The organism is Herpetosiphon giganteus (genome assembly GCF_016907925.1).
Taxonomy (GTDB): domain Bacteria; phylum Chloroflexota; class Chloroflexia; order Chloroflexales; family Herpetosiphonaceae; genus Herpetosiphon; species Herpetosiphon giganteus.
In genome coordinates this window covers 173,015-229,127 of the sequence record NZ_JAFBCZ010000002.1, presented here as the reverse complement: position 1 = coordinate 229,127, position 56,113 = coordinate 173,015, and the positions used below count along the sequence as shown (strand labels likewise).

General features: G+C 51.4%; 61 protein-coding genes, 2 tRNA genes and 1 other annotated feature (1 of these 64 only partly in view). Of the genes, 18 read left to right on the top strand and 45 right to left on the bottom strand.

Annotation, left to right across the window (positions count from 1 at the left end; genetic code table 11):
• Positions 1-470 precede the first annotated feature (470 nt).
• The gene (locus JOD20_RS02565; protein WP_204753765.1) at positions 471-704 is read left to right on the top strand and encodes an indolepyruvate ferredoxin oxidoreductase subunit alpha; all 234 of its coding nucleotides are present in this window, start codon (positions 471-473) and stop codon (positions 702-704) included.
• A 75-nt stretch (positions 705-779) separates the two neighbouring features.
• Positions 780-1,481 carry an HAD-IA family hydrolase gene (locus JOD20_RS02560; protein ID WP_204753764.1) on the top strand — a complete coding sequence of 234 codons (702 nt, stop codon included), beginning with the start codon at positions 780-782 and terminating at the stop codon, positions 1,479-1,481.
• 43 nt (positions 1,482-1,524) lie between these two features.
• Here JOD20_RS02560 and JOD20_RS02555 read toward each other — a convergent pair whose 3' ends face one another.
• From JOD20_RS02555 to JOD20_RS02545, 3 genes are read right to left on the bottom strand one after another with little or no spacing between them, the layout of a single operon-like run.
• Complete coding sequence (locus JOD20_RS02555; RefSeq protein WP_204753763.1) at positions 1,525-2,331, bottom strand: class I SAM-dependent methyltransferase; 807 nt, start codon at positions 2,329-2,331, stop codon at positions 1,525-1,527.
• Positions 2,332-2,341: 10 nt separating this feature from the next.
• Positions 2,342-2,740, bottom strand: coding sequence for a DUF4406 domain-containing protein (locus JOD20_RS02550; RefSeq protein ID WP_204753762.1), 399 nt, complete (start codon positions 2,738-2,740; stop codon positions 2,342-2,344).
• Between the two features lie 44 nt (positions 2,741-2,784).
• Entirely contained in the window at positions 2,785-3,330 is a 546-nt protein-coding gene (locus tag JOD20_RS02545) for a GNAT family N-acetyltransferase (protein WP_204753761.1), read from the bottom strand.
• A gap of 99 nt (positions 3,331-3,429) precedes the next feature.
• Here JOD20_RS02545 and JOD20_RS02540 point away from each other — a divergent pair, with 99 nt between their 5' ends.
• Positions 3,430-3,867, top strand: a complete 438-nt coding sequence (locus tag JOD20_RS02540) for a DUF5946 family protein (RefSeq protein WP_204753760.1) — start codon at positions 3,430-3,432, stop codon at positions 3,865-3,867.
• On the opposite strand, the gene JOD20_RS02535 is transcribed toward JOD20_RS02540, so the two are convergent.
• The 12 genes from JOD20_RS02535 to JOD20_RS02480 all read right to left on the bottom strand — a co-directional run bounded on the left by JOD20_RS02535 (position 3,833) and on the right by JOD20_RS02480 (position 17,357).
• Positions 3,833-4,504 carry a ComF family protein gene (locus JOD20_RS02535; protein WP_204753759.1) on the bottom strand — a complete coding sequence of 224 codons (672 nt, stop codon included), beginning with the start codon at positions 4,502-4,504 and terminating at the stop codon, positions 3,833-3,835. The two genes, JOD20_RS02540 and JOD20_RS02535, sit on opposite strands and share 35 nt — an antisense overlap.
• Positions 4,505-4,553: 49 nt before the next feature.
• Positions 4,554-5,090 carry a hypothetical protein gene (locus JOD20_RS02530; protein ID WP_204753758.1) on the bottom strand — a complete coding sequence of 179 codons (537 nt, stop codon included), beginning with the start codon at positions 5,088-5,090 and terminating at the stop codon, positions 4,554-4,556.
• A gap of 8 nt (positions 5,091-5,098) precedes the next feature.
• Positions 5,099-5,764 carry an RNA polymerase sigma factor gene (locus tag JOD20_RS02525; RefSeq protein ID WP_110520411.1) on the bottom strand — a complete coding sequence of 222 codons (666 nt, stop codon included), beginning with the start codon at positions 5,762-5,764 and terminating at the stop codon, positions 5,099-5,101.
• A 561-nt stretch (positions 5,765-6,325) separates the two neighbouring features.
• Positions 6,326-7,135 carry a prenyltransferase/squalene oxidase repeat-containing protein gene (locus JOD20_RS02520; protein WP_204753757.1) on the bottom strand — a complete coding sequence of 270 codons (810 nt, stop codon included), beginning with the start codon at positions 7,133-7,135 and terminating at the stop codon, positions 6,326-6,328.
• 44 nt (positions 7,136-7,179) lie between these two features.
• Positions 7,180-11,961, bottom strand: coding sequence for an Ig-like domain-containing protein (locus tag JOD20_RS02515; RefSeq protein WP_204753756.1), 4,782 nt, complete (start codon positions 11,959-11,961; stop codon positions 7,180-7,182).
• A 16-nt stretch (positions 11,962-11,977) separates the two neighbouring features.
• Positions 11,978-12,394, bottom strand: a complete 417-nt coding sequence (locus tag JOD20_RS02510; protein ID WP_204753755.1) for a molybdenum cofactor biosynthesis protein MoaE — start codon at positions 12,392-12,394, stop codon at positions 11,978-11,980.
• Position 12,395: 1 nt separating this feature from the next.
• Positions 12,396-12,635 (bottom strand): MoaD/ThiS family protein, encoded by a 240-nt coding sequence (locus JOD20_RS02505; RefSeq protein ID WP_204753754.1) that lies wholly within the window; start codon positions 12,633-12,635, stop codon positions 12,396-12,398.
• A complete protein-coding gene (gene hisF, locus JOD20_RS02500) occupies positions 12,632-13,423 on the bottom strand; it encodes an imidazole glycerol phosphate synthase subunit HisF (protein WP_204753753.1) in 792 nt (263 codons plus the stop codon). The genes JOD20_RS02505 and hisF overlap by 4 nt, the downstream gene beginning before the upstream one ends.
• A 2-nt stretch (positions 13,424-13,425) precedes the next feature.
• Complete coding sequence (locus JOD20_RS02495; protein ID WP_204753752.1) at positions 13,426-14,523, bottom strand: coiled-coil domain-containing protein; 1,098 nt, start codon at positions 14,521-14,523, stop codon at positions 13,426-13,428.
• A gap of 2 nt (positions 14,524-14,525) precedes the next feature.
• The gene (gene hisA, locus JOD20_RS02490) at positions 14,526-15,248 is read right to left on the bottom strand and encodes a 1-(5-phosphoribosyl)-5-[(5-phosphoribosylamino)methylideneamino]imidazole-4-carboxamide isomerase (RefSeq protein WP_204753751.1); all 723 of its coding nucleotides are present in this window, start codon (positions 15,246-15,248) and stop codon (positions 14,526-14,528) included.
• 90 nt (positions 15,249-15,338) lie between these two features.
• Positions 15,339-15,968 (bottom strand): imidazole glycerol phosphate synthase subunit HisH, encoded by a 630-nt coding sequence (gene hisH / locus JOD20_RS02485; RefSeq protein ID WP_204753750.1) that lies wholly within the window; start codon positions 15,966-15,968, stop codon positions 15,339-15,341.
• A 351-nt stretch (positions 15,969-16,319) separates the two neighbouring features.
• Positions 16,320-17,357 carry a histone deacetylase family protein gene (locus JOD20_RS02480; protein ID WP_204753749.1) on the bottom strand — a complete coding sequence of 346 codons (1,038 nt, stop codon included), beginning with the start codon at positions 17,355-17,357 and terminating at the stop codon, positions 16,320-16,322.
• 277 nt (positions 17,358-17,634) lie between these two features.
• On the opposite strand from JOD20_RS02480, the gene JOD20_RS02475 reads away from it, so the two are divergent.
• Positions 17,635-18,981 carry an Hsp70 family protein gene (locus JOD20_RS02475; protein ID WP_204753748.1) on the top strand — a complete coding sequence of 449 codons (1,347 nt, stop codon included), beginning with the start codon at positions 17,635-17,637 and terminating at the stop codon, positions 18,979-18,981.
• A 113-nt stretch (positions 18,982-19,094) separates the two neighbouring features.
• Positions 19,095-19,388 carry a hypothetical protein gene (locus tag JOD20_RS02470; RefSeq protein WP_204753747.1) on the top strand — a complete coding sequence of 98 codons (294 nt, stop codon included), beginning with the start codon at positions 19,095-19,097 and terminating at the stop codon, positions 19,386-19,388.
• A 37-nt stretch (positions 19,389-19,425) separates the two neighbouring features.
• On the opposite strand, the gene lexA is transcribed toward JOD20_RS02470, so the two are convergent.
• Positions 19,426-20,070: a transcriptional repressor LexA gene (gene lexA / locus JOD20_RS02465; protein WP_054536749.1), complete on the bottom strand. Its 645-nt coding sequence runs from the start codon at positions 20,068-20,070 to the stop codon at positions 19,426-19,428.
• 222 nt (positions 20,071-20,292) lie between these two features.
• On the opposite strand from lexA, the gene JOD20_RS02460 reads away from it, so the two are divergent.
• The 5 genes from JOD20_RS02460 (at position 20,293) to JOD20_RS02440 (ending at position 24,240) form a co-directional block, all read left to right on the top strand.
• Positions 20,293-20,829 (top strand): NUDIX hydrolase, encoded by a 537-nt coding sequence (locus JOD20_RS02460; RefSeq protein ID WP_204753746.1) that lies wholly within the window; start codon positions 20,293-20,295, stop codon positions 20,827-20,829.
• A 115-nt stretch (positions 20,830-20,944) separates the two neighbouring features.
• A complete protein-coding gene (locus tag JOD20_RS02455; RefSeq protein ID WP_204753745.1) occupies positions 20,945-21,631 on the top strand; it encodes an amino acid kinase family protein in 687 nt (228 codons plus the stop codon).
• Between the two features lie 481 nt (positions 21,632-22,112).
• Entirely contained in the window at positions 22,113-23,399 is a 1,287-nt protein-coding gene (gene eno, locus JOD20_RS02450; RefSeq protein ID WP_204753744.1) for a phosphopyruvate hydratase, read from the top strand.
• A gap of 64 nt (positions 23,400-23,463) precedes the next feature.
• Complete coding sequence (locus JOD20_RS02445) at positions 23,464-23,838, top strand: YraN family protein (protein ID WP_204753743.1); 375 nt, start codon at positions 23,464-23,466, stop codon at positions 23,836-23,838.
• Positions 23,839-23,859: 21 nt separating this feature from the next.
• The gene (locus tag JOD20_RS02440; RefSeq protein WP_204753742.1) at positions 23,860-24,240 is read left to right on the top strand and encodes a RidA family protein; all 381 of its coding nucleotides are present in this window, start codon (positions 23,860-23,862) and stop codon (positions 24,238-24,240) included.
• A 230-nt stretch (positions 24,241-24,470) separates the two neighbouring features.
• Here the strand turns inward: JOD20_RS02440 and JOD20_RS02435 are convergent, their stop codons facing one another.
• From JOD20_RS02435 to rplJ, 4 genes are all read right to left on the bottom strand, one after another.
• Positions 24,471-25,250, bottom strand: coding sequence for a PfkB family carbohydrate kinase (locus JOD20_RS02435; protein WP_204753741.1), 780 nt, complete (start codon positions 25,248-25,250; stop codon positions 24,471-24,473).
• The gene (locus JOD20_RS02430; protein ID WP_204753740.1) at positions 25,247-25,744 is read right to left on the bottom strand and encodes a hypothetical protein; all 498 of its coding nucleotides are present in this window, start codon (positions 25,742-25,744) and stop codon (positions 25,247-25,249) included. Before JOD20_RS02430 ends, JOD20_RS02435 begins: the two co-directional genes overlap by 4 nt.
• Before the next feature lie 142 nt (positions 25,745-25,886).
• Positions 25,887-26,282 carry a 50S ribosomal protein L7/L12 gene (gene rplL / locus JOD20_RS02425; protein WP_054536740.1) on the bottom strand — a complete coding sequence of 132 codons (396 nt, stop codon included), beginning with the start codon at positions 26,280-26,282 and terminating at the stop codon, positions 25,887-25,889.
• An 85-nt stretch (positions 26,283-26,367) separates the two neighbouring features.
• Positions 26,368-26,892, bottom strand: coding sequence for a 50S ribosomal protein L10 (rplJ, locus tag JOD20_RS02420; protein WP_054536739.1), 525 nt, complete (start codon positions 26,890-26,892; stop codon positions 26,368-26,370).
• Positions 26,893-26,910: 18 nt separating this feature from the next.
• Positions 26,911-27,069: a sequence feature (ribosomal protein L10 leader region), on the bottom strand.
• 558 nt (positions 27,070-27,627) lie between these two features.
• Here rplJ and JOD20_RS02415 point away from each other — a divergent pair.
• On the top strand, positions 27,628-28,986 hold the full coding sequence (locus tag JOD20_RS02415) for an acetyl ornithine aminotransferase family protein (protein ID WP_054536904.1): 1,359 nt from the start codon (positions 27,628-27,630) through the stop codon (positions 28,984-28,986).
• Between the two features lie 543 nt (positions 28,987-29,529).
• Positions 29,530-30,189: a DUF4386 family protein gene (locus JOD20_RS02410; RefSeq protein ID WP_204753739.1), complete on the top strand. Its 660-nt coding sequence runs from the start codon at positions 29,530-29,532 to the stop codon at positions 30,187-30,189.
• A 412-nt stretch (positions 30,190-30,601) separates the two neighbouring features.
• Here the strand turns inward: JOD20_RS02410 and JOD20_RS02405 are convergent, their stop codons facing one another.
• The 9 genes from JOD20_RS02405 to rpoN form a co-directional block, all read right to left on the bottom strand.
• Positions 30,602-31,681, bottom strand: coding sequence for an isocitrate/isopropylmalate family dehydrogenase (locus tag JOD20_RS02405; RefSeq protein ID WP_204753738.1), 1,080 nt, complete (start codon positions 31,679-31,681; stop codon positions 30,602-30,604).
• Between the two features lie 924 nt (positions 31,682-32,605).
• A complete protein-coding gene (locus JOD20_RS02400; RefSeq protein ID WP_204753737.1) occupies positions 32,606-33,307 on the bottom strand; it encodes an SDR family oxidoreductase in 702 nt (233 codons plus the stop codon).
• Positions 33,300-33,920, bottom strand: coding sequence for a GTP cyclohydrolase I FolE (gene folE, locus JOD20_RS02395; protein ID WP_110515841.1), 621 nt, complete (start codon positions 33,918-33,920; stop codon positions 33,300-33,302). Before folE ends, JOD20_RS02400 begins: the two co-directional genes overlap by 8 nt.
• Positions 33,921-33,979: 59 nt before the next feature.
• Positions 33,980-34,801 (bottom strand): 6-carboxytetrahydropterin synthase, encoded by an 822-nt coding sequence (locus tag JOD20_RS02390; protein ID WP_054536733.1) that lies wholly within the window; start codon positions 34,799-34,801, stop codon positions 33,980-33,982.
• A 484-nt stretch (positions 34,802-35,285) separates the two neighbouring features.
• A complete protein-coding gene (locus JOD20_RS02385; RefSeq protein WP_204753736.1) occupies positions 35,286-35,588 on the bottom strand; it encodes a hypothetical protein in 303 nt (100 codons plus the stop codon).
• Positions 35,589-35,665: 77 nt separating this feature from the next.
• Positions 35,666-36,625: a diacylglycerol/lipid kinase family protein gene (locus tag JOD20_RS02380; protein ID WP_204753735.1), complete on the bottom strand. Its 960-nt coding sequence runs from the start codon at positions 36,623-36,625 to the stop codon at positions 35,666-35,668.
• Positions 36,622-37,002, bottom strand: coding sequence for a hypothetical protein (locus tag JOD20_RS02375; RefSeq protein WP_204753734.1), 381 nt, complete (start codon positions 37,000-37,002; stop codon positions 36,622-36,624). The genes JOD20_RS02380 and JOD20_RS02375 overlap by 4 nt, the downstream gene beginning before the upstream one ends.
• Positions 36,989-37,279, bottom strand: coding sequence for a hypothetical protein (locus JOD20_RS02370; protein ID WP_204753733.1), 291 nt, complete (start codon positions 37,277-37,279; stop codon positions 36,989-36,991). The genes JOD20_RS02375 and JOD20_RS02370 overlap by 14 nt, the downstream gene beginning before the upstream one ends.
• 23 nt (positions 37,280-37,302) lie before the next feature.
• A complete protein-coding gene (gene rpoN / locus JOD20_RS02365) occupies positions 37,303-38,688 on the bottom strand; it encodes an RNA polymerase factor sigma-54 (protein WP_204753732.1) in 1,386 nt (461 codons plus the stop codon).
• 151 nt (positions 38,689-38,839) lie between these two features.
• Between rpoN and JOD20_RS02360 the strand changes: the two genes are divergently transcribed.
• A complete protein-coding gene (locus JOD20_RS02360; RefSeq protein WP_204753731.1) occupies positions 38,840-39,604 on the top strand; it encodes a dimethylarginine dimethylaminohydrolase family protein in 765 nt (254 codons plus the stop codon).
• Positions 39,605-39,670: 66 nt separating this feature from the next.
• Here JOD20_RS02360 and rplA read toward each other — a convergent pair whose 3' ends face one another.
• From rplA to JOD20_RS02305, 11 genes are all read right to left on the bottom strand, one after another.
• Positions 39,671-40,384, bottom strand: coding sequence for a 50S ribosomal protein L1 (gene rplA / locus JOD20_RS02355; RefSeq protein ID WP_204753730.1), 714 nt, complete (start codon positions 40,382-40,384; stop codon positions 39,671-39,673).
• Positions 40,385-40,584: 200 nt separating this feature from the next.
• Positions 40,585-41,010 carry a 50S ribosomal protein L11 gene (rplK, locus tag JOD20_RS02350; RefSeq protein WP_054536725.1) on the bottom strand — a complete coding sequence of 142 codons (426 nt, stop codon included), beginning with the start codon at positions 41,008-41,010 and terminating at the stop codon, positions 40,585-40,587.
• A 35-nt stretch (positions 41,011-41,045) separates the two neighbouring features.
• The gene (nusG, locus tag JOD20_RS02345) at positions 41,046-41,618 is read right to left on the bottom strand and encodes a transcription termination/antitermination protein NusG (protein ID WP_204753729.1); all 573 of its coding nucleotides are present in this window, start codon (positions 41,616-41,618) and stop codon (positions 41,046-41,048) included.
• A gap of 24 nt (positions 41,619-41,642) precedes the next feature.
• The gene (gene secE, locus JOD20_RS26345) at positions 41,643-41,858 is read right to left on the bottom strand and encodes a preprotein translocase subunit SecE (RefSeq protein ID WP_236706941.1); all 216 of its coding nucleotides are present in this window, start codon (positions 41,856-41,858) and stop codon (positions 41,643-41,645) included.
• 69 nt (positions 41,859-41,927) lie between these two features.
• A complete protein-coding gene (gene rpmG / locus JOD20_RS02335; protein WP_041303786.1) occupies positions 41,928-42,092 on the bottom strand; it encodes a 50S ribosomal protein L33 in 165 nt (54 codons plus the stop codon).
• Positions 42,093-42,245: 153 nt separating this feature from the next.
• Positions 42,246-43,448, bottom strand: coding sequence for an elongation factor Tu (tuf, locus tag JOD20_RS02330; RefSeq protein WP_054535852.1), 1,203 nt, complete (start codon positions 43,446-43,448; stop codon positions 42,246-42,248).
• Between the two features lie 95 nt (positions 43,449-43,543).
• Positions 43,544-43,619 (bottom strand) — tRNA-Thr (locus JOD20_RS02325).
• Positions 43,620-43,645: 26 nt separating this feature from the next.
• Positions 43,646-43,730, bottom strand: a tRNA-Tyr gene (locus JOD20_RS02320).
• 64 nt (positions 43,731-43,794) lie between these two features.
• Positions 43,795-44,937, bottom strand: a complete 1,143-nt coding sequence (locus JOD20_RS02315; protein WP_239583685.1) for a pyridoxal phosphate-dependent aminotransferase — start codon at positions 44,935-44,937, stop codon at positions 43,795-43,797.
• Positions 44,938-44,939: 2 nt separating this feature from the next.
• Positions 44,940-46,013 (bottom strand): STAS domain-containing protein, encoded by a 1,074-nt coding sequence (locus JOD20_RS02310; protein ID WP_204753727.1) that lies wholly within the window; start codon positions 46,011-46,013, stop codon positions 44,940-44,942.
• Entirely contained in the window at positions 46,010-46,216 is a 207-nt protein-coding gene (locus JOD20_RS02305) for a hypothetical protein (protein ID WP_054536720.1), read from the bottom strand. Before JOD20_RS02305 ends, JOD20_RS02310 begins: the two co-directional genes overlap by 4 nt.
• 574 nt (positions 46,217-46,790) lie before the next feature.
• Between JOD20_RS02305 and JOD20_RS02300 the strand changes: the two genes are divergently transcribed.
• Positions 46,791-48,296 carry a carboxypeptidase M32 gene (locus tag JOD20_RS02300; RefSeq protein WP_204753726.1) on the top strand — a complete coding sequence of 502 codons (1,506 nt, stop codon included), beginning with the start codon at positions 46,791-46,793 and terminating at the stop codon, positions 48,294-48,296.
• Positions 48,297-48,379: 83 nt separating this feature from the next.
• Positions 48,380-49,441, top strand: a complete 1,062-nt coding sequence (locus JOD20_RS02295; protein WP_204753725.1) for a TRM11 family SAM-dependent methyltransferase — start codon at positions 48,380-48,382, stop codon at positions 49,439-49,441.
• Positions 49,442-49,658: 217 nt separating this feature from the next.
• Here the strand turns inward: JOD20_RS02295 and JOD20_RS02290 are convergent, their stop codons facing one another.
• Entirely contained in the window at positions 49,659-50,951 is a 1,293-nt protein-coding gene (locus tag JOD20_RS02290; protein WP_204753724.1) for a DUF2087 domain-containing protein, read from the bottom strand.
• A gap of 348 nt (positions 50,952-51,299) precedes the next feature.
• Between JOD20_RS02290 and JOD20_RS02285 the strand changes: the two genes are divergently transcribed.
• The 3 genes from JOD20_RS02285 to JOD20_RS02275 are packed head-to-tail and all read left to right on the top strand — an operon-like array spanning position 51,300 to position 52,778.
• Complete coding sequence (locus JOD20_RS02285; RefSeq protein WP_204753723.1) at positions 51,300-51,902, top strand: SUKH-3 domain-containing protein; 603 nt, start codon at positions 51,300-51,302, stop codon at positions 51,900-51,902.
• 42 nt (positions 51,903-51,944) lie between these two features.
• Entirely contained in the window at positions 51,945-52,304 is a 360-nt protein-coding gene (locus JOD20_RS02280; protein WP_204753722.1) for an ArsR/SmtB family transcription factor, read from the top strand.
• Positions 52,305-52,355: 51 nt separating this feature from the next.
• Complete coding sequence (locus JOD20_RS02275; RefSeq protein WP_204753721.1) at positions 52,356-52,778, top strand: GNAT family N-acetyltransferase; 423 nt, start codon at positions 52,356-52,358, stop codon at positions 52,776-52,778.
• 72 nt (positions 52,779-52,850) lie between these two features.
• On the opposite strand, the gene JOD20_RS02270 is transcribed toward JOD20_RS02275, so the two are convergent.
• The 4 genes in view from JOD20_RS02270 to ctaD are tightly spaced (at most 59 nt apart) and all read right to left on the bottom strand, a layout consistent with a single transcriptional unit that may run on beyond the window.
• Positions 52,851-53,663 carry a cytochrome c oxidase assembly protein gene (locus JOD20_RS02270; RefSeq protein ID WP_204753720.1) on the bottom strand — a complete coding sequence of 271 codons (813 nt, stop codon included), beginning with the start codon at positions 53,661-53,663 and terminating at the stop codon, positions 52,851-52,853.
• Positions 53,664-53,667: 4 nt separating this feature from the next.
• Positions 53,668-54,003 carry a cytochrome C oxidase subunit IV family protein gene (locus JOD20_RS02265; RefSeq protein ID WP_204753719.1) on the bottom strand — a complete coding sequence of 112 codons (336 nt, stop codon included), beginning with the start codon at positions 54,001-54,003 and terminating at the stop codon, positions 53,668-53,670.
• Positions 54,004-54,028: 25 nt separating this feature from the next.
• On the bottom strand, positions 54,029-54,655 hold the full coding sequence (locus JOD20_RS02260) for a cytochrome c oxidase subunit 3 (protein ID WP_204753718.1): 627 nt from the start codon (positions 54,653-54,655) through the stop codon (positions 54,029-54,031).
• Positions 54,656-54,714: 59 nt separating this feature from the next.
• A protein-coding gene (gene ctaD / locus JOD20_RS02255; RefSeq protein ID WP_204753717.1) for a cytochrome c oxidase subunit I crosses the window boundary here: on the bottom strand, positions 54,715-56,113 show its 3' portion. The gene runs 449 nt beyond the window's last position; the window shows 1,399 of its 1,848 coding nt (coding positions 450-1,848); its start codon lies off the right edge, out of view — the gene reads right to left on this strand; the stop codon is at positions 54,715-54,717.

Below are 56,113 nucleotides of genomic sequence, written 5' to 3'. Positions count from 1 at the left end.
TTGGCGGTTTCTGTCCTTAGTGCCCTTCGTGTGCTTCGTGGATCAATTTTTTAACGCAGAGGCGCAGAGAAATAGGGCTCTAGGCTACAGGCTATTGGCTAGCGGAAGCATTAAGGTTTAAAATAAAAATTTGGCATGGCACCGAATCCCAATTTCCAACCCCTAACTACGAAGCGCACGAAGAAAACTATGTGGGAATAGACAAAGCAGAAACAATCCACAAAATAGATATTTGGGGGTGCAGGGGGCTGAAAACCCCCTGCGTCTCCCGCCGGCGGCGGGACGGAAGGGTGGCGAACAAAAATGCGATCATTAGCACCTAATTTAGACTAAAAACCCTGATTTTACCGTCTTTATTAGAATCATTCTCATTATGTGACTAAAGTTACAGAAGCATGGCTAGGAGCTTGCTACACTACATTCAGAAAACAAGTATGAAGTTATCGCCGCAGCGCGAAGGAGCATCAACAATGGCATACGTAATTGCAGAACCATGTATCGGCACCAAAGATTCAGCCTGTGTCAAAGTTTGTCCAGTTGACTGTATCTACGAAGGTGAAGACCAATACTACATCAACCCAGACGAATGTATTGATTGTGGCGCTTGCGAACCAGAATGCCCAGTTAGCGCAATCTTCTCAGGCGATAGCGTGCCAGAACAATGGGCTTCATTCACTCAAAAGAACGTCGATTTCTTCGGTTAGTTCCAAACTTCGCCAATTGAAACACAGGGACACGGAAATTTCCGTGTCCCTCTTCTTTATTTAGCCGAGGTTCCCATGCTGCGTTTTCCAGTAGTTTGTTTTGATGTTGGCTTTACCTTGCTTGACGAACGGGTTGATGCTCACGATTTAATTGGCGAGGTTTTGCAGGAATTTGGCTTGCAAGCAGAGCCAAGCTTAATTCGCGATGCTCGTCGCGCCACCAATCGTTGGTATCATCAGCGCTACCACTCGCTTGATAATAACGATTGGAGTTCCGATGCCACAATTCGCACGCTCTGGCTCGAATTCTATCAACACTTGTTCGATCAAATCGATCCCAGCCTTGATCACGCGGCGCTTGGCGATCGTTTGATCGCACACTACGAGCAGCCAGAAAATTGGGTTCCCTTTGCCGATGTGCGCGAAACGCTCGATAGCTTGCACGCGCAAGGCATTCGGATTGGCATCGTCTCAGATTGGGCCAGTAGTTTGCGTCCAATTTTGGCCTACAACAAACTCTTGCCCTATTTTGATTTTGCGGTAATTTCGGCAGATGCAGGCTATGCCAAACCCATGACCGACCTCTATCAGCTAGCGATCAAACGGGCCGGAGTTGCAGCAGAGCAGATTATTCATATTGGCGATAGCTATTATGCGGATGTGTTGGGAGCGCGTGCGGTTGGCATGGAAGCAGCCTTGATCGATCGCCATAAACGGGTTGCCAAGGCCGATTGCCCAATTCTGCACGATTTGCGCGATTTATTGCAGTTGGTTTAACAACAAAACCCTTCTCTTATTTCAAGAGAAGGGTTGAACTTGGTTAATTTCGGCGTAAACGCAACACCAAAACTGGGGGAATTTCGCTAAAATTGGCCCACGAAAATGGATGCGTGCGGGGCGTATCTGGCGGATAGCTTGGCTCTAACAAGCCATCCAGCACAAAGCCTGCTGCAAACGCCGCGCCAAGCAAGCTCGCCAGCGAGCGATGAAAAAACCATTGGGCCATTGGTTGGCCAACCACCCCAACGCCTTGATGAGTGGCAGGTGTGAGATAGCTGCCAATTTGGAGGTGCGAGCGCGTTTCAACCTCGCCCTGTTCATTTTCAAATTGCTCGACAATTTTGCGACTCTGCGGCGCTTGAAAGCATGGATGGACGCTTGCCAGCACAAAACGGCCTTGCGGCTTGAGCAATTGGCTCGCTGCCTGAAACAATGGCTCAAGCGTTGGCAAATCCATCAGCACCATCGTCGAAACTAAGGCATCGAAGCTGGCAACGCCCAAGCTGAGCAATTGCTCAAAACTCGTCGCATCGACAACTTGATATTCAAGCGAACTAGCGACGGGATACTGCTTGGCGCGTGCGATTAGGCTGGCGCTGGCATCAACTGCCAGCACCGTTGCTCCCAATTCGGCCAAATGGCGCGCAAATAGACCGTTCCCACAACCAACATCAAGCATGCGCTGTCCTGCTTGTAGCCCCAACAATTGCAGCATCGCAGGCCGCACCAATTGCAAATGAAAACGATTGCCAATTTGACCCATCGAACTATCCCAATGCTCGGCGTTAGCTTCCCAAGCGGCATTCGATTGGGCGTTCAATTCAGGCCATTCGGTGTTTGCGCTCATTGCTGGATTCCTAATATTCTTGCGGATCGATCAATTCGCCACAGTTTGGAATATCCTGCAAGCGTGCGAAGGTTTGGCGACCATGGGTTTTCGCCAATTCAACCATTTGATCTGCGCCCTGTGAGGGGCCGCCAACCCGCAACACCGCATCGCAACGAATCACCAAGCGCTCAGCAATGGGGTGAAAGATGGCGTTGAACGCTGCATCGCCAATCCGCTTGGAGCCAGCCAAATCGACCATTGGCAAGGCCAGCCACTCACCAAGTACTGGCAAATGGCCAGCATTGAACAAGGGCAACACATACGATTCCATCAGATGCACATTGGCTGCAATTTTAGCCGGATCGTCGCCAGTGCCCGAACGATAGGGACCCGCAATCAGAATCATCAACCCAGCTTGATCAGCCATAACCGCATCCTCCAAACAAAATCCCCGTTACTCTAGCATAGCTGTCAACTTCTTGCCCCAAGCCATGGGCCTGGCGCTTGGTTTGGCAATTCTACTGGCTCAGTTTTTTGAGCATAGATCGTGAAGCCACGGGCTTGATAATTGGCCAAAGCGGTTGGGCCATCGAGCGTGCAGGTATGCACCCAAACCCGCGAGTTGGTTAATTGCCAGGCCTGTTGAATAACCGCAGTGAGCAAGATGCCGCCTAAGCCTTGGCCATACCATTGCGCCAATAAGCCAAAATAGCCAATTTGGGCCGAGCCATCGGCTTCTTGCACCAATTCACAATAGCCAATCGGAATCCCTTGATACGTGCCAAGCCACGTTTGAACCGTTGGCTGGCTGAGATAATCAAGCCATTGCTGATACGACCAGCTAAGCCGATCGAGCCAAAACCATTCGCCACCAACAGCAGTGTAGAAAAATCGATTAAGCTCAGGGCTAATTCGCTGAACCTGCACAAAACGAAAATCTGGATCATGGCGCAAGCTTGGTTTAAGCTCGCTCGCCGCCAGCATTTGAAGATAGGTTGTAGTAACGTCGCGCTGCATAGGCAAGCATTTCCTCTATTTCTAATCAATCATTTGGCAGATGTTGCTGAATTTGCTGTCGCTTATGCTATCGCTTGATTATACCGAACGAGGTGAGCCATGCCAACTAGCGATATGTGCGCCGAATGTGGCGCGCCGCAGGTCGAAGGTTTAAGCTGTTGGGAGCAACTAGGCGGGTTGATTGCGTGGGAATATAACGACCCAGCCTTGCATGCTCGGCATTTTTTGGTGGTGGCCTGCTACAATTTGCAACACCCAGCCCAATTTACCGCGGCGGCGCTGGCAGAATTGTGGGTTGGCTTCAACGATTATCTTGATCATGGGGTAAGTGCCGCTACATTACGTCAACAAGCAGCCAAACGCTATGCAGGAGCGACGCGGGTTTTGCGGCCCGAGGCTGAACGCCAACCGCAATTGCAGCGTTGGTCAATGACAATTGCCGATGTCTATCTGCCTGATCAACCGCAAGGTGTGGTCGAGCGACTGCTTCGTTGGGCCAGAATTATTCAGGCCTATCAAGTGGGGGCGCAGGCTTAACGATCGCTTTGGCCAAGGCCAAGCCTTCAACGGCCTTGCTGCCAGCGGCAAGCAACGCACTAGCACAGGCTTCAAAGGTCGAGCCAGTTGTCAGCACATCGTCGATTAAGAGAATATGGGCTGGGGCAGGTTGTTGGCCATGCCAGGCAAACGCACCAGCGACATTGGTTGCGCGGGCTTGGGCTTGTTGGCCAACCTGATGTTCGGTGGCACGCACCCGTTTAAGCTCGATGCTGAGTGGCAAGTGCCAAGCTTTGGCCAAATTGCGGGCCAATAATTCAGCTTGATTATAGCCCCGCTCACGTTTGCGCACGCCATGGAGCGGCACTGGCATCAGCACAACGTCTTGCCAAGCACAAAATTCAAACAGCAACGGAGCCAAAATCTGGGCCAAGGGATAGGCATTTTGATATTTAAATGCGTGGATAGCAGCCCGCAAACTGCCTTGAAATGGGTAGATGCCCAACGCGCGTTCAAGCGGCGAATCGGCGGCTAAAGGCTGCGGGCGTTGATTGGGAGCGAGGGGAATACATTCGGCGAGGCAGCTTGGGCAAAATTGGGTTCCAGCCTTGCCGCAGCTGTAGCAGCGCGGCGGGTAAACGAGATCAAGCAAGCTATTCCACAAACGGTTGATCATCGTACCCCCAAACCAAACCCGCAAGCCAGACGACTTGCGGGTTGCTTTTTTAGGCGGTTTGTTGCTTGTTCGGGAGCGGCATCCGTTCCCAAACTTGCCAAATCAAGATCAAGAGAATAATCCATTGCAGCGGTTGGTGCACCGTGATCAGTGCTGCCACAACCGAGCGTGATGATGGAATATGGCGATAGAGCCAATCGATTGCGACGCCGGGCCATGTGCTTGCGCTTGCCAGCCATTGTTCTAGGCCAACGGCCCCAGCCAAGAGAAACAAGCCATAGACCAGCAAACCGATTGCCAAAATGCTTGCAACCCCACTTAAGCCAACAAAGGCGCGGCGTTGCAACTTCCAATGTTTGCTGCGCACCATCAATGGTGGCATCAAGCCAGGGACCAAGGCCAGAAGCTTGGCCGTCAGATCATCAGGAACCGATGTGATCATCGCTGAGCGCACAACCGTATCGAAGGCTTCAGCACGCCGTGCGCGGGTAGCACAGCTTTCACATGTATCAAGATGGTCTGTCAGTTGTGGATCTAACGCTTCTTCGCGCAGATCATAATTGGTTCGATGTTCACAACGCTTCATGACACACCTCAGCGCCATCCTAGGGCAAATGCAAAGCGACCACGGTTTGGCCGTTCATCGGCAACAGGCTCGCGCTTTGCTGGCAAGAGTGCTTCCGATTGATTGGCGGCTAAGAGCAAAGCGAGGCGCTCTTTACCACGGCGAATATAGCTTTTAACTGTATTCAGTGGTACTTCTAAAATTTCTGCAATATCATTGTACCGCAAATCGTCAAAATAGTAGAGGGTTAATGCCAAGCGATAATGATCTTCAAGCTTATCTAAAGCTTGGGAAACTTCGGCCCGCAGTTCGTGGTTCGAGGCCACTTCTTGGGGGTCGGCCCAACGATTATCATCGGCAATGCTCGATAACGGATCGACGGTTTCGCCATCGTCATCGGTCATGGCTGGCATCTCTGGGGCACGCCGACCGCGCTTGCGCAACTCGTCACGCCCAAGGTTGATAACCAAACGATAGAGCCATGTTGTAAACCGACTTTCGCCATTATACTGGCCGATTACCCGCAACAGCTTGATACAAGCATCTTGGGTTAGGTCAGCGGCATCTTCGGGCTGGCGCATCACGCTCATGGCGATGTTGTAAATATAATGTTGTTGGCTAACAATCAATGCTCCCATTGCTTCGGGATCATTGCGTTGAGCGCGATTGAGAATTTCAGCAGTTGGTTCGGCCACAGTTACAACTCCTTGCCATCAGCGTGGCTTCTATTGCTTCAGACGCTGACCCGCAAAAAATAGTTGCAGCAATTGCAGCGATTGATCACTATTCTGCCAAAATTGCCAAAATTGCAAAATGATCTTTCGATCTGTCAGCACTAGTCCTTTTGGACGATCACCGCATCCTTCGCTGCTCAGCGCCGCTACGTTAACATTTTGATCCACGAAGGGCACGAAGGGCTGAAACCGCGAAGGACACGAAGATCGCGAAGGTTTCTTAGCACAAATTGCTCGAATTGCACCAATAATGTTCCGATAGCCCACAGCCTATAGCCATATTTTCTCTGCGCCTCTGCGTTAAAAATGTGTTCCACGAAGGGCACAAAGAGCACTAAGCTGGGGCTATTGGCTCTAGGCTTCATCCCTCATCCTTCATGCTTCATTTTTCCACCCTTCCGTCCTGCCAGCGGGAAACGCAGGGGGCTTTAATCCCCCTGCACCCCCTCAAGGACATTAATCGGCTCTCAAGCATCAACCGATGAACCTATCAATTGGAGGAGCCACATATCCTAGCAAGTTTTACCGTAAGCCGAAGCGCCGCACGATCCGTACAATCCAGGCGGTCAGCAAGGGGTCGGGCAGGCCATCTTCGTTGAGCCATGCACCACTTGGTTGTTGCAGGTTGCGCAAAACGTTGATTGCCTGGGTAACTGCGCGCGTCATACGGGGAATGCGGGCAATCCCAGCGGCGTTCAACATCACGGCAAGGCTCGGCGCATCCCAATCGTTGGAAATGAGATCGCCTAAGCCGCCCAACATGCGCTTAACTGGCCGACTTTCGCGATGGCCCAACAAGACTGCGGCCAACATCGCCCAACCAGTGGCCTCGACCCGAAAACCTGGCAACAAGCCATTATTGGCAATTTGGCCAAGCAACCAAGTATTGGCTTTGTCGGCGGCCACATTGACCTCGGGGTTATCCAACAAGGCGAGGCTGGCAGAACAAACAGCAGTGGTGAAGATCAGCGCTGCATCCGACTCGCTATCCATCCACAAGGGTGGGCTATACATGGCCAAATTGCTGCTTTCGCGCCACCAGCCGCGCGGCGATTGGGCATCGAGGATAAAGCGGCTGGCAGCAACAACCGCTGGATGGTCGCTAGCCCCAAGTTCAACAAAATGGCGAATAATGTTGCAGCTATCGTTGAGCGTGCTCGGTCGCCCTGCAACGCCATTCAGCGGAAAACCGCCATCGTCGTTTTGCAAGGCCGCTAATTGATCAAGTAATTCTTCATCGGCGGGCGTGGCCTCAAGCATGTGGGTTATTTTGGCTTGGGCTAAAACATTGCCCGATTGTTCAATCCATTGAATTGCTTCTGGAATACGCATTGCTGTGCCTTAATTCTGAAAATAAAGATAGCGCTATTGTACCATCAGCGAATACGCACTGGCGGCGCAGTTTGCTCAAGCTCTAGCGTTTGGCCAGCGCTCGTCAATTGGGCGGCAGGCCAAGTAAATTGGCCAGTTTGGCGCGCAACCCCCAACAGCTGAATAGGATAAATGCCAGCCCGTAACTGTGGCGCACTGAATTGCCCATCATGCCAGATTAAGCCTGGCGCTGCGCCCAATTGCCACGTCACTCCGTTGGGTGCAGCCAAGCGCAGCTGCAACAACTCAACATCGCGTTCAAGCACCAAATAGCCTTGCCAAAGCCATTGCTGACCATACGCCAACTGCTCGATTGGCGTGGCATGGAGCAAGCGGGCTTGGGGTGCAGGAGCTTGCCAACTGGCTTGGCTGGCCAACAAAATTGGCCCATTTGGCTCGATCTGGAGGTTCAATTGGTGGGTAATCGGCAAGCTCAGTCGCGTCGCCTGAGCATAACCATCCAAGGCTGCTTGATTCAAGCCAAACGCATAGTTCGCTCTGGTTGGAAAATCCTGTTGGCTAAGCTGAAAAACCGCGATACTACTTGGCAAATCTTCCCAGGTTGTGCCATTCCAGCCCTCAGCAAGCAGGCTCAGCACCTGTGCGCGCAGCGCTGAACTTGGTTGGCTGCGCTCAAAAATGATGCCAATCATGGCAGCTTGACGGGTACGGCTCATCCAAGGGCTTGGCTCCAAGGGTTGATTCAACATTTGGCGCACTTCAGCCAAATATTGATCAGCTTGGGGCGAATCGAGCAACACCAAGGCATAGATCAGGCGCAAGCGTTGGGGCGCAGTGAGTTGGTTATTTTTGAGCAAGGTTGTGACTTGGGCTTCGACAGTTTTGTTGCTTTGGGCCAAGGCCAATAACATTTCGCTACGCAAATCGGGATCAAGCGGGCTAGCCAAGGCCAACCAACGAGTTGCCTGATCGATCAGTTGGCTAAGCGTGGGCGAGCGTTGTTCGTTGGCGATTAGCTGCACAATCAAGGCGGTTAATTGCACATCGCCACTTTGCCCATCCCCGCTCCAACTGCCATTGGCCAATTGCTGCTGGGCCAATTGCGCAATCGCTGCGTTGGCGGGCTGCGTAGCATAGCGCGCCATGGCGATTTGCCCGGCCAAACTCAGCGGATCAGAGCCATTAAACTGGCTGGGCAAGGCTTGGGTTGCTTGGGCTAAACTAGCAATCGCCAGCTCGATTGAGGCTGCTTGGTTGGCGGTTGGCACTTGCCACGTAATATCGGTTGGCTCGGTGATCAAGCGACTTTGCCGCAACAAGACTTGGCTTGGCGGCTCAATGACCAAACTTTTGGTGATGATTTGAGTTTGTTGATTGACCTCGAAGGTCGCGGTCAGCGTGGTTGTGCCCAGTTTGCTGGCAATGAGTCCTTGGGTCGCGCTATAAATACGGCTGCTATTGCCAGTTGTTGGCTCAGCCAGCGCCGTAAATTGGGCTTGATCATAATTAAGCGTGATACTTGGAATTCCGCCGCGCGTTGCCAGCAAATTCAAGCGCGCCGTGACACTTAATTGATCGCCAAGCAGCAATCGCTCAGGCAGCAGCAATTGGGCAGCGATTGGCGGGCTTGACCCAAAAACGGTTGTGGCTGCGGCGCTGCTCAGGCCATCACTGGCTAAGGCCTCAATATGGCCTGCATCAAAGCCCGTCAAATCGAGCAAGGCTTGGCCATTGCTCGCAGTGCGAATCAGGCGATGCTGGCTGGTTAGGCTGGTGGTGAAGCTTGATTGAAAACTCAAACCAACCATACTGGCGACTGGCTGACCAGCGCGTTGCGTGCCTAGCACTAGTTGCGAGCCGCTGACAACCATTGTCAACTCAAGCGGCGCAACGCTTTGGAAGGGAATTTGGCTGCTGCTGCTGCGCAGTTGTTGGCCATCAAGCCAAGCCAAGGCAACATCCAATTGCTGAGTATTGCTCAAGCTTGGCGAAATTGCGATGCGCTGGCCTGCGACCCACGGCTGAAGCTGCTGGCGAATCGTGCTGCCTTCGAACCAACTCACGAGCACGCTGGTGGCAGTTTGATTGGTCAGCGGCGCGAGATCTAAATCGGTCGCGGTAACTAAGCTGCTTTGGCTACGGCCAATCGCCTGTTCGCTGGCTGCGCCAAGCACCCATAACGGCACTTCCACGCTGGCAGCATCTGGGCTACTTGCCCGAATCAGCCATTGGCCAGAACGCAAACCAGTTGTGCGCCAAATCGCCTCACCAGCAGCGTTGGTACGCAAGCTTTGGGTGCTCGAAGTCGCACCAGTCACTTCGATTTGGAGATTGCGATTGGCCAAAGCCATGCCTTGTTGATCACGCAATTGGAAGCTGATGCTGGCTGCTTGGTTCTGGTTGAGCAATTGTTGGCTGGTGCTGGCTTGTAAATCGGCAGCATAGCGAATGTGCAGATAATGATAACTGGTTTGCGGGCCAAGCTGAATTGCCAACACATAATCACCAAGCAAAGCTTGGCTGCGTTGATAATCAAATTGGGCAATCCCAGCGGCGTTGCTTTGCCAAACCCCCGCCGAAATTTGACGATTGTTTTGATCGAGCAAGCGCCACGAACCCTGTTGATGCGGCAGCACGCTGATAATTTCAGCAGGCACAATTGCGTTGGTAGCCTGAAATTCGGGCAAAACAACCTGATAGCTAGGCGCAGGATCGTTGACGACAAAGGTTTGGCTGGCCAAAACCTGATTGGCGTAGCGTAGCCGAACCTGATACAAGCCAGGTGGGACTTCGGCTGCAAGCTGCACTTGGCGCAGCCACAGGGTTTGGGTCAAGTTAAAGGTTTGCTCGGGGGCAATCGCTTGGCCGCTCAGATCGAGCACAGCGAGCGTCAAACTTGGCGTGGTTGCTAATCCAGCAGCAAATTGGCTGCTACCAATAATCGTGAGTTGTTGGTTGGCTTGGTAGCTATGGCGTTCGAGCATCAGTTGACTGCTCAAACTTGGCGCTTGGCGCTGTGGCTGAATAATTGTTTCGGCTACAATCGGCGCTTGTTGCGCGCCGCCCAGCAAGACCAAGCGCCCGCTGCTGGCGCGGATTGGCGTTTGCCAAAGCCCTTGCTGATCGCTTGCCCCCGTAGCTAGTTGGCTCGCTCCAGCCAAAATGCTTAAATTTTCGACGGCGGCTGGCTGGCGATTCGCCAAATCAACCACCCAGGCTTGGGCTTGCTCGGCGCTTGCCAACAATTGCGCGCGATAGGGTGTCCAAATGAGCACATGTTGCACAAGCTCTGCATTGGGAGCTTGAATTTGCAATAATAACGCGCCTTGGGTTGGTGTGATGGTTAATGTTCGATCAGGCGCTGCGCCAATTTGCCATTGCTGTTGCGGTTGTAGATTATAGCGCTGTGGATTGAGCGGCGTTTGCGGTTGTTGCAGGGCTGCTGCCAAAACCGCCCGATCCATTGGATACAAGGTCGCGGTGAGACGACTGGTTTCGCGGCCATTCAAGCGCAATTCAGCCTGCGTTGTGGGCAGCAACAACGAATAGCCAGCGCCTTCGATTTGCAATGGTTGGGCTTGAGTTTGGGTGCGAAAATTCAGCGGCGCAGAGCCAGCCAAGGTCAGCGTATAACTTGTGCTTGGTTGCCAAGCGGCGCTAATCAGGGCTTGTTGATTGACAATGCTAATCGCCAAATCGGCCACTTCAGGCTCGATAGAGAGTTGGGCCGCAATCTGCTCGCGCTCAGGCGTTTGGTTAAACAAGAGGCGCAACGAATCGGCAAGCGCCAAACTGCCGCCGCGCCCAGGCACCGAGCCAATCAATTGCAGCTTGGATTGCACCTGCCAAACTTGGCTGATTGGCTGGCTCAGTTGGAGGCTGGTAGTTACGGTTTGGCCTGCTGGCCAAGCTACATCTGGCCTAGCAAGCAAGACAGTTTGCGGCAACGGCTCTGCTTGATAATGCACTTGCCATGTCGCGCTCAGAGCTGGCGTGAATTGAATCCGATCAATTAATTGCTGGCTTGTGGCTGAATCAAGCAAGCCTTCAAAAGCCCACTCCAACGCTTGATTCGTCTCGATAGTTTGCGCAGTTGGTGGCGCAATCAGGCTTGGCTCGCTAACGTTGAGTTGCCATTCGCTGGTTTGCACCGGAATTCCCAGCAAATCGTTGAGATTGTGCAAGCTTAGTTGATAGCGCTGGCCGAGCTGCCATTCGGCTTGCACCAACACGCTACGATCATCAAGCCAACGCACTTGGCGCGCAACACTTGGCTCGATGTTGAGTTCAGCTAAATCGCGCTGGGGTTGGCTGGAGTAGTCAATCATCGCCCGATTGAAACGTAGCAAGATGGGCATATTTGGGGCGATTGTGGCATTGGGTAAGGGCGAGCGAAAGACCAACAATGGCGCTGGGGCAGCGGCAAACTGGGTTGTAACTGTGGTTGGCAAGCTTTGGCGCAACATCGATTGTGCGCTTGGCCGCAATTGAACGGTGACGGTTGTGCCTGGGGTCCAGCCAAATTCTGGCTGCCAACGTGCACGGGTGCGGCCTTCCCATTGCCAACGGCCACGCACTGGCGGCGTAATCACCAGCGCAGCTTCAACGCTCGATCGATCCATCGGCAGGTTAAAGTTGAATTCCAAGGCCGTGGCTGGCGGCAATTCGCGGCTACCAGCCAACGGCGTTAAGCGCAGAACAGTTGGTTGCGGCACCCAACCAGCGATACTCGCCACAATCACGCCAAGCAGCGCCATGCCCAACAAGGTTAGTATTGTGAGCAACCAACGCCACCACCATCGTGCTAGTTTTTCGAGCAATCGCATAGTTCACCTTAGTGCTTCAACGCTGACCCACCCATTCTTGCGAACCATCGGCCCAATGTTCACATTTCCAAATTGGCACCACCAATTTGATTTGATCCATCAGCCAAGCCACCGCAGCAAATGCTGCGCCACGATGAGCTGAGCCAATCGCAATCAGCACTGCTGTTTCGCCAATTTGCAACACGCCAATTCGATGATGAATTGCCACTTTGCCGATGCCAAACTGGGCTTGGGCTTGTTGGCCCAACAAAGCTAATTGCTGCTCGGCCATTTCGGGGTAGGCTTCGTATTCCAAAAAGGCGGTGGCGCGACCGCCAAAATTGTTGCGCGCCACGCCTTCAAACAGCACAATCGCGCCATGCCCAGCATCGGCGACCAAGGCCCGCAACGGCTCGGCCTGCAACACGGTTTCGGTTACCAAAAATGCTTGCACCTTAGCCTCCACTAACTGGCGGAATCAAGGCCAATTCATCGTTGGGCTTCAAGGTTGCCTCCAGCGTTACATACTGGCGATTGATCGCATAGGCCAAGCCAGTCAAGGGCAAGTTTGGATATAGCTCAGCCAAGCGTTGCAGCACCGTGCCAACCGTGGCATTTTCAGCCAACTCCAAGCTTAAGCTGCTTTGGTTGAGGGCTTCGCGCAAGCCAGCAAAGAAACGAATGGTGATGATCATAATGGCCTCGGGGTGCGGCGCATCGGAATTCCCTGATTTGCCAGATATTCCTTGACCGCCTCAACGGTATAGGTGCCAAAGTGGAAGATCGAGGCTGCCAACACTGCATCTGCTTGGCCTTCGTGCAGCGCAGCCAGCAAATGTTCGGGCTTGCCAGCGCCACCAGAGGCAATTACTGGCACGCCAACTTGAGCACTAATCGCCGCTAGCAATTCGTTATCGTAGCCAGCGCCAGTGCCATCAGCATCCATGCTGTTGATCACCAACTCGCCTGCGCCCAAATCGACCACTCGTTTGGCCCATTCAATTGCATCCAAGCCCGTTGGCCGTGGATCGCGGCCAGTGTGGGTGAAGACATTCCATTGGCTGGGCTGGCCTGGCTCGTTGATCCGACGGGCATCCATCGAAAGCACAATACATTGCGAGCCAAAGCGCTTGGCTCCATCTTCGATTAATTGCGGGTTGAGCACAGCAGCGGTATTAATTGAAACTTTATCAGCGCCAGCCCGCAGCATGCGATACATATCATCGACGGTACGAATGCCGCCACCAACCGTCAAGGGAATAAACACTTGGCGTGCGACGTTCTCCACCACCTCGACCATAATATTGCGCTCATCGGATGAAGCAGTAATATCGTAAAACACCAATTCATCAGCACCCGATTCGTTGTAGAAGGCCGCCAATTGCACTGGGTCGCCAGCATCGCGATGGTTGAGAAAGCTAATGCCTTTGACCACGCGCCCAGCCTTCACATCCAAACAAGGAATAATTCGACGGGTCAACATACTTAGATCTCGCTTCCGCGTTCCAAGATTTCGCTTTGGGCAATTTGCAAACGGCCTTGAATTGCCGAAACAACATCGCTGAGCGCTTGCACTTCGCGCCGTTCCAAATCTTGCATGCGGCTCAAGTTGGCAATTTGCACATCTTCGAGGCGGTTTTGGGTGCGGCTGAGCTTCGATTCGTACTCATGACACCAAGTATCAATCCGCTCTAACGAACCCATAATTTGGCGCAGATGAATTTCATCAACCGAACGCAATTCATCAAGCTGCTCGTTATGTTGACCACGCAACTCTTCCAAGCGCTCTTGGTTCATCAAGAAGCGTTCGGTGCTGACCCGCTCGATGCGCTTGATTTCGGCGATCATATCGGGCAATTGGGCGCGCACAACCTCAATCTGCTCAGGCAATGGCTCAATTTGAGCTTCGACACCTTTTTGCAAATCCTCAAGCCGCTCGAAGCGCGAACGCAACTCGCGAATCCCTTCGCCAATGTCGATCACCATCTGTTGGGTTTCGACTGCTTGGCGACGCATTTGCTGCTTTTCGATCTGCACATCTTCGCTGAGTTTGCGCATATCTTGCACGGTTTCAGCATCGACAGCGCGCAACTGTTCAAGCTGGCCACCGAGTGAGCGATGCTGATCGTTTTGCTCACGGATGCGGGCTTCGAAATCGCTCATGCGTTGTTCGAGCAATTCAATGCGGGCAAACCAGCTTTGTGAGGTTTGCAAATCTTGTTTGCGATGTTCTTGCTGTTGGGCCAACGAAAGCTGAATATCGCGAATTGGCTTAACTCCATCGTCCATGCGCACGGTGCTGTTGGCAATTTCCTTGCGCAAGGTGGTTAATTCACGCCGATAGCTTTCGAGGGTTTGGGCTTGCTCTTGGGCTTGGCGCTCGATCATACCTTGCAATTGGGCCACCACCGCTTCAGATTTGCGCGATTGCTCGGTTGACCACGCGTATTTACCATTTACGTCTTTGATTTGACGACGCAATTCATCGATTTGATTCTGCAAATAGAGCAATTGCGATTGCTCTTGGGCGCGTAAACGCTCCTCTTCATAGCGAGCGGTAATATCTTGTTTCGATGATGACACGTTTAGCCTCCGTGTTCAATCGTTTGAATTGCCGAGGCCAAATCAATATGGCCTGTATAAAGTGCCGTGCCGATAATTGCCCCGCTAATGCCAAGCTCAGCCAAGCGCGCCAAATGTTCGACGCGAGCAATACCGCCAGAAGCCACAATTGCTGGGCCAGCGGGCGTTACCAACGCGGCAGTTTGCGCATAATTTGGTTCGCTCAAGGTGCCATCACGGCTAATATCAGTATAGATGATCCGCGCAACTCCGAGTTGGGCCATTTGTTCGGCTAGCTCGGTGGCGCGCTGGCGGCTGCTTGCCAGCCAACCTTCGGTCGCAACCACGCCATTGCGGGCATCGATGCCAATTGTAATTGCCTTGCCATATTGGCCGACCAATTCAGCAACCAATTCTGGGTTGCGCACCGCCACTGTACCCAAAATCACATCGCTTATGCCAAGCTCAAAGGCAGCGGCAACGCTGGCTGCATCGCGCAGGCCACCGCCAAGCTGCACCGGCACACCAACCGCTTTGGTAATTGCGGCAATCGTGCTGGTTTGGGTTGGGCGGCCAGCCTTAGCTCCATCAAGATCGACAATGTGAATCCGGCTTGCGCCTGCTGCTTCCCATTGTTGCGCGACCGCCACCGGATCGTCGCCATAAACCGTTGTTTGCTCAAAATCACCTTGCACAAGCCGCACGCAGCGGCCATCGCGCAAATCGATTGCTGGTATTAATTGCATGGTGCTCCTAAAGTAGGGGCCAGGGGTTGGGGATAAGGTATTAGGAACCCCTGCCATAATATTATTTCACTGACTTAATCATAAATATCTTTAATGCTGTGCTGATCCCTGACCCCTGACTACTGCCCCCTGCACCCAATTCCCCAATAATTTGAGGCCCCATTGGCCGCTTTTTTCGGGGTGGAATTGCACGGCAGTAATATTATCGCGGGCAATCGCCGCTGGAAAATTCAGCCCATACTCGGTGTGCCCAGCAACTAAAGTAGGGTCATTGGTTGCCAAGTAGTAGGAATGGACAAAATAGAATTCAGCACCATTGGGAATCCCATCCCACAAGGCGCTGCCATCGTGCTGCACGCTATTCCAGCCAATTTGCGGCACTTTGAGGCCTTGATCGAAACGGCGAATTGTGCCTGGCACCAAACCAAGACATTCATGCAAGCCAAATTCTTCGCTTTGCTCGGCCAGCACTTGCATGCCAACACAAATGCCCAAAAATGGCGTGCCACGGGCGATTACCGCGCGAATCGCCGCATCCATGCCCATTTCGCGCAACGAGCGCATGGTATCGGCGGTCGCGCCAACCCCGGGCAACACGACAGCATCGGCGGCCAACACCGCCGCCGGATCAGTCACAACTTCGATTGGAGCTTGCACATATTCCAAGGCGCGCACGGCATTTGGCAAGTTGCCAGCCCCATAATTGATCACTGCAATCATTGATTGTCCTTGTAGGTATTTGAGGGGATAGGCTATGGGCTATAGGCTTTTGGCTATAGGCTAATTTGAAATCCCAATCAATCTCCGATAGCCAAGTGCCAATAGCTTATTGTCAGTTCCCAGTCCTATGCTCTATGTTCTATGTATAATGGTTGATTGGATTGGCAACCAGGATCATTCCCTCACCCCCAGCCCCGCTCCCACTGAACGCGGGCGAGGGGAGCGCTGGTCTCGTGGTTCCCCCTCGCCCGCGGGCGAGCTAGGGGGCTAGGGGGTGAGGGGCAAACCGTCGTTAATCCAATGAACTAGTACATCTATGTTCTATGCTCTTCATCCCTCATCCCTCATACTTCATCCTTTTAAAAGTGGATGTTCGCGGCGCAAATGCTCGATTAACCACATCACATCTGGTTCTGGGGTGTGACTGACTTCTTGATTAAAGGCAGGGGCAGGCCGACCAGAAACCCAGGTTTGCAGCGTTGCATTGAGGCTTTGAGCAAGGGCTTCGAGGTTGTAACCACCCTCAAGCAAGCCCACCAAGCGTCCGTCGCAACACTCGGCGGCTAAATTATACACGATGGCAGCGAGCTGGGCATAACCACCAGTCGAGAGCGCCAAGTTACCCAATGGGTCATACACATGGGCATCATAGCCTGCTGAGATGATCAATAATTCTGGCTCGAAGCGCCGAATTGCTGGCGCAATTGTGTGCTCGAAAATCAGATTAAAGCCCATATCGCCAGTCAATGGGCGCAACGGCAGATTGAGCGTCGTGCCCAAGCCCGCTTTTTCGCCCATCTCCTTCCAATGGCCGGAGCCAGGCCAAAGCGGCCAGCCATGAGTTGAGATATACAGCACATCGGGGTTGGTATAGAAAATATCTTGGGTGCCATTGCCATGATGTACATCCCAATCCAAAATTGCCACCCGTTTGAGGCCATATTCGCGTTGGGCAAAGGCGGCGGCAATTGCAGCATTATTGAATAAACAAAAGCCCATAGCCTGATCAGCGGTGGCGTGGTGGCCTGGCGGGCGCACCAAGGCAAAGGCATTGGGGTGGCGACCGCTTAACACCGCATCGGTCGCAACAATCGAACCACCAGCAGCAAGTTGGGCAATCTCGACCGAATCTGGCAAAATATAGGTCTCCGGATCAGCCCAATCGCCAAATTGGCCCATCCGTTGCAGGCTTGGCAAATGGCTTGGCACATGCACCGCCTCAATCTCGGCGGCGCTGGCATGACGTGGTTCAAGCTTCGTCAAATGCTGTTGTAAATCGTAATCAGCAGCGAGCAGCGCATGAATCGCCCGCAAACGATTGGCATTTTCGGGGTGTTCAGGCTGGTCGTGGTCAAGGTAATGATCGTGTGAAATTAGGGCGAGGCTCATACGCAAAAGCTCCTCAGCGAACAATACTAGCGCTAGCTTAATCGAGGCTTGGCTTGGCTGCAACCACCCAACGATGGACATTCCATGCTTGACGTTTTTTGCCGGCCCTCACCCACGCTGGCTAAAATACAGCATTGCCCATACAACATCCGTCTTAAGACCGATCATGGGAAGCAAAATGCTTTGTTACAATCCATGTTCTGCACAAGCCGCCCCCCAGTTTTGGGTTCGGGCGGCATTTCGCCGTGCAACCCATACATTTTAAGGAGGCTTTGCGATGCGGGTAGGCTTAGATTTCGGAACAACTAATACGACCGCAGCAATTTACGACGGCGCAAAGGTAACCTTGGTCCCGCTAGACTCCGTAGCGGCAAACCCCAATGTGTTACGCACTGCGCTCTTTATTACGCCAGAAGGCCAGCAGCTGTTTGGTCGCGCAGCAATCAACGCCTTTACTGAGGGCAATGTTGGCCGCGAAATTATCTACGAACGGCGCTATGTTGGCACGGTCACCAACACCTATTCTGGGGTTGGCACAATCGTCCAATCGGTTGAAGGTATGGTCGATAGCAATCCACCAGGCCGCTTGTTTCAATCGATCAAAACCATGCTTCGCGATCCATCCTACATTAAAACTAACGTGTTTGGCCAAGAAACCCCGCTCGAAGAACTGATTGCCAAAATTCTGCGGGCCATTCGCCGCGAAATTGAGCGCTTTACTGGCGAAAAAATTAGCGCCATTACGGTCGGGCGGCCTGTGCACTACGCCGATACACCCGAAGGCGATGCCTTGGCGATTCGGCGGATGCGCGAAGCCTGCGAATTGGCCGATTTGCCGAATGTAAGTTTTATGCCCGAGCCAGTTGCTGCCGCCCATGCCTTTGCTGCCAGCCAACACGAACGTCGCAATATTGTGGTGTTCGACTTTGGCGGCGGGACGCTCGATGTTACCGTGATGGCGATTGACGGCGATGAGCGTCAGGTATTGGCCACCGATGGCGTGCCAATTGGCGGCGATGTGCTCGATAGCAAAATCGTGACTGGGGCGCTACGCCAATATTTTGGCGATGGCGCACGGCTTGGCCCGCGCAAATTGCCCTTGCCCGCAACCCTTTTGGAGCACCTCGACAACTGGCAAAATATTCTCGAAATGCATACGCCAAAAATGCTTGAGATTATCGAAGAAGCGGTGCGCACCAGTGATAAACCCAAAGAACTCAAGGCATTGCGCACCCTCGTGCGCGAGAACTACGGTTTGGTGCTATACGAACACGCCGAGGAAGCCAAACGCCAGCTTTCCAGCGAGCGCCAAGTTGAAATTAGCATGCATGTCGATGGCATCGATTTTGACCATTTGTTGCCACGCTTTGAATTTGAGCGCCTGATCGGCCCCGAAGCGCGCTCGATTGGCGCATGTGTTGATCGCACAATCAAGGCTGCTGGCCTTAGCCACGACCAAATTGATGTGGTGTTGCGCACTGGCGGCTCCTCGCGGATTCCGCGCTTCATCAAATTATTGTCCGATCGCTTCACCGAAGATCGGCTACGCGAGCAAGATCCCTTCACCAGCGTTGGCGCAGGCTTGGCAGTTGCCGCCTACGAAGGACGCGGCGAAGCAAGCTAACTCAAGGCTTGGCATCGAACCTGCAAGCCCAAGCTATGGCCCAGCACAACATCACGGCCATAGCTTGGCAATCTCAGCTATAATGCAGATAGCCTTAGTAGGGAGTATGCGCGATGGTCAAGCAAAAAATCTTAGCCACCCTCAGCAATATCACCAGTGTCCGAGCGCAAGTCGATGGGTATCGTCAGCGATTTCAAGATCTTAAGCCATGGTGGCCGATTTTGATTCCATTTTTGTTGTGGCGCGGCAAGCGAGCCTATGATCGCGAACTCAAAGCGGTTGGGGTAAAACTAGGCGAGGCAGCCCTCAAGAAAGCCCAAGAACAGCACAAACTTGAGCAACAACAAACCAAGTTGATCGAAACCCAAGCCAAAATTAACCAAAAAACCAAAAAGGGACGGAATTAATTCCGTCCCTTTGGGTATGCTGTTTGAAATCGGGATTTTAGCCGAGGTTACGGATAACCCCAACTACACGGCCTTGCACTTCGACATTGGTCGATGGATAGTACATCGCATCCATGGTAACGTTGGCTGGCTGCAACCGCACGCGGTCGCCTTCCCAATAAATCCGCTTCAAAGTAACTTCATTTTCATCGCGAATGCGGGCTGCGACCATCTCGCCATTTTCGGCAGTTTCCTGATAGCGCAACAAAACAATATCGCCATCGGCAATCAAGGCATCGACCATCGAGTAGCCTTTGACCCGCAAGGCATAGACATCGCCCAGCTTATCGCTGCCAACAATTTCTTCGGGCACCAAGACCGAATCTTCGGAGTTGGTTGATTCGTTGGGGCCTGGAATTGGCTGGCCAGCGGCAATAACGCCCAGCACTGGCACGCGTTGGCCGCCAAGCACGGTGGGCAATGGTTGTTCAACATTAATCAATTCGATTGCGCGCGAGATGTTGCCTTCGCGGCGAATTTGGCCTTTGCTTTCGAGGGCGCGTAAGTTATAAGCAACCACTGAGGTTGATGAAATACTTAACTCGCGTTGAATATCGCGAATCGCCGGAGCATAGCCATTTGTGCGAATAAATTGCTTGATGTAATCATAGATCCGTTGTTGGCGTTGCGATAATCCGCTCATTGAAGCGCTTCCTTTCTGGGCCGACGTAGCTGTGGGTATTCAGCCATACACGAATAGACGTTCTACTTGTTATTATAGAAAAATACATATGTTCTGTCAACTAGGATGTTCTACTTTTTAGCTAAAACGGCAAAATTCAACCCAAAATTGGCAAAATCATGAGCAAATAATTAACTTGGTCGAGCAAGCGCTGCAATCGGTTTATACTTTAATGATCTCATTTTGATTTGGACTGAGGCGATTATGGAATTACCGAGCTTTATTTTTCCTTTATTAAAACGCTTTCGCTTGCCACCACGTTTACATTGGTTGGCAGCAAATGCGATTAATCCGCATTTTTTGCTGGGCGTGGCTGGGATCATTACCGATGAGCAAGGGCGCTTGTTGTTGTTTCATCATACCTATCGCCGCTCGCATCCGTGGGGAATGCCAGGCGGTTGGATGAGCAAAGCAGAATCGCCGCTCGAAACCCTCGAACGCGAGGTGCGCGAAGAATCGGGCTTGCAGGTGCGGGCCGACCGCTTGGCATTAATCGGCGTAACCCGCGACCGCCCCAAATTTGAATTTGTGGTTTGTGGCACGCTGATCGGTGGCACATTTCAAGCCTCGCGCGAGGTTGACCAAATGGGCTGGTTTGCGCCTGATCAATACCCAGCATTAGCCCCATTCCACCTACATATTTTGCAACAATGGCGCGAGCAGCCCACAACCGAAGTTGGTTGGTATGATGCGCCATGGATTATCGCCCACCCACGCTAAGCAGTTTGATCAAGCAGCCGATCAATAAACTGTCAGCGCTTCGTCATCTTTAATCCTATTGTTTGCTAGTCCCCCTCGTTACAATTGAGCACAACACAGATGGGGACTACCAGAAATGACGCATGTAATCAAAATTAGCGGCTACGAAGTGGATCACGCTGATTCACTGCAAACATTAATTAGCGCCTTAAGCAGCATCAACGATCAAGTGGTTTTAATTCATGGTGGTGGCAGCATTTTGCCACGCGTTCTGAACGCGATTGGCGGCACGAACCATCCGGCAGCAGCTGAAATTGCCGCCATGGCACTTCGTGGCGGCATCAATCCACGCTTGGTTGCGGCGCTCACCCAACATCATTTACAAGCAATTGGCTTATGTGGCTCAGATTTGGAATTGATGTATTTGCTACCCAAAAGCGATGAGCCGATTGTGCGCTTCGAGGTGTTGCACTATTTATTGGAGCAGGCATGGTTGCCAGTGCTAGCTCCACTTGCCATGGAAAGCGCAACCGGCGCGGTGAAATTGCTCAACGCCGATACCGCCGCCCAGATGATCGCCTCGGCATTAGCCGCTGATCAATTAACCTATATTGTGCAAACCCCGGGGGTGTATGCTGCGGGACGACGAATCAGTGGCATTTCTGGGCGGCAATGTGATCGCTACATCAAACAAGGGGCATTCGATCCAAGCTATACCTCGGTGGTCAAAGCAGCCTCGTTGGCAGCTCAGCATGTCGGGCGGGTGCGGATTACCGATCTGAATGGCTTTTTGGATGGAGTTGAAACCGTCGTTGTGGCGTAGGAAGAGCACGACTGAAACCACGAAGGGCACGAAGAACGCGAAGGATACGAAGGCTATAGGCTGTTGGCTATTGGCTATGGGAAGATTGTTGGGTAATAAATGATTTCCGATAGCCTCAAGCCAATTGCCATGCTCCTCTGCGCCTCTGCGTTAAGAATTTGATCCACGAAGAGCACGAAGGACACGAAGAGAAGGCTATAGGCTTTGGGCTATTGGCTATAGGACGTATCATCATGGAATTCATAAAAATGTTCCTATAGCCCATAGCCTTGAGCCATGTTCCTCTGCGCCTCTGCGTTAAAATCTCGCTCCTTATCCCTACCCCCGACCTCTTATCCCTGGCCCCTGATCCCCATTTTGATTTCTGCCTTTTGCCTTTTGAATTTATCTCAATAGGTCGCGAAACCGCTACCCAGCGAATGGACAGAGCGTGGTATGATGGGGCCATAAACATTCGTGTCCCTTGAGGAGGCTTCTCAATATGGCACTCATTACGCACGTTCGCGGTCGCGAAGTTCTCGATAGCCGAGGCAACCCGACCGTTGAAGTTGAAATCGGTTTGGAAGATGGCACGCTTGCCCGCGCAATTGTTCCTTCGGGCGCTTCAACTGGCGCACACGAAGCAGTTGAACTGCGCGACGGCGACAAAAAACGCTACGGCGGTAAAGGCGTGCTCAAAGCTGTAAAGCATGTCAATGAAGATATTGCTGAAGCCATCGAAGGCTTAGAGGCGCTTGATCAAATTACGCTTGACAAGACCTTGATTGAGCTTGATGGCACTAACAATAAAGGCAAACTTGGCGCTAATGCAATCTTAGGGGTTTCATTGGCTACTGCCAAAGCTGGCGCATTGTCAATTGGTTTGCCACTCTATCGCTACCTTGGCGGCGTTTTCGGCCATACCTTGCCAGTTCCAATGATGAATATCTTGAATGGTGGCAAGCATGCCCAAGATAGCACCGACTTCCAAGAATTTATGGTGATGCCAGTTGGTGCACCATCATTCCGCGAAGGCTTGCGCTGGGGTGCAGAAATTTATCACACCCTCAAAAGTGTGCTGCACGACCGTAAACTAGGCACCAACACTGGCGATGAAGGCGGTTTTGCTCCATCATTGCCATCAAACGAAGCTGCGCTTGAAGTGATCGTCGAAGCGATTCAAAAAGCTGGCTACACCCCAGGCAAAGATGTTATGTTGGCGCTTGATCCAGCATGTAGCGAAATCTACGAAAACGGCATCTATAACTTGGCCCGCGAAGGCCGCAAGCTTAGCTCAGAAGAAATGGTTGGCTACTGGGAAAACTTGGTCAACAAATATCCCATCATTTCAATTGAAGATGGCTTGCACGAAGACGATTGGGGCGCTTGGTCGTTGTTACGTCAACGCATCGGCGATCGGGTGCAGTTGGTCGGCGACGATTTGTTGGTGACCAACGTCGAACGCCTCAACCGCGCAATCAAAGAAAACTCAGCGAACAGCATTTTGATCAAGCTCAACCAAATTGGGACTTTGACCGAAACGCTCGACGCGATTCAAACCGCGCAACGTGCTGGCTGGACGGCAATTGTTAGCCACCGCTCAGGCGAAAGCGAAGATGTAACCGTCGCCGATTTGGTCGTTGCAACCAACGCTGGCCAAATCAAAACTGGCGCACCAGCCCGCACCGACCGCGTTGCTAAATACAACCAGTTGCTGCGCATCGAAGAAGAACTCGATAGCCAAGCAAAATATGCTGGCTGGAACGCCTTCGTCGTCAAACGCGACTAATCGACACTGACCATTCAGGACACGCAATGGCGCGTGTCCGCTTGCTATTTTAGGGGGAGCAAGCATGGCCGATGATCGCAAAGCACTTGGGCAGTGGGGCGAGCACTACGCCGCCGCCTATCTACAGCAATTAGGCTATCAATTAATTACCAGCGGTTGGCGCTGTCGTTGGGGCGAAATCGATTTGATCGCCTACGATCAAGCAACCTTGGTGATTATTGAAGTTCGCACCCGCCGCGGCGCAGCGCATGGCAGTGCAGCAGAATCATTGACCCTCAAGAAACGCCAGCGTTTAGCCCGATTGATGCAAGCCTATCTGCAAGCGCTCGATCAAGCCAAAACCCCATGGCTTGGTGAATATCGCATCGATGCCATCGCCATCACCCTCTCCCGTGGTCAGCCCCAACTTGAACATTTTCAGGCAATTTCGATTGAATAAGTAGCGATCAAGGAGTTTTGCATGACCCGTGAAGTTATTAGCACGCCCAACGCACCAGCCGCAATTGGCCCATACTCACAAGCAATTGCCATTGATGGATTATTATTCTGCTCAGGCCAAATTCCGCTTGACCCCGCGACTGGCCAAGTAATCGAAGGCGATGTGAGCGCCCAAACCCGCCAAGTGATGGAAAATATTCGCGCCTTGCTGGCGGCAGCTGGCACGAGCCTGGAAAAAGTGGTCAAAACTACGATTTTCTTGGCCGATATGAACGACTTTGCCACCGTCAATGCAATTTATGGCGAATACTTCCCCGAAAATCCACCAGCCCGCTCAACCGTGCAAGTTGCGCGCTTGCCCCGCGATGTGCAAGTTGAAGTTGAAGTGATTGTATTGCGCTAAAAGATATTTGCAGCCCTCTGCTTTCAAGGGTAGGTTGTCAACGCTCGTTGATGATCACCACCCTTCCGTCCCGCCTCAAGGCGGGAAACGCAGGGGGCTTTAATCCCCCTGCACCCCCTAAAATTCAATCTGTAAACATCCACCCTTTATTAATCAATCCAATACTTTAAACTTCCCTGGCCAGCCTTCAGTGGGAGCGGGGGCTGGGGGTGAGGGGATAATACGCTACATTAGCCCAATTGGCCACTGATCTGCAAGGCTGCTTGTTGGCAGGCCCAATCGGCTGCTTGCAATGGCGCAGCGCCTTGCTGCATCCGCCAAAACCATGCCGCCGCCCAAACATCACCAGCCCCAGTTGGGTCGCTCACCTGCGCCGGATAAGCTGCCACATGCTGGGCCGTGCCATTGATCCAGATGGTTGCGCCGCGCGAACCTTGGGTCATCGCCACCAAGCCACAAGCTTTGGCCCAACTAGCAACCAGCTCAAAATTGCCGCCAACATCTTCATCGCTGACCACCAAAGCATCAATTTGGGCTAACTCAGTTGGGGTTGGTTGCCAACGTTTCGGTTGAATTCGACCAGTGCTATCCCACATGCGCAGCCAACCCTGAGCCGTCAAGCCAATCAAGGCCTGCGGAAAAAGGCTACGTGGCGGAATCGCGGTTAATTCTTGAGCTAAGGGCGCAAGATGAACCAAGCGGGCTGTGCGCCAATATGGCCCAAGCGTTGCCCAATCCAAGGTTGTGGGCGCAGCGTGCAGCCATTGAGTACGAGCATCACCCTGATAACGGTTTTCAAAGGTGGCGGTGGCGCTGCTTGGCAAACGCAACAAGGTACAGCTGCTTGGCAAATCAAACACAATCTTGGTTTGAGCTGGGGTGATGATTGTAGTTGCCACGCCCCACGAGGCTAATGCCCGCGCAGCAAACGTGCCAGTACCACCTTGTTGCCAGCCGGTTGCAGTCAGATCGCGAGTTAATGCGCCAATTAACAGATACTCAAGGCTCATGGGCTATGCTCCAAAGGCAAGTGAATCGTGTAGGTTGGATTGCCGCGCATAAACACAAAGGGGTCGAGATAGGCGCGGTAGGTGATATTAAAGGTATATTTGGTGTAAGTCGCCTCACGTTCCAAGCCAAAACGGGTTTTATAGCTCAACTGGCCCCATTCGCCAATTGCCAATTGCAGAATCTTGGTTGAGGTGGTTTGTTCGGGCAAGCGCAACAGCACTTCAAGTTGTGGCAGCGGATTGAGGCGCAAGCCTAAGCCATTATGATACAGGTGACGCAAATCGCTATAGGTACGCAGATTCGCCCTGGTTGGGCGGGTGTAGGCATTGGTCTCATCAAACTCGGTATGGTGCAGTACAGCGCCTTGCACAAAACCATGAGGTGGCAGGGGCATCACACTTAACCGTTCAGGTGTACCTTGACACAACTGCGGTGGACGTTGGCCGTGGGGCACAGTCCAGCGCGTTTTGATTAGTTGGACAACAACAAGCATGTCAACTCACAGCTGAAAAAACTCTTCTCCTCAGTTTAATCCAATTTTGGCAGAATGGCAGGCTTAGTGGCGGCAATTAACAAAAAAACCGACGTTTGAGGGGAGAAACCCCCAAACGTCGGCTGAAAGCCAAGTAAAAAACTTACTTGATTTCGATTTCTGCGCCAGCAGCGGCCAAAGCAGCCTTGGCAGCTTCGGCTTCTTCTTTGCTGACACCTTCTTTGATTGGTTTTGGTGCGCCTTCGACCAAATCTTTGGCTTCTTTCAAGCCCAAGCCAGCGACAACTTCGCGAACAGCTTTGATGATCGCGATTTTCTTGTCGGCTGGAGCGCCTTTCAAGATAACGGTGAATTCGGTTTGTTCTTCAGCAGCAGCGGCTGGAGCATCGCCACCAGCAGCAGCGCCACCAGCAACCATCACTGGAGCAGCAGCTGAAACGCCGAATACTTCTTCCATTTCTTTGGCCAATTCAGCAGCTTCGACCAAGGTCAAGCCTTTGAGTTCTTCCAACAATGCAGTTACTTTTTCTGAAGCCATGAGTGTAATTGCCTCCAAAGCAATAAAATACGAATTTCAAGGTTGATTGGCGAAAAGGCTAGGCGATTCGCCGAACGAATGCGATTTAGCCTTCAGCACCCTTTTGTGCGTGTGCGCCGAGGATGTAGGCAATATTGCGCATAACACCCTTCAAGCCACCGACAATGCGGCTTGCTGGAGCGTTGATACCGCCCAAGATCTTGGCCAAGCTATCGTCGCGGGTTGGCATTTTGGCCACCCGTTCGACATCTGCGCCAGTGATTTTTGAGGTACCGACGAGCCCGCCTTTGATCTTGATGTCTTTCTTCGAAGCTTTGAAGAAATCGTCAATTGCCTTGGCAACGCCTGGAATATCATCGTATGAAAATGCCAGAGCGGTTGGGCCACCCAAAAATTCTTCAATGTCAGTTTTACCTGCTTCGCGTGCTGCCAAGCGGGTCAAGGTGTTTTTAGCAATAATCACCTCGCCGCCTTTTTCACGAACTTTCTTGCGAAGTTCGCTCAATTCGGCAACTGTCAAGCCGCGATAGTCGGCAACTAAAAGCATTTGAGCGCGGTTTAGGCGTTCGGTTAATTCGGCAACGGTTGCAACCTTAGCTTGTGTTGGCATTCCGTTCACCTCCTTTCACAGGCAAATAAAAAAGCCCTGAGTGTCAAGACACGCAGAGGCAGGAGCACACAAATGTGTGGAAGATTGCAAAGAATCTATCAGCTACCTCGGCGGGCGATGCTTGGCATCATTAAGCGCGAACGCACCTGCTGTCTACGGTGGTATTTCTTGTACCGAAGCGAGATTATAGCAGGCTTTGTCATTTTCGTCAAAACCAAACAGAACAGAGAACAGAGAGCATAGAACATAAGGAAGGTACGAAACCGCTAAGAGCACGAAGAACACGAAGATGGGGCTATGAGCTATATGTACTAGCTCATTGGGTTGGCAACTAGGTGCATGCCCTCACCCCCAGCCCCTCTCCCACTGAACGCGGGCGAGGGGAGCACTGGATTCGTGGTTCCCCTTCGCCCGTTCGACGGGAGCGGGGGCGAGGGGGTGAGAGGATCAGACGGTGGTTAACCCAATGAACCATTACAGCTCTAGGCTATAGGCTTTGAGAGATTCTTGGAAATTCCAAAAAACGTTCCGCTAGCCCAAAGCCATCAGCCCATAGCCCTTATTCCTCTGCGCCGCTGCGTTAAAACCCAACCCCTGATCCCCGATCTCCGATCCCTAATTCCTATGTTCTATGTTCTTTGTTCTATGTTCTTTGCTTCACCTTTGACGGGCTAGAATGGCTCGGATAGAATGAGCATAATACCGATCACTGTGCCAAGGATGGGTATTTTGGCAATGTCGCCTATCAACCTGTTTAAGGAGTTCCCCGTGACTGATCTGCTGACGACGATTCCTGGCCCCCGCGCAACTGCCCTAGTTGATCGCGATACGGCGGTAATGGCCCCATGTAGTGGGCGTGTCTATCCTTTTGTAATGGAACGTGGCCTTGGTTCTGAAGTGTGGGATGTTGATGGTAATCGCTACCTCGATTTAAACGCAGGGATTGCGGTGGTTTCAACTGGCCACAGTCATCCACGCCTCGTAAGCGCACTGCAAGATCAGGTGGCGAAGTTTATCCATATGGCTGGGACGGATTTTTATAACGAGCCAATGGTTAAGGCCGCCGAAAAATTAACCTCATTGATGCCTGGCTCAGGCGAGTGGCAAGTCTTTTTTGCGAATAGCGGCACCGAATCAGTCGAAGCAGCAATCAAATTGGCGCGTTATTACACCAAACGCCAAAATATTATTGGCTTCTATAGCTCATTCCATGGTCGCTCGTATGGCAGTTTGTCGGTAACTGCCTCGAAGCCGTATCAACGCAAAGGCTTCTTCCCCTTGATGCCTGGCGTATTCCACGCCTTCTATCCCAACCCCTATCGCACGCCATGGGGCGTTGAGCCAGAACGGGTCGCCGAAATCTGCTTGGATTTCATCGAAAAAACCTTGTTTACCACCACCACGCCAGCCGAAGATGTGGCAGCAATTATCGTCGAGCCAATTCAAGGCGAAGGCGGCTATGTCGTGCCAGCCCCAGGCTTCTGGCAAGGCTTGCGCGAACTCTGCGATCGCCACGGCATTTTGTTGATCGCCGATGAAGTGCAAAGTGGCGTTGGCCGCACTGGCAAAATGTGGGCAGTTGAATACGAGGGCGTTGTGCCCGACATCATCACCAGCGCCAAAGGCATTGGCTCAGGTGTACCAGTTGGCGCGATGATCGCCCGCAAAGAAATTAGCAGCGTTTGGAAACCAGGCGCACACGGCAATACCTATGGTGGCAACGCCTTGGCAATGCGTGCCGTCTACGAAACCTTATGCCTCGCCGAAGAAGAATTAATGGCCAATGCCAACGAGGTTGGTGGCTACTTCAAACAACGTCTGCACGAACTCGAAGATCGCTACGAGTGCATTGGCGATGTGCGTGGCCGTGGCTTGATGATTGGCATGGAATTCATCAAAGATAATGTCAACAAAGATCCCCATGGCGAGCTTTCCAACGCCGTGATGGAAGAATCGTTCCGCCGTGGCATGTTGCTGTTGACCTGTGGCAAATCGACCATCCGCTTCTGCCCGCCGTTGGTGCTCACCAAAGACCAAGTTGATGAAGGCATCAATTTGTTGAACGATACCCTACAAGCCCTCGGCGCAAAGTAAGAACCAATTTTCACTCACGCCAACCCCTCGTCCAATTGCGGGCGAGGGGTGTTTTTATGCGTTAAAGGGGGTCGGTTATTGGGGATTAGGGATCGGGCTTTTGGCTTTTGGCTATCGGAGATTTGGTTCAAAACTTGAGATCCAAAGCCTACCCCCTGCGCATACTTAGCGTTCTTCGTGCTCTTTGTGTCCTTCATGGAGCACGAGTTAACGCAGTGGCGCAGAGAGCAAAAGGATGAAATGTGGGGCATAGCAGGATAATCATCATAATCTGTGCAATCTGTGGCTAAAATAAGTATTCGTGGAATTCGTGCAATTCGTGGCTAAAAATAATCCTTCGCGTTCTTCGCGTCCTTCGCGGTTCCGTGCTTCGTAGTGCTTTGTTTCTCTTGATCATGAAATTGCCGGAACTGGCCCCTGAATCCTGACCCCTGACCCCTCACTAATGATAAACACCCATCAACAACACTTTGGTGTCTCTGCCAACAGCTCCCATTTTTGTATGCTTAAACGCAGAAGTCTAGCCTCTAGTTGGAGTAAGCGATGCAGAGCACACAAAAATGGGGCGGCATTGCCGCCGTGATCAATGGGGTTGCCTATCTGATTGGGATTGGCATGGTCGTGACCATTTTAGCGCCCTTCCTTGCGGCCAGCCAAGCAGAAAAAATCAGCTTTTTGCTCGAACATCAAAGCTTGATGGCCCTCTGGTATTTGATTATCTACTTGGTCGCAGGGGTTTGGATGGTTCCGCTAGCGCTTGGCTTGCAGCAACGGATGCAACAAGCTGCGCCAAATTTGCTGCGCGTTGCCACAGCCATGGCCATTATTTGGGCGACTACAATTCTTTCAAGCGGCATGTTGTTGATCAATAATCTCAAAATCATTGCCGAGCTTCAGCAGAGCGATCCTGCCCAGACGGGCGCTGTGTGGGTCGCAATCTCAGCAATTGCCAGTGGGTTGGGTGGGGCAATCGAATTGCCTGGTGGGGTGTGGGTCAGCTTAATTAGCCTTGCAGGGCTACAAACCAAACACTTACCGAAAGCACTCAATTATCTTGGCTTGCTGGTCGGTGCTGCGGGCATTGCAACCGTATTGCCTACATTCTACGAGGCTGGCACACTCTTTGGCGTAGGCATGATTGGCTGGTTTTTCTGGGTTGGGGTTGTTTTGATACGGACTAAGAACATAGAGCAAAGAACATAGAACATAGGGAAAGGATGAAGGATGAAATCAAAAGGCAGAAGGCAGAAATTAAAAATCAGAACATATTGAGGATCGGTTGTCGGGGGCTGGGGATCAGGTTACTAACGCAGACACACAGGATTAATGGCTTTTGGCTATCGGAACATTGTTCGGGCAATTCGTGGAATTCGTGGCTACAAAATAGTTCTTCGTGGATCAACCATTAACGCAGAGACGCAGAGAGGATGAGGCTCTGGGCTATCGGAACGTTTTGTGATAAGTCAATACTTCCCGAAAGCCAATAGCCAATAGACACATCTCCTTCATGCGCTTCGTGCCCTTCGTGGATCAAAACTAATCCCCAAATACGCCAAAAGCACACTCCGTCGTTGCAGTGTGCTTTCGAATTGATCAATTGCTGGCAATCAGCAACTTAGTTACCGAGCGAAGGCCAAACTTCGAGCTTGGTTTTGACGCGGCGAATCACTTCATCGGTGAAATCGGTGGTCGTGGTGTGGCCACCCAAATCGGCGGTGCGCACGCCATCGTACACTGCTTCCAAGGTGGCTTCGCTGATTGCGCGGGCAGCCATGTTGGCTTGTGGGGTGTCAATGTAATCAAGCAAGGCAGCCGAGGCCAAAATCATTGCCATTGGATTAGCAACATTTTTGCCTTCCAAGCTGGGAGCCGTGCCGTGTGGCGCTTCGGCCATCACAACATTAACCTTGAAATCTTTGTCGAAGGCCAACAACAACGATTCAGCGCCAGCAATCGTGCCGAACATTTGCAAAACCAAGTCGCTCAAGCAATCACCGTCGCGGTTGAGCGCAGGAATGACCATTGGATCGCCTGAGTTGGTCAAGAGCAAGGCATAGGTTGCATCAATCAATTGTGGTTCGTAGCGCACATCAGCATAGCGCTTGGCTGCTGCGTCCATTTCTTCTTTGAGCATGCCTTCGTAAACTGGGCTAACAGTATATTTGGGGCCGCCAAAAACTTTGGCTTTCATGCGGCTGGCATGCATAAAGGCATATTCTGAAACAGCGCGGCACGTGCCACGGGTAATTTTTTCGGTGCGATAGGCAATTTCGTTATCGCCTTCGCCTTCACGCCATTCTTTAGCACCATAGGCATCGTCAACCGCCATGCGAATGACCGAGATGGGAGCATAGGCACCGCCAACTGGGCGCACGCCTGGAATCCGGCGGCCAGTCCGTACAATCACCGTGCCATTGATTTGTTCGCGCAGAATTGCATTCGGGCTACCAACATCGCCAGCTTTTTCTGGGGTGATGGTTGCGGCTTTCAAGCCAAAGCCAGCTTCTTTCATCGCTTGAGCTGCTTCCAACACAATTTGATTATTGGTCGCTCGGCGCGATTCGAGGCTCAGATCGTAGCGCTTCAATTCGACTTCAACCCCGGTTACCGCAGGGTCAAGCACGCGCAGACCTTCTTCAAGCAGTTCTTGCCCCGTTTGATCGCCCTCAAGGACAACAATCGTTGGCTTACTCATTTAACTTAACTCCTTATCGTATCGATCGTTTTGAAAATAAACAAAGTTCACCTAAGGATACAAGTCTGTGCCACTACTGTCAAAGTGCTAAGCAGAGCACAGAACAGAGAGCATAGAACATAGGGAAAGTATGAAGGAGGAGGGATGAAGGATGAAATGCCAAAGCAGAAGTCAGAAGGCAAAAATCAAAAGAGTATAGAACATAGCGAAAGGATGAAGGATGAGGGATGAGGGATGAAATAATCAGGCTATGAGCCAGCAGAACAATAATCAAAATAATCTGTGGAATCTGTGGCTAAAAAACATCCTTCGTGTTCTTCGTGCTCTTCGCGGTTTCGATCCTTCGTGCTCTTTGTGCGCTTCGTGGATCAATCATTAAGCCCAATTACTACGAGGCATATTAGTAGCTATTGGCATCATCACCCCTTTGTTGAGGCACAATCGCCAGCCGAATGACGAAATTGCGCTTTATGAGGCACTAAAATGACGAAATTAGGCAGCATACAAATCGAAGTGTTTGAATTACAGCTTAAACGGGTGATTTCTTAAAAATTTTTGATGACACATATGGGGGAAGCGAGGTGCTATCAAGCTATGGACTGTCGCTTGATTGAATCAGTGGAATAAGCTTGGTATGATACATCCAGAGTAATCGAACTGAACATCGTAGTCGCCAAGCAATCTAACATCGTCGCAGTACACATCATTGCACATCGTCGCACCAACCAAACTCGTTGCAGCACTCATCGCACTACTCCATTGCAGCACGACATTCTAGCACGTTGTCGCACCATTCTAGCTCATTGCACTCGACATCGCACTACCATCGCACATCGCAGCCTTTCAGTTTGATGCTCGACCAATCTCAATCTGGGACTTCCAGAGTAAGCCGAGGCGGCATTTACCGCCTCGGTTTTTTGTTGGCTACAATTTGCCAACGACATGGCCAATGCTGATCTCATCGATCAGCACATGGCTTGGTTGGCTCAAAATATGCGCGACGGTGTTGGCAACTTCGCTGGCTTGGAGCATATTTTGGCGGTTCCAGCTGCCAGCCACATCGTTCCACAATGCCGTATCAACTGCCGCCGAAACGACTGCGGTAACCCGCACTGATTGCGGACGCAGCTCCTCGCGCAAGGCCTGCAAAAAGCCCATCAAGCCAAATTTGCTGGCCGAATAGGCCGCCCAACCAGGAAAGCCACTCTTGCCAGCAATCGATGAAATTGCAATGATCTGGCTGCCAGCTTTAAGGTAGGGCAAGGCAGTTTGGCAAGCCAAAAAGCTGGCAGTCAAGTTTACATCCAACGATTGCTGCCATTGCTGCAAACTCAACGCGCCAACATCGGCCACATGCGCCACGCCAGCAGCCAAAATCAGGGCATCGATCTGGCCTTGGCCTACTTGCTGAGCCAACTCAATCGCTTGCTGCACAAGCGCCGGATCGCTGGCATTACCAACCACAACCTGCGCCGTCCCGCCAGCAGCTTGAATTTCAGCGGCAACTGCTTGCAACTCAGTTTCGCTGCGAGCCAGCAAAATTAGCTGATTCTGGGCGGCACAAGCCAAGGCAATCGCTCGCCCAATGCCACGCCCTGCGCCAGTAATGACAATTGTTTTACTCATCGGAATAATTCGCCGTAATATGACCCATAAATTCAGCCCGAATTTGGGGATCGGTTTTAAACACGCCTTGCAGTGATTGCGTCACCATGCGAGCATTAGCTTTTTTAACGCCACGAATCATCGAGCACATATGCGCGCCATGAACCACCACCGCTACACCACTAGCACCGATTGCTTCAGCCACAAAATCGGCAACCTCGCGGGTAAGCCGCTCTTGCACTTGTAAGCGTTTGGCAAACATATCGACAATGCGGGGAATCTTCGAAAGCCCAATTACCTTGCCATTGGGAATGTAGGCAACGTGGGCTTTGCCCCAAAATGGCAACATATGATGCTCGCAAAGCGACGAAAACTCAATATCGCGTACCAAAACCATCTCGTTATAATCAACCGTGAAGATTGCCTCGTTAATCAAGGCCACGGGATCAGTGCGATAGCCAGCGGTAAGCTCGGTAAACATTTTGGCAACCCGGTGCGGGGTGCGTTGCAAACCCTCGCGTTCAACATCTTCGCCGAGACCTTCGATAATTGTTTTGACTGCTGCTTCCATATCTTCGCGCACAGCTGGGGCTGAGTTGCTATTGAGTCCATTGCCAGAGTAAATAAGCGTCATCTGATTAATCCTTTAATTAGTAGTAGTTCCAGAACCTCGTCCATCATTCAGGCCTAGGCTTAGTTGTGGCTCAACGGGTAATCAAACACATTATTGGCAGTTTCCCACAGCCGCAAATGTTTTAATTGCGAGCCAAACAACGCTTCGAGCCGTTGCCACAGCACGACCACAATATTTTCGGCGGTCGAAGGCTGTTCGGCAAATTCAGCAACCTGATAATCAAGATGGCGATGATCCCAGTCGTCAAGCACACTCTGCACGCGTCGATCCATATCGACCAAATCGATCACCATGCCAGTTTGGGCATCGATTAGGCCATCAACGGTCACTTCCAGTTGATAATTATGGCCATGGCCATTGGGATTATTGCATTTGCCATATAAATCGCGGTTTGCTTCATCGGATAACTGTTGCGCATGCAAGCGATGCGCTGCCGAAAACTCATAGCGCCGGTTGAAGGTGGCGCGCTGTTGCTGACCAAAATATTCAGCATACAAATCGTTATTTTCGTATAAGCGTAATTTGGCTAAACGGACTCCTTTGGGTAATTGCGGCTCGATCTGACCCCACAAGACTTGCACCAAATTTTCGGTTGTAGGGATTATCTCACGAAAGTAGGGGGTATCTTCATTCAGATGTTTATGATCAAATTGGTCTAATACCGTTGTGACCAAGCGCTTCAACTCAACCATATTCATAACCATGCCGGTGATCGGATCAACAGCACCAGCGACGGTCACAAACAACTCGTAGTTATGGCCATGACCATAGCGATTGGTGCATTTGCCAAAGACCGCCTCATTTTGCTCTTGGCTCCATTCCTCGCGCCAATAGCGGTGCGAAGCCGAAAAATTAAAGCGCCTAGTTGCAAAAACATCCATGTGCAATTCATCCTTATGTTAACGACCAATCCCCCAGCTATCGATCATGTCTTTTTATTATGCCATTGAAACTCTAGGCTCTCAATGCTTTTTAAGCATGATCTTAGCAAGTTATGCCGCTTGAGACTACGCACGAATAAACCAGAAGGATGAATAATCAATACTGAAGGATGGGAATTGGGGATGAGGAAGTGAGTTTTTAATCCAAAGCCGCAGCTGCTCTAGGCTAGTTGTAAGGGTTTATTGGGTTAAATATGGCTTGTTCCCCTCAACCCCTCCTTACAAAGGTAGGTTATTAAGATCCCCTCACCCCAACCCCTCTCCCGTGGCGCGGGCGAGGGGCTTTCACGCCGTGGTTCTTGCGCAATACGTCGGTAAAACCAGTGCTCCCCTCGCCCGCGTTTAGTGGGAGAGGGGCTGGGGGTGAGGGCATGCTCTGGTTTCTAACCTAATGAACCATTACAAATAGCCAAGAGCCTCATTCTTATTCAGCGTCGTCGAAATCTAAGGGATCATCGACTGGCGGCACATAGCTTAGCCCTTCTTGAATCGCTTCCATGGGATCGTCGGTTTCGCCTTCGCGCAAGTTCTCGCCAGTCAATTCATCGTATGATTCGAGCGGCTCGTTCAAATCGCTGTAGGCTTCAGTTTCACCTTGCTCAATATCAGTAATCGTAAAATCTTGCAGATTTTCAACTTCATTGGCATTGAACACGCCCAAAACATCGCTTTCTTCATTGCGATAGCCAGCTAATTCGCGTAGTTCATCACGTAAATCATCACTCATTCGAATCTCCTTGTTATTGAGGGATCAGGGTTCAGGGTCTAGGGTTCAGGAACATCTTGATCAAAAAGCGCTATTCACTACTCCCTGACCCCTGACTCCTTTTCACCTAATCCCTCAACTTCGGCCTGATACTCAGAACCCACGACCACTTCCAAGGCTTGGGGCTGCACAGTAAACACAATTGGCTCGTTGGTAATTAATTCGCCATCGGCGTTGAACCAAATTTCTGGCTCAGAGACGACTTGGACTTTCTTGGCGCGCCGCAATTCGACCAACTCGCTATTCAGATAATTACCATTGACCAATAAGCGTGCCGCCGCTCCAGCTAAGCTTAAAATCGAGCCATAATGCACAATCACCACATCGAGCAAGCCATCTTCGGGATTGGCCAAGGGTGCAACTTGCACACCAGCTGCTGCGGTTCGGCCATTGGCAATAATAATATTCAGCGCATCGACCTGCTCAGGCGCTTCTTCATCATATTGAATTGTGGTGCGATAGGTGGTTAGATCGGGCAAAACGCCCAAAGCTCCGCGCAAGTAGGCCAATGGACCCCACGTTGCCTTGACATCGCCGGATAAGGCTTCGTTGAGTTGGCCGCTAAAGCCACCAGCCGAAACATTCAGGGCATAATGCAATTCGCGCGGGGTGCGAATCTCAATCACATCAAGCTTGCGCCGCTCGCCAACCAAAATCAACTTCCAAGCTTCGAGCGGATCGGTGGGCAAGGCCAAGGTGCGCGCCAGATCGTTGCCCGTTCCCAACGGAATTACGCCCAGTGGCACGCGCCGTTCAGCTTCTAGCAGGCCTTTGACGATCTCGTTGATCGTGCCATCGCCGCCAGCAGCGACAACTAATTCAGCTCCATCAGCCACTGCTTGGCGGGCCAAACGCTCGCCATCGCCAGCAGCATCGGTCGTGAGAATTGTGACACCGCTCATTGGGGCCAGCGTTTCGCGCAGCAAAGCGCCTTGCTCAGACGTGCCCGAAGCCGGATTCATGATTAGGCTAATTTTCAAAGTGGCCTCGTCGCTCATGGCTCAATACTTTCATCTGGTTGCGAATGGCGATCAAATAACCGCACTGCAAACCAACTAACCGTCATCCAAGGAATCACCTGAGTACCTGGAATTAGGGCCTCGACCACGCTGACGCGGCGCAAGCCTTGCAAGTTGAAGTGACTAAGCACCAACCACGAAATTGGTGCAGCAAACACATCAAAGGCCAAATCAAGCAAATCGAGCACAATCACCAAGCTCAAGGGAACGCGCAGCATAGTTTCGCGATACGATGCGCCTTCGGGCACATTCAGGCGTTTGAGCCGATACCAAATGAGGGCTAGGCCAAGCAAGCCCAATCCCCCAGCAATTGCAATCGTCCAACCAACAGCCCTGAAAAAGTTACTCCAATCCATGGGTGGTTCTCCGTGCTTGCCTCAATTGCCAAATGCCGATTCCAAGCATTCCCAGCACTATAAGCAAGAATGTGCCACGCTCAAAGCGCACGCCCGTTTGCGGCTGCGCTGCGTCGAGCCATGCCAAGGGCCAAACCAAGGCTTGGCTCAACCAAAGAATCAGTTGGGTAAACGGCTGAGCGGGGTTGGCAGCAAATAGGAGCAATACCAAGCGCGCAATTAATAGACTTAAACCAGCCGCGAGCAACCATTCGAGCCAAATTCGCCAACGTTGCATTACAACAGCCTTTCTTGAAAGGTTTAGCGCAAGGTCGAAGGCAAAATATTCAGTTGATTGCGATATTTAGCAATCGTGCGGCGCGCCACATCAAAACCACGCTCTGAGAGCAATTCAACCAATTCTTGGTCGGTCAGTGGGCGAGTTTCGTTTTGCACCAATTCCAACAACACATCTTTGACATTCAACGAGGCGGTGAAGAAATGGCTAAATGGAATCACCGAGCGATTGGGCAATTGCACATATTTATTGGCGGTTGCACGGCTGACTGTCGATTCGTGGACGCTAATGCCATCGGCAACCTCAGCCCGTGTCATTGGACGCAGGAAGCGCACGCCTTGACGCAAGAAATCTTCTTGGGTTTCAATCAAAAATTCGCTAATTCGGCGAATGGTTTCGCGGCGTTGGCGAATGTTGGTCAGGAACATTTGAGCACGCGCAACATATTGACTCAGGTGATCGCGCTCTTCTGAAGACATTTCAGCTTCGGATTCGCGGCCACGTTTGGCCAATGATTGATACAGCGGATTGATGCGCAGGAAGCTGCGATCCGACATCAGCACTTCGGCTTCGAGCTTGCCTTCGTTCTCACGAATAATTACATCGGGCATGATGTAGTTGGTGCGGGCCGAGCCTTCGCCGCTGAGCGCCAAGGGATAGGGCCGCAAATGTTCGCGAATAAACTCGCGTACTTCGACCACATCATCGTATTCTGCATTCAAGGCTTGGGCAATTGCGCCGTAGCGGTGCTCAGCCAAATCGTTCCAAAACTCAGTGATCACGCGCTCAACATACGGATGCCGTACATCTTCTTCTTCGAGGCGGCGCAATTGCAACAACAAACATTCTTGCACCGTGCGCGCGCCCACACCGACTGGGGCTATATCTTGCAGTTTGAGCAACACTGCAATTACCCGATCTTCGTCAATGGTGAGGGTTGCAGCAATATCAGCGGTATTGGCATCGAGAAAGCCCTGTTCATCCAAGCAGCCAACCAGATATTCAGCAATAAAATAATCTTGTTCTGGCAACGAGGCCCGCAAATCGCGCAACAACACTTCGCTCAATTGGGCTGGCGTAGCCACCATCATTAAAGGATCAAATTCATCTTCCTCGCCAGCGGCGGTGTAATCGCTGCGTTCAGCCTCGGCCAAGCGTTGGTCTTCGTGAACGCAATATAAACACAGCATTTCGATCAAAGGCCGACCACAGCGTGAGCATGTTTCATCTGGCTCCAGATCAACATTCTCGAGCGCTGGATTCTCCTCTAATTCTTGCTGGATCAATTGTTGCAATTCGTGGGTTGAAAGCACCAGCATATTGTTTAATGCAATCAAAGCCGGTGATGCTTTGGTTGACATGGCTTGTTGTGCTAGCGCCTCAGGCGACATGCCCATGCGAAATTCCATGGCGCAATTCCTCCATAGGTTTGGTGCTTTGCCAACACGTATGCTGGCAAACAAGGTAATTCTATTGCTATTATACGGTAAACCACAAGGTGAAGGCTTTCTGTGGTACATACGTGGACTTTTGAAGTAGCCAAAAAGGATAGCAATTTTTATGCCAACCGCAATTGTCCGTCCGGTTAGTCCGGCAATTCAAGCATGTGAGCTAACGCACCTCGAACGTTTGCCGATTGATTTGAGCAATGCTCAGAGCCAGCATAATCGCTACTGCACCACGCTTGCGGCTCATGGCTATCAGGTGGTCGAACTCACTTTAGCCGAAGATTTGGCCGATTCGGTGTTTGTCGAAGATACCGCCGTCGTGTTGCCCGAATTAGCGATTATTACCAGACCTGGCGCTGAATCGCGTCGCCCAGAGTTGGCAGCCATGGCCGCCGTGCTGCAAAACTACCGCCAATTGGCTTGGCTCAGCGAGCCAGCAACCCTCGATGGCGGCGATGTGGTCGTTTTGGGCAAAAGCATCTGGATTGGGCTGTCGAGCCGCAGCAATCAAGCAGCGGTTGAGCAAATGCAGACGTTAACCGCGCCATTTGGCTATCGCGTCCAAGGCGTGGAATTGGGCCAGTGCCTGCATCTCAAAAGCGCTGTTTGTGCCGTTGATCAAACCACAGTCTTGATCAATCCACAATGGGTTGATCGGCAGGTATTTGCTGAATATAAGGTGATCGAGGTTGACCCACGCGAGGAGTATGCGGCGAATGTGGTGCAGCTGCACGATGGGCGTTTGCTCTACGAACAAGCGTATCCGGCAACTGCTGAACGCTTGCGCCAGCAGGGCTATCAATTAATTTTGCTGGATAATAGCGAGCTAGCCAAAGCCGAGGGTGCGTTGACCTGTTGCAGCGTGTTAGTTGATTGAACTTGAGGGCTAAAACAAAACCAGCGAGAACGGCAGCAGCCATTCCCGCTGGTTGATCGAATTCAATTAGGCGGTTGCTTGTGCAACGTTCACATCGAGCGGAATCCCAGGACCCATGGTGCTGGTCAGGGTAATGCTGCGAATGTAAACACCTTTTGAACCGCTTGGTTTAGCAGCTTTGATCGCATCCAACAAAACCAACAAGTTTTCTTGAATTTGCTCAGCGCTGAAGCTAACCTTGCCGATGGCAACGTGCAACAAACCGGTTTTATCGTTGCGGAATTCGACGCGACCGCCTTGCAAAGCCTTGATAGCTTGGGGCAAATCGCTTGGTGGCACAACCGTACCGCTCTTGGGGTTTGGCATCAAGCCGCGGCGGCCAAGAATCCGGCCCAAGCGACCGACCTTACCCATCATGTCGGGGGTGGCAACGGCTACGTCGAAATCGATGAAGTTTTCTTTTTCGATGCGTTGAATCAGCTCATCGCCGCCGACAATATCAGCGCCAGCATTGCGAGCAACGTTTTCGGTATCGCCTTGGGCGAAGACCAACACGCGCACGTTTTTACCGGTACCGTGGGGCAATGAAGCGGTGCTCCGAACCGTTTGGTCGGCGTGGCGAGGGTCGATACCCAAGCGCAAGTGAACTTCAACGGTTGCATCAAAATTGGTGAACGAGGTTTCTTTGACCAAAGCCGCAGCTTCTTCGGGCGTGTACAAGCGATCAGCTTCTACTTTTGCCGCAGCAGCTTGGTACTTTTTACCGTGTTGCTTTGCCATGAACAATTAGCTCCTTGTGGTCTTAAGCGAAGCCAAAGCTTCTGCCACAACATGTATGAAGGATGAAGGATGAAGGATGAAGGATAAATATCGTTCAGCCGTCACTTCAGCTTGGTTTCAATATATTAATCGACGGACTCAGTAAAAATCTAAAGGATGCAAGCTATTCATAATTCATAACTCATCCTTCATATTTCCACTTAGTCTTTGATTGTAATACCCATTGAGCGGGCGGTACCGGCGATAATTTTTTCGGCGGCTTCAACATCGTTGGCGTTCAAATCAGGCATTTTGGTTTCGGCCAATTGGCGCAATTGAGCGCGGGTAATTGAGCCAGCACCTTGAGTCCCAGTTTTGCCGCTACCACGTTGAATCCCAGCAGCTTTGCGCAACAAGTCGGCAGCAGGTGGGGTTTTCAGAATGTAGGTAAACGAGCGGTCTGAGTAAACCGTAATTTCAACGGGAATAATCGTGCCAACTTGAGCTGACGTTTTTTCGTTGTAATCTTTACAAAACGCCATAATGTTGATACCAGTTGCACCAAGTGCAGGACCAACGGGTGGTGCAGGCGTTGCTTTACCAGCAGGCAATTGCAACTTTACGACTGCGGTTACTTTCTTTGCCACAAGGGACTCCTTCGCGAACTAGGTGTCGCGGGTGTTTATTCGATAACCCGGATAACTTGTAAGAAATCAAGCTCAACTGGTGCTTCGCGACCAAAGAACGAAACAAGCACGCGTACGCGGCCTCGTTCTTCGTCAATCTCATCGACCACGCCTTCAAAATCGGTGAAGGGGCCGTCGGTAATTTTGACAGTTTGGCCAATTTCGTAGTTGACCTTGACTTTGGGTGCTTCTTCTTCCATTTGCTTCAGAATAAAGCGAACTTCTTCATCGGCCAATGGTGATGGCTTGGTTCCCATGCCCACAAACGAGGTGACACCTGGTGTATTACGCACCACATACCACGAATCGTCGGTCATGGCCATCTGAACCAGCACATAGCCAGGAAACACCTTTTTTTGAACAGTCCGACGTTGGCCATTTTTGATTTCAATCTCTTCTTCGGTTGGCACGACGACGCGGAAAATTTGGTTCCGCATATCCATCGATTCAATCCGATGTCGGAGATTTTGCATCACTTTGTTTTCATAGCCTGAGTAGGTATGAATAACATACCAATGGACACCCTCGGGATCAAGCGTTGTTTCTGCTTCGTTTTCGTTGTCAGACATACTGAGCCTCGCATTTGGCGGTATTTATTGGATGATCCGCACCAGCGTTTCAAATAGCAAGTCGAAGACTGCTAGAATCGACCCGACCAACAACGAAATGCCAATCACGACTAGCGTCAAGCGTTGAGTTTCCTCGCGGCTTGGCCAAACGACCTTGCGCATTTCCGAAAACGCATCGCGGAAAAATTGGGCGATTGGATTCGGTTTGTAATCTTCTTTGTCTTCTGTTGCCACGGCCACCACAACCTCCTGATGAAATAGAAATGCTGCGGGGCGCTAGGCGCGACCGCGTTTGCGCAATTTCTGGTACTACTTCGTTTCGCGGTGCAAGGTGCGTTTGCGCAAACGTGGGCAGTACTTCATCAATTCTAAACGATTTGTGTCGTTTTTGCGATTCTTGGTCGTTGTGTAATTGCGATCGCCACACTCGGTACAAGCCAAGGTGATCACAATTCGGTTTTCTTTCTTTGCCATGATAAAACCTCTGTAGATGTGAATCAGTGCCAAACATAATAATGCGGGGTTGCCCCCGTCTTGTTATGCTTAGCCTGCTGCTGACGCAGGTTGAGGCACAAACGCGACCAGACCAAGCGGCTGATCGCGTTTGTGCTTTTTCAAAGCATTAGCTTATGCGATGATTTCGGTCACGATACCAGCACCCACGGTGCGGCCACCTTCACGAATCGCAAATTTCAAGCCTTGTTCGATAGCAACCGGAACGATCAACTCCACCGTCATTTGGATGTTGTCGCCTGGCATCACCATTTCCACGCCTTCGGGCAAGCCAATCGCACCCGTCACGTCCGTCGTCCGCACGTAAAACTGTGGGCGATAGCCACTGAAGAATGGGCTGTGGCGGCCACCTTCTTCTTTCTTCAACACGTACACTTCGGCTTTGAACTTGGTGTGGGGCTTGATCGAGCCTGGTTTTGCCAAGACTTGACCGCGTTCCACGTCCGTCCGTTCAATCCCGCGCAAGAGTGCCCCCACGTTGTCGCCGGCGCGACCTTCGTCCAGCAACTTCTTGAACATTTCCACGCCGGTGACGGCAGTGGTGCGTACGTCTGGTCCCATCCCGATGATTTCAATCGTATCGCCAACTTTGACGATCCCGCGTTCGATCCGACCGGTTACCACGGTACCGCGGCCTTTGATCGAGAACACGTCTTCGATCGGCATCAAGAATGGTTTGTCGATGGCGCGTTCTGGCGTTGGGATATAGTCGTCAACCGCTTGCATCAATTCTTGGATCGATTGATACTCTGGTTGGCTCGCATCGGTTGATGCGCTATCCAATGCGCCTTTGGCTGAGCCACGCACGATCGGAATTTCGTCGCCCGGGAAGCCGTATTTGGTCAGCAACTCGCGCAATTCCATTTCGACCAGTTCGAGCAACTCAGGGTCGTCCATCATGTCGACTTTGTTCAAGAAGACGACCATCGCGGGCACTTCAACTTGGCCAGCCAAGAGGATGTGTTCGCGGGTTTGGGGCATCGGGCCGTCGGGTGCCGACACCACCAAGATCGCACCGTCCATTTGGGCAGCGCCGGTAATCATGTTTTTGATATAGTCGGCGTGGCCTGGGCAGTCGACGTGGGCATAGTGGCGATTTTCGGTTTCGTACTCAACGTGCGAAATCGAAATCGTAATCCCACGTGCGCGTTCTTCTGGAGCGTTGTCGATTTGATCGAAAGCGCGGAATTCAGCGCGACCACGAAGTGCCATGGTTTTGGTGATGGCAGCGGTCAAGGTCGTCTTGCCGTGGTCAACGTGGCCGATCGTCCCAATGTTGATGTGGGGCTTGTTCCGCTCGAACTTTTGCTTAGCCATTGAGTGTTTGTCCTCCTACAATCCCAAAATGGGGTTTTGTAAGTTTCAATGAAAACGACCCGCACAAAGTGTCGGATCGTTTTCCAGCATAGGTATGGAGCCCTTGACGGAACTCGAATCCGTGACCTCACCCTTACCAAGGGTGTGCTCTACCAACTGAGCTACAAGGGCATTTGTCTTTGACATGGAAAACAAGTTGGTGGGCAGGGAGGGATTCGAACCCCCGTAGGCGAAGCCAGCGGATTTACAGTCCGCCCCATTTGACCGCTCTGGTACCTACCCACTTTTTTGTAAACCTGCCATTTTCTGGCAGCGCGGGTGATTATAGCCGAAGATTGATTGCTTGTCAAATTGTAAGGTTCTGAGCAAGTTTTTGAATCCCAGCGCGCCATTGATTCGGCTCAGTCAAGGCCGAAAGCATAATCCGACAATCATCATTCCAATCGAAAAAGAAGCCAGGATGCACCAACACGCCTTGCTCGATTAAGCGCACAACCAAGGCTTCATCGTCATATTCATCACGCACTTGGAGAAATAGATAATAGCCACCAGCTGGCTCGCTCCAAATCAAACGCGGATGGGCTGCCAAGTGTTGCCGCGCATAATCAATATTGCTGCGCACACGCTCCAGCATCTGGGCAATAAACGCTGGCGCTACCTGCAATAAATCCGGCAGCATGGTCTGAATCAGCGTGCTACAACTCAGAAAGGTATCGTTGATCAATTCTAAGCGCTCTGCATAGCGCTGTGCCGCTTGGTTCAGCGCAATCCAGCCCAACTTGAGGTCGGGCAAGGCCAAGAGCTTCGAAATCCCGTTCAGGTGAAATACTGGTACATCTGGGTGCAGCACACCCAAGGGTGGCACGGTAGGCTTAGCCAACGCAAATGGCGCAAATACTTCATCGCAGATCAACGGAATGCCAAGCTGTTGCAATGCTGCAATTGGCTCGCTAATAATCGCACCCGTTGGATTGTGTGGCGAAATCAGCAAAATTGCGCGCGTGCGCTCATCTGCTGCCGCTAGCAACGAAGCCTGATCAAGCGCCCAATCGTTGGCAGGATCAAGCTCGTAAGTTCGCAGCTCAACGTGATGCAAATCGGCCAAATATTCAAACAATGGGTAGGTCACATTCGGGCCAAGAATATTATCGCCTGGCGCGGTGAGCAGCGAAAACAACAAGCTATAGGCTTCACTGGTGCTGGCAGTAATAAAAATATCATCAAGCGTCAGCGCCAAGGCTGGGGTGCGTTGCTGATAATAGTTGAGAATTGCTTGGCGAGCTGGCTCCAAACCGCGTGGATTTGGCTCGTAGCGCCGTTGCGCCCAATAGCGTTGGGCCGCTTGCTGCAACACCTCAGGCGGAAAAAGCAAACCTTGCTGGGTTGGATTGCTACTGGTCAGATCAATAAAATGACCCGCCGCAGCGCGGCGAGCCATTTCAATCTGGTTGGGGGTTAAATCTGTATCATCAAAAACCACAAGCCACATTCCTAAATTGCAATATTCTTTTCGGCGATAATTTTGGCAATGCCATCGCGCAACGAGCCAGCGGTGCGCAGGCCTTCCCACGTGATGCCAAGCGCCACCAAGGTGCTCGCAACATGAGCGCGAATCCCAGTAATCACACATTCAGCGCCAAGCAAGCGAATTGCCCGCGCCAACTGAATCAGGTGTTGTGCAGTAGCGGTATCAACCACCGAAACGGCGGTAATATCGAGCAAGACGGTATGCGCTCGCTCTTGAGCAACCCGATTCAACAACAAATCGGTGAGATTTTCGAGGCGTTTGCTTTCGAGGTGACCAACGATTGGCAGCACCAAAACCCCATCAAGCACCGGAATAACCGGCGTTTCGAGGTCGCGCACCAATTCAAGCAAGCGGGCTTGCTCAGCAGCTTGGCGCTCAACTTGGGCTAAGGTTTTAGCCTGCGCTGCTTGCGATTCTTCAGCAATCCGGCGGCGCTCATTGGCCTCGTTCAACGATTGTCGCAAGGTATTGCTCAAACCAAGCAACAACAGCGCAATCATCACAATCCCGCCACCAATAAAGGCTGGCACCAGCACTTTCGAAATAACCAAATTCAGGTGCAGGTTATTCAGCCATTCTGGCGGAGTTTGTTGCACGCCATTCAAAATCGCAAAAACAATCGTAAAGACCACGCCAATGACTGCTGACCAAGTAATTAATTCGTGGCGATCAGCAGTAACCGCATAAATACTCACCACACTGGTGACCGAAATTGCAATCAAATAGCCATTTTGGAAGAAGAGCGCAATTTCGATTAAGGCAACCATTGAGCTAATTAAGGCCGCCCACAAACGCCACTGCACCGGCTTGTGATTGGTATACCACAAAATTCCGGTCGAACCAATCGATGAAATCGAGAGGATCAGCATTTGAATCCAAGCATCGTTGCCACTAAAGAAATTGAACAGAAACAGAAAGAAGAGGCTCAGTGCGGTCGAACCATTGACAAAGATCCAAACCAAATGAATCCGATCAAGCAGGGATTTGCGCGCAGGCGATAACTCATTGTCGTCAATGGCGGCGGGAAGTAAACTCATTCTGAACGCCCTTTCTTTAGAATGGTATCTTCTATGTCGTGGGCGGTGAGGGATACCATTGCCACAATTGATAGCACGACAAAACTGAGCAAAGCTAATGGTGCAATGGTTAAGGCTCCTGCATATAGCAAGCCGATTCCTAAAATCAACGTTGCCAAGGCAGCCAAACCAAGCTGTTTCGCAGATGGTAATGATCGTTGCATAGTGAAAAACCCGTTGGGAAAAATGGTTATTCGTGAGTATGACATACTCAGTCAGTTCGTGCAACTAGAAATAACAGGACTATAGGACTTTATTTATGGGTTACCTAGGGATATATGCCACGCAAAGGGGTTGGATTCGCTCCCCCAGATAGTACCAGAGCTACTCATACATTTGGCCCATCAGCACGTTTGGCCTTGCAGTGCAAACAAAGGCATTTTGCCCGCACACCAGTGCTTTTGCCATGCAGCTATGTGTATTGATCCATTGGATTGGCAATCATCTTCCCTCACCCCCCAACCCCCTCTCCCACTGAACGCAGGCGAGTGGAGCCGTCGTTTTGTATCACGCATCGCGACAGAACCGCACGATTAAAGCCCCTCGCCCGCGCACGGGAGCGGGGTTGGGGTGAGGGGATCAAGCAGTGGTTAACCGCATGTACCAGTACAGTTATTGGCTAGCATTCTACACCATCAGAATACATATTCTGGCTCGCCGATTGGCCATGAATTGAATTATAATGACAAGGCGGGTGTGCATCGTTGCACAAGCGTGCCACATGTGTAGGAGAACAGAATGCAAGAACAATTGGCTGATTTGAAGGAAAAAATTGGGGTTGCGCAAGATTTAGCGTATGCTGGCGCTGTGTTAAATTGGGATCAAAGCACCTATATGCCCAATGGTGGAGCCGAAGCTCGCGGTCGCCAAATGGCAACGCTGAGCCGTTTGGCCCACGAACATGCGACCTCAGCCGAGGTTGGGCGCTTGCTCGATAAACTCGTGCCTTGGGCCGAACAACAAGATCCCGAGTCGGATGATGCAGCTTTAGTGCTGGTCACCAAGCGCGATTACGACCAAGCGGTGCGTGTGCCAAGCGAGTTTATCGCCGAATTGTATTCGCACATCGCCAAAACCTATACCGCTTGGACTCAAGCCCGCCCCAATAACGACTTCGCAGCAGTTGCGCCGTTGCTCGAAAAAACCTTGGATCTCAGCCGCCGCTATGCCGAGTTCTTCGGCCCAAGCGAGCACATCGCCGATCCATTAATCGATTTGGCAGACCAAGGCATGACCGTCGCCAAAATTCGCGAGATTTTTGGCCCCTTGCGCGAACAACTCGTGCCCTTGGTCAAAACCATCACCGAGCAACCAGCCGCCGACGATAGCTGCTTGCTCCAACACTATCCCGAAGCCGAGCAATTGGCTTTTGGCGAGAGCTTGATCCGCGAAATTGGCTACGATTTCGAACGTGGCCGCCAAGATAAAACTCATCACCCATTTATGACCAAGTTCTCGATTGGCGACGTGCGGATTACCACCCGTTTCCGTGACAACGACCTGAGCGATGGCTTGTTCAGCACGATTCACGAAACTGGCCACGCGGTCTATGAGTTGGGCGTAAACCCAGCCTATGAAAACACGCCATTGGCGAGCGGCGCATCGGCTGGTACGCACGAATCGCAATCGCGTTTGTGGGAAAATGTGGTTGGTCGTAGTCGCGCCTTCTGGCAATACGCCTATCCCAAGGCCCAAGCTGCCTTCCCAACCCAACTTGGCAACGTCGATCTCGAAACCTTCTATCGCGCAATCAACAAAGTGCAACGCTCGTTGGTGCGCACCGATTCCGATGAAGTGACCTACAACTTGCACGTCATGATTCGCTTCGATTTGGAATTGGCCTTGCTCGAAGGCAAATTGGCAATTCGCGATTTGCCCGAAGCCTGGCACGAACGCTACCGCAGCGATTTGGGCATTACTGCGCCAGATGATCGTGATGGCGTGCTGCAAGATGTACACTGGTATGGTGGGATTATCGGTGGCTCGTTCCAAGGTTACACCTTGGGCAACATTCTCAGCGCGCAAATTTTCGATGCCGCTGTAAAGGCCAATCCAAATGTGCCAACCGAAATTAGCCAAGGCCAATTTGCCAACCTGCACAATTGGTTGAAAGCCAATATGTATGTGCATGGCCGCAAATACAGCGTTCCAACCTTGATCCGCAAAGTAACTGGCCAAGACCTCAGCATCGAGCCATACATCCGCTATTTGCGCACCAAATACGGCGAACTCTATTCGTTGTAAAATAGCATTCCACACAGGAAACCGTTGTCGGGGTTGGTTTGTACAAGACCAACCCCGTTTGTGAATTGTTCATGGGTGATTGCATGGATCGGTTGCTTTGGTTTCGCAAACCGCGTTTGCTCAATCTTTTGGCTGGTTGGCGTGATCTCACAGCCCTCGTCGCACTCCGCGCTAGTATTCTTGCCACCACGACCCACCTCGCTGATTATGCTGATGGTGTTGCTGATCAGGCCGAAAGTGTGGCCTATGAGTATGATTATTTGCTGGGTGAATTGCAACAAATTAGCGATGCCCAGACGCTCGAACGCGCCCATTACTACATCGATCGCTTGAGCCGCAGCATTGCCACAGTTCGCACCACCGCCATCAACGATATTAATCTCAATCGGTGGAAGGAATACGACGATATTAACACCGATAGCTTGTGGATGATCGATCGCCGCGATGGCTCAGGCGTGCATTCGGCAGGCTATTGGGGCAATTTTGTGCCGCAAATTCCCAATCAATTGATGCGGCGTTATACCAAACAAGGCGATTGGGTGCTTGATACCTTTGCTGGCTCAGGCACGACGCTGATCGAAGGTCAGCGGCTTGGGCGCAATGTGCTTGGGGTCGAATTGCAAGAACATATGGTTGAATACGCCAACCAAGCAGTTGAGCGCGAGCCAAATCCAGCGGCAATTATCGCCCGTTCGGTGCATGGCGATTGCACCACAATCAATTGGCAAGCGCTTTTAGCTGATTATGGTCAGCGCCATGTGCAGCTAGCAATTATGCACCCGCCCTATTTCGATATTATCAATTTCAGCGATGATGAGCGCGATTTATCCAACGCGCCCTCGGTCGATGATTTTCTGGCCCAAATGGCGGCGGCGGTTGCGCGAGTCGTGCCTGTGCTGCAACGTGGTCGCCATCTCGCAGTAATTATCGGCGATAAATATATGCATGGCGAGTGGGTTGCGCTCGGTTTTCGCACGATGGAAGTGGTGCAGCAACAAGGCTTTCAACTCAAAAGCATCATCGTCAAAAACTTTGAAGAAACGACTGGCAAGCGCCATCAAAAAGAGCTGTGGCGCTACCGAGCCTTGGTTGGCGGCTTCTATATCTTCAAGCACGAGTATATTTTTCTGTTTCGCAAAAAGTAGCCGAGGGGTCAGTGTTTAGGGGTCAGGGGCCAGAAAGTTTTAAACCACGAAGAACACGAAGATGAAAGAAATGAGGCATCAGGGATTCGGTTAGTTAGCAATAGCTTTACCAAATTGTTTTTTCCTAGATCATAGAACCCAACCCTGATCTCTAGCCCCTGAATCCTGACCCCTATAATCAACATTAGCGTTCTTCGCGCTCTTCGCGGGTAAAATTCTATTCTTCATTTTTTCGCCAATAGCGGGAGCCAGTGCCATCGCGCTCAAACAGTTTCACGTCGATCAAATAGCGGCGTAGGTTGGCCACATCGCTGCCAGTGTGCTGCTTGAGCAGTTCGTTGACCTCACGCTCGCTATATTCACGCCCAAGCTCAAATTGCCCAGCCAAATACTCCAACACAGGAATCCGATCGCTATGTTTGCTTGGCCAAGTAACCATGCGCCCTTCACGGTTGAAAAAGCGCTGGATGCTGCTTGGCACAGCTGATTCTGTTTGCTCCACGCTGGTTTGGGCTTGGCTTGGTTGGGTTAGCGTTTGCTCAAACGCCGCAAAAGTAGCCCCAAGTTGGCTGGCAACCAAACGATAACTTTTGGTTGCGCCGCCTGATCGCCGTTCGTGCACAAAGCCAGCATTACGCAAAATGTTCAAATGGCGCGAAACGCTCGATTGCGGCAATTGAGTTTGGCTAATAATCGCTTGGGCTGGCAATTCGCCCTGCGCCAGCAACTCCATAATTTGGATTCGGGCTGCATCGGCTAAGGCTTGCAAGCGAAATAAAAGCTCGTTGCGGCTCACCACTCGTGGCTGAATTTCGCTGCTACTGCCAAAGCCAATGCCAACCCACAAACAACTTGGATCAACCAAAAAGGTCGTGAGGCTAGCATTTTGGGTCGCAGCAAACAGCCGAATTTGGCGTTGCCCTTGTAATTGCTGCCAAGCTTGATTGACTGCATAGCCCAAGTTTTGGCGAAAACCGTTGAGTGCAGCAGTATCAGGAATTTGGCTTTGGAGCTGATTTTTGAGCTGGCTGATTGCGGTTTGGGCTTGTTGCCATTCGTTTTGCAGCCAAGTTTGCCACATATGCGCAAGATGCTGCAAAACCCGCACCAACAATTCGGCGGGCTGCTGCATCGCCGCTAACAACGCTTGCTGGGTCGCCAGCTCGCTATAAATGCCAGCATTGCGCAAGCCCTGCCACAACCGTTCGCTGCTGAGCGAGCCTTGATTGCCAGCAAGTTCGAGAATGTGGTGTTGCAGCTGCGCAACCCATGCAGCAGGCTCGGCGTTGTGTAATTCGCTCAAATAAGCATCCATCGTTTGGCTCGGATCTGCGGGCAATAAGCCAAAACTGAGGCTGGCAACCAACTGATTATCGGCCAATTCTTGGGCGCTGAGGGCTTGGGCTGTGCGTTGAACCCATGCCGTTGCGCCGCGCAAACTGCTTGCTTGATTAAGCAATTGCAGCGTGTTAAGGCTATCGGCAACTGCTGAAGTATGAAATTGCATCATGTTCTCACTTATTTATTCAATAATTAGATAATTGAATAATAAAATAACCCAGCTAGCAGCAAATCAGCCTTCGGAGGGATGTTGCTGCAAAGCCAAGCATGCTACTACTTGTACTACTGGTAATCAGGTTAACCACCGCCTGATCCCCTCACCCCAACCCCTCTCCCACGGAGCGGGAGAGGGGCTTTAATCGCGTGGTTCTACCCGCACTACGTGGTGAAAATGGATGCTCCCCCTCGCCCGCGTTTTCGTGGGAGAGGGGGCTGGGGGGTGAGGGGACACGGTTGCTAATCCAATGAACCAATACAACTACTTGATAGCGAAGATTCAGCATGCGAGGTAGTTACAATGGCACTAGACCCTATCATTCAATCATTTCTGCGTGATCCACGGGTTTATCAAGCGTTTCTTGACGCAGGTTGGTATCCTGAACGCGAGTTTGATCTTACCCAGTGGCAACAGCAATACCTTGAATATGGCTATGTTTGGAATCCAATTGTTGAAACTGTGCTACGTTCATTCGGTGGTTTAACCGTTCATCCACCAACCATAACACCTCGCGTTTATGCGCCTTCAGCGATTCTGTTTGACCCTGGTTTTGTTGATTTTGAGATTAGCCACGAAAGCTTGTTATCAGATGAAACATTGATCCAAAAAGCGCTTTGGCCAATTGGCAATTATGGAGAACAGGGAATCCTTTTTATTGATGAGGAGGCTAGCATTTATCTAGATGGCGGAACATTTTTAATTGATCATGGTTCAATGAGCACTCATGCTGCTGATGCATTAATCTTGGCAATTCGTTATCCAAAACTGTTGCGTGGACGGGTATGGTGGCAACCAAATGGCGTTGATGGAGCGATGGCACCAAGGGCTATTGAAACGGCTACAGTTGTAGATGCTCATTGGGCTAGTAATAAAATTCAATCAATGAATAAACCAGCAGATTGAATCAATTCGATAGGCGTGCTATAGTGCTTGTGGAGGTCGATTATGACTGGAATAATTGAATTAATTGCCCAAACCACTGGCTGTTGCACGCCTGCCAGCGCTGGAATAAACGAAAGCGAAGCCGAGGCGATCAGCGCCGATTTTCAGGTGTTTGCGCATCCAGTGCGGGTGCAATTGCTGACCTTGCTCACCAGATCAAGTGAGGATGTTTGCGTTTGCGATCTTGAGGCAGCGGTTGCGGTCAAACAGCCAACCGTCTCGTATCATCTCAAGTTGTTGCGCGAAGCAGGCTTGGTGAGCTATGAACGGCGTGGCCCGTGGGCCTATTATCGGGTTGAACGCGAACGCCTCGCCAGCCTCAAGGCCCGCATCAACAGCCACTTGGATGGCTGGAATCGCTAGCTGCGGCTAGTTTTTTCGCTTCTGAATTGAATTTTTTCAATAGGATGGCCTATGCAACTTGAACCAATTACTTCAGATCAACAATCAACATTCGAGCAATTATTGAGCGCGGTCGGGTTAGGCAACGAAGGCTTAGGGACGGCTCAAGCCTATGGTTGCTGGCAAAATGGCAATTTGCTGGCTTGTGGCGCATTAGAGGTCTATGGCGAGGTTGGCTTGTTGCGTTCGGTCGCAGTTACGCCAGATCATCAAAACCAAGGTTGGGGTGCGGCATTGCTCGTAGCTTTGGAGCAACAGGCCCGCCAGCAGGGCTTGCAAACCCTCTATCTGCTTACAACTAGCGCCGCCAAGTTCTTTGCCGCCCACGGCTACCAGCCAATCGAACGGAGCGAGGCTGACGAGCGCTTGCATGCTTCGGCCCAGTGGGGCAGCATTTGCAGTAGCGCTGACTTGATGGTAAAGCAGTTCGTATAGCAGCTTCGTGGAGAGCACTTGGGGAATTGGAACGAAATAAGGCGCATTGGCAAACAACGCGCCTTGATTGATTTATTGACGGGCTGCTGCTTTTTGGTCGGCAATGCTTGGCAGGCTTTGTTCTTCGTCCTCGCGGTTCATCCACTTGAAAAAGGCGATCGTAATCGCAAGAATAAAGATTGAGCCGCCTGGAATCCACATAATTAAGGCCCCAATTTGCTGATCGGCGATCGCGCTGATGCCCCAAATCCGTGGCGCTAGCTCGTAGGTTGGGTACAACACACTATCTGCAAAGGTAATCAACGCGCCCAAAATGGTTGGGATAATTGAATTCACAAAGTAGTAGAGCATTTGCACCGGATACGATGAGCGTAATTCTGGCAATGGGATGAGCGATGGTGCCCAGAGCAAAATTGCGCTGCCCATCATCATTTGGTGTTCGAGAATGTGCACCAACTCATTGCGCAAAGCCAAATCGTAAAATTGGGGAAAGTGCCAGCCATTGAAGGAAATATTGAAGGCGCTAAATGCGACGATTGGGTTCACCGCAAAGCGCACAATGCTATAAACCCATGGCAACTGCACCAAAGGCCGTAGCAACCACTCAGGAATGCCAATTAACAGCATGGGAGCGCAAAACATGGTCAAAATCATATGTTGAACCATGTGCATCGTAAACAGATAGCGATCTGCCCACAGCCCAATTGGCGACATAATCGATAAACCTAAGGCCAACAAGCCGCTTAAGAAGGCAACAGCCTTCCCAACTGGGAAAGCTGCTGGCCCACCGAGGCGCTTGCGACTTGGGCCAACTGCCCAGAGATAGCCAACCGTTGCGGCGATTAAGCCCAAAAGCAGCGGCCAATCAAGCGTCCATTCGTTCATTTGTTTACCATAACTCTGGCTGGAATAGAGCAAAGAAACCAAGCATCATCAACAGCACACACACAATTGGGAAGACAAACAGCGTCCCAAACATGCGGCGATCGCCTTTAAGGTGCATATAGAACATCATCACAATTGCACCCTTGATGGTCATCAAAGCGAGCAACAGTGCGACTTCTAATTGCTTGGCCATATGCAAAACCGTCTCATTGACGATCGGAATTGCAATTTCAATCCCAGTCATTACCAACAAGATAAAGAAGATAATCACATACAACTTGGCGTGGCTGTGATGCGCTTCGTGTTCGATTGGGGCGTGTTCATCATGACCGTGGGCCATTATGTACTCCTTGGATAAATAATGGTTAGATCAGATAGATTACGGTAAAGATCAAGACCCACACCAAGTCGACAAAGTGCCAATACAAACCGCCAAGCTCGACGGCCATATAATTGCCAGCATTGTAGCGCTCAGGGTGGCGAATTGCTGAGACCAGTAATGATGTCAACCAAACAATCCCAACTGCAACGTGGGTTCCGTGGAAGCCCGTTACAAAGAAGAAGGTCGAGCCAAACATCATATTTTTAATTGTCACACCTTCGTGGACAATGTGATAGAACTCGTAAACCTGACCACCCAAAAAGATCAAGCCACATGCGATGGTGGCCCCCAACCAGAAGCGGAAGCGCTTTTGATTGTTGGTTTTGACTCCATCAAGTGCTAACACCATGGTCAAGCTGCTGGTCAGCAAGATGAAGGCCAAAATCGAGGTCAACACATTGTAGCCAAATAGCTCGCGAACGCCTTCAACATTGAGGTTCGTTTTGCTTGATGATGGTGCAACGACCCCGCGCATTGAGAGGTGGGTTACGACCAAGGCTCCGAAGAAAAATACTTCCGAGCCAAGGAATGTCCACATGCCAAGCTTGCGTAAATCGAGGCCTCGCCCAGGATCATTTTTATCAATATCGCGCACGACTGCCTGTGCCATAGGTTCTCCCAGATAACTAAGCCCTGCACCAACATAAAATCGGCGCAGGGCAATTTAGCTTACAGCACCGGATCTTGGGCAATTTCGCCGACCCAGCGATTCATGCCGACAAAGGCAATTGCCAAGGCCACCAAGATAATTGGAATCCCAATCAATGGGGCTGAGGCGAGATTGAGCATGCCATAGGCGAGCACAAACAAGCCAAACGAGAAGATGATTGGGGCAAATGACGGTGGTGGCAAGTGGGGATGAAAATCGTAATTGATCGTCATGCCACGGCCTTCGCCGCTATATTTGTTATCCCACAAGGGGCGACGGCTATGCACAATGTATTCCACATCGAAGTTGTGGGCTGGAGGTGGCGAGGTCGTCGCCCATTCCAGGGTTGCTGCATCCCATGGGTCGTTGCCCGCAGGCGCACCCTTGCGCAAGCTGATGATAAAGTTGACGATAAAGACCAAGGTTGCAAAGGCAATACAAAATGACCCAATCGTTGAGAGCAAGTTGTAGAAATCCCAGCCTTGGTTTTGTTGATACGTCCAGACCCGCCGCGGCATCCCTTGCAACCCAAGCATATGTTGGGGGAAGAAGGTTAAGTTAAAGCCAAGCAACAGAATCCAGAAATGCCATTTGCCAATTCGCTCGCTCATCATCTTGCCAGTGATTTTGGGGAACCAATAATAGGCAGCCCCGAACAAGGCAAAGACAGCGCCACCGAACAGCACATAGTGGAAGTGGGCAACCACAAAGTAGCTATCGGTCACTTGCAAGTCGAATGGGGCAGCCGCCAACGAAACCCCGGAAATCCCGCCGATCACAAACATGGCGATAAAGCCAAGGCTGAACAGCATCGGAGTTTTGAAGCGCAACTCGCCACGCCACAAGGTTGCCAGCCAGTTGAAGATTTTGACCCCGGTCGGAACCGAAATCAGCATCGAAGCAGCAGCAAAGAAGGTGTCGGCAATTACGCCCAAGTTGGTAGCAAACATGTGGTGAGCCCACACGGTGAAGCCCAACACGCCGATTGCAACGCCTGAGTAAGCCACAAACTCGTAGCCGAAAATTGGCTTGCGTGAGAAGACTGGCAACATTTCTGAAACTACACCAAAGGCGGGCAGAATCATAATGTACACTTCGGGGTGACCAAAGAACCAGAACAAGTGTTGCCACAAGAGTGGGTCGCCACCAGCAGCAGGCAAGAAGAAGTTGGTGCCAAAGTTGCGATCAAAGAACAGCAACGTGATCCCAACGGTGATGCTTGGCAGGGCGAAAATCAACAAGAATGAGGTAACGAAGCTCATCCAGACGAACAACGGCATCCGATTAAAGCGCATGCCTGGTGCTCGTAGCCTGATGATTGTTACGATGATATTGACCGAGCCAGCTAGCGAGGAAACCCCCAACAGCTGCAAGCCCAAGACCCAATAATCCATCCCTCGGGTGACCGAGTAGGTGGTT

Coding starts and splice junctions, on each gene's coding strand:
- JOD20_RS02565 (WP_204753765.1), top strand. CDS start 471: ATGGCATACGTAATTGCAGAACCATGTATCGGCACCAAAGATTCAGCC.
- JOD20_RS02560 (WP_204753764.1), top strand. CDS start 780: ATGCTGCGTTTTCCAGTAGTTTGTTTTGATGTTGGCTTTACCTTGCTT.
- JOD20_RS02555 (WP_204753763.1), bottom strand. CDS start 2,331: ATGAGCGCAAACACCGAATGGCCTGAATTGAACGCCCAATCGAATGCC.
- JOD20_RS02550 (WP_204753762.1), bottom strand. CDS start 2,740: ATGGCTGATCAAGCTGGGTTGATGATTCTGATTGCGGGTCCCTATCGT.
- JOD20_RS02545 (WP_204753761.1), bottom strand. CDS start 3,330: ATGCAGCGCGACGTTACTACAACCTATCTTCAAATGCTGGCGGCGAGC.
- JOD20_RS02540 (WP_204753760.1), top strand. CDS start 3,430: ATGCCAACTAGCGATATGTGCGCCGAATGTGGCGCGCCGCAGGTCGAA.
- JOD20_RS02535 (WP_204753759.1), bottom strand. CDS start 4,504: ATGATCAACCGTTTGTGGAATAGCTTGCTTGATCTCGTTTACCCGCCG.
- JOD20_RS02530 (WP_204753758.1), bottom strand. CDS start 5,090: ATGAAGCGTTGTGAACATCGAACCAATTATGATCTGCGCGAAGAAGCG.
- JOD20_RS02520 (WP_204753757.1), bottom strand. CDS start 7,135: ATGCGTATTCCAGAAGCAATTCAATGGATTGAACAATCGGGCAATGTT.
- JOD20_RS02515 (WP_204753756.1), bottom strand. CDS start 11,961: ATGCGATTGCTCGAAAAACTAGCACGATGGTGGTGGCGTTGGTTGCTC.
- JOD20_RS02505 (WP_204753754.1), bottom strand. CDS start 12,635: ATGATCATCACCATTCGTTTCTTTGCTGGCTTGCGCGAAGCCCTCAAC.
- hisF (WP_204753753.1), bottom strand. CDS start 13,423: ATGTTGACCCGTCGAATTATTCCTTGTTTGGATGTGAAGGCTGGGCGC.
- hisA (WP_204753751.1), bottom strand. CDS start 15,248: ATGCAATTAATACCAGCAATCGATTTGCGCGATGGCCGCTGCGTGCGG.
- hisH (WP_204753750.1), bottom strand. CDS start 15,968: ATGATTGCAGTGATCAATTATGGGGCTGGCAACTTGCCAAATGCCGTG.
- JOD20_RS02480 (WP_204753749.1), bottom strand. CDS start 17,357: ATGAGCCTCGCCCTAATTTCACACGATCATTACCTTGACCACGACCAG.
- JOD20_RS02475 (WP_204753748.1), top strand. CDS start 17,635: ATGCGGGTAGGCTTAGATTTCGGAACAACTAATACGACCGCAGCAATT.
- JOD20_RS02470 (WP_204753747.1), top strand. CDS start 19,095: ATGGTCAAGCAAAAAATCTTAGCCACCCTCAGCAATATCACCAGTGTC.
- lexA (WP_054536749.1), bottom strand. CDS start 20,070: ATGAGCGGATTATCGCAACGCCAACAACGGATCTATGATTACATCAAG.
- JOD20_RS02455 (WP_204753745.1), top strand. CDS start 20,945: ATGACGCATGTAATCAAAATTAGCGGCTACGAAGTGGATCACGCTGAT.
- eno (WP_204753744.1), top strand. CDS start 22,113: ATGGCACTCATTACGCACGTTCGCGGTCGCGAAGTTCTCGATAGCCGA.
- JOD20_RS02445 (WP_204753743.1), top strand. CDS start 23,464: ATGGCCGATGATCGCAAAGCACTTGGGCAGTGGGGCGAGCACTACGCC.
- JOD20_RS02440 (WP_204753742.1), top strand. CDS start 23,860: ATGACCCGTGAAGTTATTAGCACGCCCAACGCACCAGCCGCAATTGGC.
- JOD20_RS02435 (WP_204753741.1), bottom strand. CDS start 25,250: ATGAGCCTTGAGTATCTGTTAATTGGCGCATTAACTCGCGATCTGACT.
- JOD20_RS02430 (WP_204753740.1), bottom strand. CDS start 25,744: ATGCTTGTTGTTGTCCAACTAATCAAAACGCGCTGGACTGTGCCCCAC.
- rplL (WP_054536740.1), bottom strand. CDS start 26,282: ATGGCTTCAGAAAAAGTAACTGCATTGTTGGAAGAACTCAAAGGCTTG.
- rplJ (WP_054536739.1), bottom strand. CDS start 26,892: ATGCCAACACAAGCTAAGGTTGCAACCGTTGCCGAATTAACCGAACGC.
- JOD20_RS02415 (WP_054536904.1), top strand. CDS start 27,628: ATGTCGCCTATCAACCTGTTTAAGGAGTTCCCCGTGACTGATCTGCTG.
- JOD20_RS02410 (WP_204753739.1), top strand. CDS start 29,530: ATGCAGAGCACACAAAAATGGGGCGGCATTGCCGCCGTGATCAATGGG.
- JOD20_RS02405 (WP_204753738.1), bottom strand. CDS start 31,681: ATGAGTAAGCCAACGATTGTTGTCCTTGAGGGCGATCAAACGGGGCAA.
- JOD20_RS02400 (WP_204753737.1), bottom strand. CDS start 33,307: ATGAGTAAAACAATTGTCATTACTGGCGCAGGGCGTGGCATTGGGCGA.
- folE (WP_110515841.1), bottom strand. CDS start 33,920: ATGACGCTTATTTACTCTGGCAATGGACTCAATAGCAACTCAGCCCCA.
- JOD20_RS02390 (WP_054536733.1), bottom strand. CDS start 34,801: ATGGATGTTTTTGCAACTAGGCGCTTTAATTTTTCGGCTTCGCACCGC.
- JOD20_RS02385 (WP_204753736.1), bottom strand. CDS start 35,588: ATGAGTGATGATTTACGTGATGAACTACGCGAATTAGCTGGCTATCGC.
- JOD20_RS02380 (WP_204753735.1), bottom strand. CDS start 36,625: ATGAGCGACGAGGCCACTTTGAAAATTAGCCTAATCATGAATCCGGCT.
- JOD20_RS02375 (WP_204753734.1), bottom strand. CDS start 37,002: ATGGATTGGAGTAACTTTTTCAGGGCTGTTGGTTGGACGATTGCAATT.
- JOD20_RS02370 (WP_204753733.1), bottom strand. CDS start 37,279: ATGCAACGTTGGCGAATTTGGCTCGAATGGTTGCTCGCGGCTGGTTTA.
- rpoN (WP_204753732.1), bottom strand. CDS start 38,688: ATGGAATTTCGCATGGGCATGTCGCCTGAGGCGCTAGCACAACAAGCC.
- JOD20_RS02360 (WP_204753731.1), top strand. CDS start 38,840: ATGCCAACCGCAATTGTCCGTCCGGTTAGTCCGGCAATTCAAGCATGT.
- rplA (WP_204753730.1), bottom strand. CDS start 40,384: ATGGCAAAGCAACACGGTAAAAAGTACCAAGCTGCTGCGGCAAAAGTA.
- nusG (WP_204753729.1), bottom strand. CDS start 41,618: ATGTCTGACAACGAAAACGAAGCAGAAACAACGCTTGATCCCGAGGGT.
- rpmG (WP_041303786.1), bottom strand. CDS start 42,092: ATGGCAAAGAAAGAAAACCGAATTGTGATCACCTTGGCTTGTACCGAG.
- tuf (WP_054535852.1), bottom strand. CDS start 43,448: ATGGCTAAGCAAAAGTTCGAGCGGAACAAGCCCCACATCAACATTGGG.
- JOD20_RS02315 (WP_239583685.1), bottom strand. CDS start 44,937: ATGTGGCTTGTGGTTTTTGATGATACAGATTTAACCCCCAACCAGATT.
- JOD20_RS02310 (WP_204753727.1), bottom strand. CDS start 46,013: ATGAGTTTACTTCCCGCCGCCATTGACGACAATGAGTTATCGCCTGCG.
- JOD20_RS02305 (WP_054536720.1), bottom strand. CDS start 46,216: ATGCAACGATCATTACCATCTGCGAAACAGCTTGGTTTGGCTGCCTTG.
- JOD20_RS02300 (WP_204753726.1), top strand. CDS start 46,791: ATGCAAGAACAATTGGCTGATTTGAAGGAAAAAATTGGGGTTGCGCAA.
- JOD20_RS02295 (WP_204753725.1), top strand. CDS start 48,380: ATGGATCGGTTGCTTTGGTTTCGCAAACCGCGTTTGCTCAATCTTTTG.
- JOD20_RS02290 (WP_204753724.1), bottom strand. CDS start 50,951: ATGATGCAATTTCATACTTCAGCAGTTGCCGATAGCCTTAACACGCTG.
- JOD20_RS02285 (WP_204753723.1), top strand. CDS start 51,300: ATGGCACTAGACCCTATCATTCAATCATTTCTGCGTGATCCACGGGTT.
- JOD20_RS02280 (WP_204753722.1), top strand. CDS start 51,945: ATGACTGGAATAATTGAATTAATTGCCCAAACCACTGGCTGTTGCACG.
- JOD20_RS02275 (WP_204753721.1), top strand. CDS start 52,356: ATGCAACTTGAACCAATTACTTCAGATCAACAATCAACATTCGAGCAA.
- JOD20_RS02270 (WP_204753720.1), bottom strand. CDS start 53,663: ATGAACGAATGGACGCTTGATTGGCCGCTGCTTTTGGGCTTAATCGCC.
- JOD20_RS02265 (WP_204753719.1), bottom strand. CDS start 54,003: ATGGCCCACGGTCATGATGAACACGCCCCAATCGAACACGAAGCGCAT.
- JOD20_RS02260 (WP_204753718.1), bottom strand. CDS start 54,655: ATGGCACAGGCAGTCGTGCGCGATATTGATAAAAATGATCCTGGGCGA.